The 57,671-nt window shown below is 34.8% G+C and carries 45 protein-coding genes (2 of these 45 cut by a window edge); 30 read left to right on the top strand and 15 right to left on the bottom strand.

Annotation, left to right across the window (positions count from 1 at the left end; all coding sequences use genetic code 11):
* The 4 genes from CJF42_RS02575 to CJF42_RS02585 form a co-directional block, all read left to right on the top strand.
* A protein-coding gene (locus tag CJF42_RS02575; protein WP_170940443.1) for a winged helix-turn-helix domain-containing protein crosses the window boundary here: on the top strand, positions 1-643 show its 3' portion. 1,538 nt of this gene lie to the left of the window's left edge; the window shows 643 of its 2,181 coding nt (coding positions 1,539-2,181); the start codon falls outside the window, past its left edge; the stop codon is at positions 641-643.
* Between the two features lie 446 nt (positions 644-1,089).
* A complete protein-coding gene (locus tag CJF42_RS27160; protein ID WP_170940444.1) occupies positions 1,090-1,233 on the top strand; it encodes a hypothetical protein in 144 nt (47 codons plus the stop codon).
* 66 nt (positions 1,234-1,299) lie between these two features.
* Positions 1,300-1,857 carry a biotin/lipoyl-containing protein gene (locus CJF42_RS02580; protein WP_095365178.1) on the top strand — a complete coding sequence of 186 codons (558 nt, stop codon included), beginning with the start codon at positions 1,300-1,302 and terminating at the stop codon, positions 1,855-1,857.
* A gap of 73 nt (positions 1,858-1,930) precedes the next feature.
* Complete coding sequence (locus CJF42_RS02585) at positions 1,931-2,764, top strand: helix-turn-helix domain-containing protein (RefSeq protein ID WP_095365179.1); 834 nt, start codon at positions 1,931-1,933, stop codon at positions 2,762-2,764.
* Between the two features lie 50 nt (positions 2,765-2,814).
* Here the strand turns inward: CJF42_RS02585 and CJF42_RS27165 are convergent, their stop codons facing one another.
* Entirely contained in the window at positions 2,815-2,985 is a 171-nt protein-coding gene (locus tag CJF42_RS27165) for a hypothetical protein (protein WP_170940445.1), read from the bottom strand.
* Between the two features lie 208 nt (positions 2,986-3,193).
* Here CJF42_RS27165 and CJF42_RS02590 point away from each other — a divergent pair, with 208 nt between their 5' ends.
* The 10 genes from CJF42_RS02590 to glmU all read left to right on the top strand — a co-directional run bounded on the left by CJF42_RS02590 (position 3,194) and on the right by glmU (position 16,877).
* Positions 3,194-4,786, top strand: coding sequence for a radical SAM/SPASM domain-containing protein (locus CJF42_RS02590; RefSeq protein WP_095365180.1), 1,593 nt, complete (start codon positions 3,194-3,196; stop codon positions 4,784-4,786).
* Between the two features lie 44 nt (positions 4,787-4,830).
* Complete coding sequence (locus tag CJF42_RS02595) at positions 4,831-5,913, top strand: hypothetical protein (protein WP_095365181.1); 1,083 nt, start codon at positions 4,831-4,833, stop codon at positions 5,911-5,913.
* A 160-nt stretch (positions 5,914-6,073) separates the two neighbouring features.
* On the top strand, positions 6,074-6,229 hold the full coding sequence (locus CJF42_RS27170) for a hypothetical protein (RefSeq protein ID WP_170940446.1): 156 nt from the start codon (positions 6,074-6,076) through the stop codon (positions 6,227-6,229).
* 182 nt (positions 6,230-6,411) lie between these two features.
* The gene (locus tag CJF42_RS27175) at positions 6,412-6,576 is read left to right on the top strand and encodes a hypothetical protein (RefSeq protein ID WP_170940447.1); all 165 of its coding nucleotides are present in this window, start codon (positions 6,412-6,414) and stop codon (positions 6,574-6,576) included.
* Between the two features lie 12 nt (positions 6,577-6,588).
* Positions 6,589-7,686, top strand: a complete 1,098-nt coding sequence (locus CJF42_RS02600) for a radical SAM protein (protein ID WP_095365182.1) — start codon at positions 6,589-6,591, stop codon at positions 7,684-7,686.
* A 7-nt stretch (positions 7,687-7,693) separates the two neighbouring features.
* The gene (locus CJF42_RS02605) at positions 7,694-8,944 is read left to right on the top strand and encodes an HlyD family secretion protein (protein WP_170940448.1); all 1,251 of its coding nucleotides are present in this window, start codon (positions 7,694-7,696) and stop codon (positions 8,942-8,944) included.
* A 6-nt stretch (positions 8,945-8,950) separates the two neighbouring features.
* Positions 8,951-11,107 (top strand): peptidase domain-containing ABC transporter, encoded by a 2,157-nt coding sequence (locus tag CJF42_RS02610; RefSeq protein WP_095365184.1) that lies wholly within the window; start codon positions 8,951-8,953, stop codon positions 11,105-11,107.
* 36 nt (positions 11,108-11,143) lie between these two features.
* Entirely contained in the window at positions 11,144-12,568 is a 1,425-nt protein-coding gene (locus CJF42_RS02615) for a S41 family peptidase (RefSeq protein ID WP_095365185.1), read from the top strand.
* 233 nt (positions 12,569-12,801) lie between these two features.
* Complete coding sequence (locus CJF42_RS02620; RefSeq protein ID WP_095365186.1) at positions 12,802-15,120, top strand: methyl-accepting chemotaxis protein; 2,319 nt, start codon at positions 12,802-12,804, stop codon at positions 15,118-15,120.
* Positions 15,121-15,518: 398 nt separating this feature from the next.
* Positions 15,519-16,877: a bifunctional UDP-N-acetylglucosamine diphosphorylase/glucosamine-1-phosphate N-acetyltransferase GlmU gene (gene glmU / locus CJF42_RS02625; RefSeq protein WP_095365187.1), complete on the top strand. Its 1,359-nt coding sequence runs from the start codon at positions 15,519-15,521 to the stop codon at positions 16,875-16,877.
* A gap of 56 nt (positions 16,878-16,933) precedes the next feature.
* On the opposite strand, the gene fghA is transcribed toward glmU, so the two are convergent.
* Both fghA and CJF42_RS02635 read right to left on the bottom strand, forming a co-directional pair.
* Entirely contained in the window at positions 16,934-17,770 is an 837-nt protein-coding gene (gene fghA, locus CJF42_RS02630; protein WP_095365188.1) for an S-formylglutathione hydrolase, read from the bottom strand.
* A gap of 163 nt (positions 17,771-17,933) precedes the next feature.
* The gene (locus CJF42_RS02635) at positions 17,934-19,064 is read right to left on the bottom strand and encodes an S-(hydroxymethyl)glutathione dehydrogenase/class III alcohol dehydrogenase (RefSeq protein WP_095365189.1); all 1,131 of its coding nucleotides are present in this window, start codon (positions 19,062-19,064) and stop codon (positions 17,934-17,936) included.
* Positions 19,065-19,281: 217 nt separating this feature from the next.
* On the opposite strand from CJF42_RS02635, the gene CJF42_RS02640 reads away from it, so the two are divergent.
* Positions 19,282-20,151, top strand: coding sequence for a LysR substrate-binding domain-containing protein (locus CJF42_RS02640; RefSeq protein ID WP_095365190.1), 870 nt, complete (start codon positions 19,282-19,284; stop codon positions 20,149-20,151).
* On the opposite strand, the gene CJF42_RS02645 is transcribed toward CJF42_RS02640, so the two are convergent.
* The 9 genes from CJF42_RS02645 to CJF42_RS02685 form a co-directional block, all read right to left on the bottom strand.
* Positions 20,148-22,505, bottom strand: coding sequence for an alpha/beta hydrolase family protein (locus tag CJF42_RS02645; RefSeq protein ID WP_095365191.1), 2,358 nt, complete (start codon positions 22,503-22,505; stop codon positions 20,148-20,150). The genes CJF42_RS02640 and CJF42_RS02645 overlap by 4 nt on opposite strands.
* Positions 22,498-24,885: an ABC transporter permease gene (locus tag CJF42_RS02650; protein ID WP_170940449.1), complete on the bottom strand. Its 2,388-nt coding sequence runs from the start codon at positions 24,883-24,885 to the stop codon at positions 22,498-22,500. The genes CJF42_RS02645 and CJF42_RS02650 overlap by 8 nt, the downstream gene beginning before the upstream one ends.
* On the bottom strand, positions 24,885-25,589 hold the full coding sequence (locus CJF42_RS02655; protein ID WP_095365193.1) for an ABC transporter ATP-binding protein: 705 nt from the start codon (positions 25,587-25,589) through the stop codon (positions 24,885-24,887). Before CJF42_RS02655 ends, CJF42_RS02650 begins: the two co-directional genes overlap by 1 nt.
* Positions 25,590-25,609: 20 nt before the next feature.
* Entirely contained in the window at positions 25,610-26,836 is a 1,227-nt protein-coding gene (locus CJF42_RS02660; protein WP_095365194.1) for an efflux RND transporter periplasmic adaptor subunit, read from the bottom strand.
* Between the two features lie 28 nt (positions 26,837-26,864).
* Complete coding sequence (locus CJF42_RS02665; RefSeq protein WP_095365195.1) at positions 26,865-28,979, bottom strand: peptidase domain-containing ABC transporter; 2,115 nt, start codon at positions 28,977-28,979, stop codon at positions 26,865-26,867.
* A 4-nt stretch (positions 28,980-28,983) separates the two neighbouring features.
* Positions 28,984-29,685 carry a hypothetical protein gene (locus CJF42_RS02670; RefSeq protein ID WP_095365196.1) on the bottom strand — a complete coding sequence of 234 codons (702 nt, stop codon included), beginning with the start codon at positions 29,683-29,685 and terminating at the stop codon, positions 28,984-28,986.
* 4 nt (positions 29,686-29,689) lie between these two features.
* Positions 29,690-30,715: a radical SAM protein gene (locus CJF42_RS02675; protein ID WP_095365197.1), complete on the bottom strand. Its 1,026-nt coding sequence runs from the start codon at positions 30,713-30,715 to the stop codon at positions 29,690-29,692.
* 90 nt (positions 30,716-30,805) lie between these two features.
* A complete protein-coding gene (locus CJF42_RS02680) occupies positions 30,806-30,985 on the bottom strand; it encodes a hypothetical protein (protein WP_095365198.1) in 180 nt (59 codons plus the stop codon).
* Positions 30,986-31,088: 103 nt separating this feature from the next.
* The gene (locus CJF42_RS02685) at positions 31,089-31,280 is read right to left on the bottom strand and encodes a hypothetical protein (protein WP_095365199.1); all 192 of its coding nucleotides are present in this window, start codon (positions 31,278-31,280) and stop codon (positions 31,089-31,091) included.
* A gap of 226 nt (positions 31,281-31,506) precedes the next feature.
* On the opposite strand from CJF42_RS02685, the gene CJF42_RS02690 reads away from it, so the two are divergent.
* Positions 31,507-33,600, top strand: coding sequence for a winged helix-turn-helix domain-containing protein (locus CJF42_RS02690; protein ID WP_095365200.1), 2,094 nt, complete (start codon positions 31,507-31,509; stop codon positions 33,598-33,600).
* 327 nt (positions 33,601-33,927) lie between these two features.
* Positions 33,928-34,614 (top strand): helix-turn-helix domain-containing protein, encoded by a 687-nt coding sequence (locus tag CJF42_RS02695; protein ID WP_095365201.1) that lies wholly within the window; start codon positions 33,928-33,930, stop codon positions 34,612-34,614.
* A gap of 74 nt (positions 34,615-34,688) precedes the next feature.
* Here CJF42_RS02695 and CJF42_RS02700 read toward each other — a convergent pair whose 3' ends face one another.
* Together CJF42_RS02700 and CJF42_RS02705 are read right to left on the bottom strand one after the other, a co-directional pair.
* Complete coding sequence (locus CJF42_RS02700; protein ID WP_252097504.1) at positions 34,689-35,948, bottom strand: sensor histidine kinase; 1,260 nt, start codon at positions 35,946-35,948, stop codon at positions 34,689-34,691.
* A gap of 45 nt (positions 35,949-35,993) precedes the next feature.
* Positions 35,994-37,361: a sigma-54-dependent transcriptional regulator gene (locus tag CJF42_RS02705; protein ID WP_095365203.1), complete on the bottom strand. Its 1,368-nt coding sequence runs from the start codon at positions 37,359-37,361 to the stop codon at positions 35,994-35,996.
* Between the two features lie 212 nt (positions 37,362-37,573).
* Here CJF42_RS02705 and CJF42_RS02710 point away from each other — a divergent pair, with 212 nt between their 5' ends.
* The 10 genes from CJF42_RS02710 (at position 37,574) to CJF42_RS02755 (ending at position 53,282) form a co-directional block, all read left to right on the top strand.
* Positions 37,574-38,830 (top strand): efflux RND transporter periplasmic adaptor subunit, encoded by a 1,257-nt coding sequence (locus CJF42_RS02710; protein WP_095365204.1) that lies wholly within the window; start codon positions 37,574-37,576, stop codon positions 38,828-38,830.
* Positions 38,831-39,019: 189 nt separating this feature from the next.
* Complete coding sequence (locus tag CJF42_RS02715; RefSeq protein ID WP_095365205.1) at positions 39,020-39,748, top strand: ABC transporter ATP-binding protein; 729 nt, start codon at positions 39,020-39,022, stop codon at positions 39,746-39,748.
* 1 nt (position 39,749) lies between these two features.
* Positions 39,750-42,155 (top strand): ABC transporter permease, encoded by a 2,406-nt coding sequence (locus CJF42_RS02720; RefSeq protein WP_095365206.1) that lies wholly within the window; start codon positions 39,750-39,752, stop codon positions 42,153-42,155.
* A 38-nt stretch (positions 42,156-42,193) separates the two neighbouring features.
* Positions 42,194-44,596 (top strand): ABC transporter permease, encoded by a 2,403-nt coding sequence (locus tag CJF42_RS02725; protein WP_095365207.1) that lies wholly within the window; start codon positions 42,194-42,196, stop codon positions 44,594-44,596.
* A gap of 32 nt (positions 44,597-44,628) precedes the next feature.
* The gene (locus CJF42_RS02730) at positions 44,629-45,324 is read left to right on the top strand and encodes an ABC transporter ATP-binding protein (protein ID WP_095365208.1); all 696 of its coding nucleotides are present in this window, start codon (positions 44,629-44,631) and stop codon (positions 45,322-45,324) included.
* A 19-nt stretch (positions 45,325-45,343) separates the two neighbouring features.
* Positions 45,344-47,749, top strand: a complete 2,406-nt coding sequence (locus CJF42_RS02735; protein WP_095365209.1) for an ABC transporter permease — start codon at positions 45,344-45,346, stop codon at positions 47,747-47,749.
* Positions 47,750-47,876: 127 nt separating this feature from the next.
* Positions 47,877-48,650 (top strand): DeoR/GlpR family DNA-binding transcription regulator, encoded by a 774-nt coding sequence (locus CJF42_RS02740; RefSeq protein WP_095365210.1) that lies wholly within the window; start codon positions 47,877-47,879, stop codon positions 48,648-48,650.
* 47 nt (positions 48,651-48,697) lie between these two features.
* Positions 48,698-50,530, top strand: coding sequence for a glutamine--fructose-6-phosphate transaminase (isomerizing) (glmS, locus tag CJF42_RS02745; RefSeq protein WP_095365211.1), 1,833 nt, complete (start codon positions 48,698-48,700; stop codon positions 50,528-50,530).
* A 199-nt stretch (positions 50,531-50,729) separates the two neighbouring features.
* Positions 50,730-51,602, top strand: a complete 873-nt coding sequence (locus CJF42_RS02750) for a hypothetical protein (protein WP_095365212.1) — start codon at positions 50,730-50,732, stop codon at positions 51,600-51,602.
* Positions 51,603-51,623: 21 nt separating this feature from the next.
* Positions 51,624-53,282: an NERD domain-containing protein gene (locus CJF42_RS02755; protein WP_095365213.1), complete on the top strand. Its 1,659-nt coding sequence runs from the start codon at positions 51,624-51,626 to the stop codon at positions 53,280-53,282.
* Between the two features lie 330 nt (positions 53,283-53,612).
* On the opposite strand, the gene CJF42_RS02760 is transcribed toward CJF42_RS02755, so the two are convergent.
* The gene (locus CJF42_RS02760; protein WP_141235465.1) at positions 53,613-53,915 is read right to left on the bottom strand and encodes a hypothetical protein; all 303 of its coding nucleotides are present in this window, start codon (positions 53,913-53,915) and stop codon (positions 53,613-53,615) included.
* A gap of 278 nt (positions 53,916-54,193) precedes the next feature.
* Between CJF42_RS02760 and CJF42_RS02765 the strand changes: the two genes are divergently transcribed.
* The 3 genes in view from CJF42_RS02765 to CJF42_RS02775 are tightly spaced (at most 3 nt apart) and all read left to right on the top strand, a layout consistent with a single transcriptional unit that may run on beyond the window.
* On the top strand, positions 54,194-55,015 hold the full coding sequence (locus tag CJF42_RS02765; protein WP_095365215.1) for a TnsA endonuclease N-terminal domain-containing protein: 822 nt from the start codon (positions 54,194-54,196) through the stop codon (positions 55,013-55,015).
* A complete protein-coding gene (locus tag CJF42_RS02770; protein ID WP_095365216.1) occupies positions 55,012-57,108 on the top strand; it encodes a TnsB C-terminal domain-containing protein in 2,097 nt (698 codons plus the stop codon). Before CJF42_RS02765 ends, CJF42_RS02770 begins: the two co-directional genes overlap by 4 nt.
* Positions 57,109-57,111: 3 nt before the next feature.
* Positions 57,112-57,671: the start of a hypothetical protein gene (locus tag CJF42_RS02775; protein ID WP_095365217.1), read on the top strand. Its footprint extends 955 nt past the window's final position; 560 of the gene's 1,515 nt are visible here — the first part of the coding sequence; its start codon is at positions 57,112-57,114; its stop codon lies beyond the right edge, outside the window.

Consider the following 57,671-nt stretch of genomic DNA (forward strand, 5'->3'; position numbering starts at 1 on the left):
TCGCTCTAAAGTAATTGAATTAGATTTTAAGGATACGGTTTCGATTGCAGTATCTCCAGATGAAACTCAGCTTTTAGTGGCTAGAAATAAGTACTTATATTTTTATTCTCTTAATAATTATGAACTTGTAAATAAAGTAAGTATTGTTGGGCAAATTCAGTCTGCTGATTGGGGGAGAAGTGATAAAAAAGTAATATATACAGCCTCGTCTTTGGAGTTAAATAAAACTTATGGGTGGTTTTATGACATTGAAAATAAAAGATCCAATCAAATTTATAATTCAAATCTTTTTGATGCAAAAATGATATCAGATACACAACTTATATATTTAGATAGTAAAAATCAATTCGTACAACTAAATCTTGAAAACAATCATACTGATATTATATTAGATCTTAGTGCTGAAGCCGATATTATTTGGACGCATGATGATCTGAATATATATTATACAGACAATATTTCAATTTTTAAAAAAGTAATCAGTTCAAAAAAAACCGCAGAAGAAATTTTTAAAGTGGATAAAGATATGGAGCTAATCGCGTCATTATCCAGTGATAAAAATTCGGAAGCAAATAGCTTATATATAAGCTTAATAAGAAATAAACCAAATTCAATAATAAAAATGAATAGGCTCAAAGATTAGACATTAGTTCGATTTAACTCGTAATTATGAGAGGTGCCTATTTATGCTGTTTAAATAAGATAAAGGGTCTTTTAAACTCTCATATTAGGTTTGATGTAATACTAATTAAAAAGATACCTTGTCAAAGAAGCCGTCAGTGCCTTTATTTTGTGGGAAATAGAGGTTGTGTTTCACACGTAAAAAATAAATACCCTACATAAATACCAAATCTAAAACTTATAAAGTAGATTTTTTTGAAAGTGTCATTTTTAAATTTATGGTAATTATTTTATAATTAAAATGGTGTTTTTATGATTAATTCAATAAATTCAGGTTGTTAAGTCTAATTCTTACCGAGGTTTTATAACTTATTTGTTAGTATATTTTTATTTTTTTTTGTTATGGTTACTCCATCAAATGGCAAGTTACTAAATACTTTAAAATACCTACCGTCTATAGGAAAAAAAATGAAATTTAAATTGAATAAGAAAAAAATTAAAAACCTTTCAAAGGATTACAATAAATTACCATTAGTTATAACAGCTAAAATCGCAGGGGGAGTTCCTCATCAATTCGGTTTAGTAACAGACCCACTTGAAACTAAATGCTAAATACTTATCTGTATTAATATACTTATATAATTTTAAATATTTAATGACTAAATATATTGGTTAGAAATGAGATTATTTATTTTCTTTATCTGTTTTGTTTTAACTAAATTAGTTTTTGCAAATGATGAATTTACACATGATGTAAAAGTAACCTTTAAAGGTGATGATAGTGTCATTGTTATCTCACGAGTTGAAGGTGAAATCATAAAAGTCCATTTAGAAGAAAATGATTTTACCGAGCAGGGTCAAACTATTGTTAGTATTTTACATAATAAAAATAAATGGATAGTGACTTCTCCATTATCAGGAGTAGTACGAAAAATTTATGATAAAAATAATTATGTTCATATTGGTGATATTGTGGCTGAAATTATTTCAAATGAAATTAAGGGCGTTATCTACCTTAATAATTTTGAGTTTGACTCTAATAAGGCTCATAAATTTTACTTATGCACTCAGGGTTATGTATTACAGATAAATATATTTAAAAAACAGCAAGATAAATTATATTTCTTTTCAAATAGCATAAATCGAAATTTATTTTTTAATCGTAATTATTTATATCATGAAATTAATAATGCGATGTTAGTAAAAAACAAAAAAATGTGCAATTTGTATAAGTAACTGATTTTAACTGAGGCCATTTAAAACATAATAAAAAAGATGTAAATTGGTATTCATAGAAGTAGAGGCGAATATGATTAAAGTTTGTATTTTATCACCAATAGATAACTCTAGTTTTGATTTAGGCTGTTTATATGAAGTATTTTCGTTACCCCTGGTAATTGAAAGTAGTATTGTTACTAAAGTACTTAAAATCCCAAAAAATAAGCATGTTGATTTATCAAATAAAGCATTTAATTTAAATCAATATGATATGTTGATTTTTTGTGGTTGGGATGATTATTCAATATTAACATCTGAATCAGTTGAAAGTTTAGGAGGTTTTTTACGAATACGTGGTCAAATTATTGTTATTGGAAAAAGAGCCGAAAACCTCATTCAGAAAAATTTTGATTTGAAGTTGATTGATCCTACTTGCATTCAGGTTTTGGATTCTGGTTTAGGTGTTCTTGAATGGGCAACACAGTTTGTTGCGCAAAAAAAAGGGTTGTATATAGCGCAAAATATGGCCGAAAAACTAAATTTATGTCCGAGTATTGTAGCGTCCATGGCTAAGAGTAGTGCAAGTAATTTATCGCTTTGCTCTTTGAGGTTAAGAAAGGTTCTCGCTTGGGCTGAGGCCAATTTAAGTTCAATAAAAACGATAGATCAACTGGCGGAAAAAGCGTGCTTATCAAGGCGCAGTTTTGATCGTCAGTTTAGAGAAAGTGTAGGAAAAACGCCAAAAGACTGGTTGACAGAGAAGCGATTACAATTAGCTAAGTCTTATCTTGAAAATAGTGATTTGGCGCTTGATGAAATTGCCTGTGTTTCTGGCTTTGGTAGTTACCCTAATTTACGTAATAGCTTTAGTAAGAGTGTTGGTCAATCCCCTAATTTATATCGACAATTAAGCCGTGTAGGATAATTTACAAAGTAACTTTATTTATTAATAGTTACTTTGTATGTTTATTTAATTTATCTTTCTTCTGGTCTAACACAACCAATATTTGGATTATTTCCTCCTCCTAGCTCATTTAGTGCTATCTCTTCCAATCGGTCTAATTCATCTTGTAACGCTTGATCTATCTCTGAAGTACTTTTTTTAGATTTATTATTTTTAACATTTGATTGTTTTTTTTCCTGCATGATCACTTTCCTATTTTAAATGATTAATTATAAGCTTATTAAAAATAGAATTTTGTATTTGTCTTTAAATTTCAATCGATTGTCTTGTTTTTTAGGTTGAGTAAACTTTAAGACTTTAAGTGTTAAAAATGAGACGAAACAGGCTATATCGATTTTTAAAGCATATTTACATGTTAACTTTGTTTCGTTAATAACTGAGGGGGATAACATGTATAGTAAAAATTTAATTCCAATTTTGAACGTAGGAGCTGAGGTTAATCAGTTTAGCCCTCATGGTTTAGATTCATTAGACCCATTACCAAATAAAGATGAATTTGTTTCTTCAGCTCCAACATTAAATGAGCCTCGTACTAGTGCATATACTATATATGTTGATTTACCTGATACTGATGAGGAAATGTTACTAGTACACGGATATTTAGGTCATAGAATTAAAGTTAATAAAGATATTGCAATGTATTTAAGGGCTAATGAAGATAAACGTCCACCTAGACCTCTTTATGGTGAGTGGAAAGACCTTGAATATCGTGATATGAAAGTAGAAAAGCCAGAAAGTGAAATTATCACATCTTTGCGAAAAAAAGGCTTTTTAACGCTTAGAACACAAGAGCAAGAGCACAGTTTTTTCAAACAGTATGCTACTAACAAAGCAAATACTATGATAAAGCAAGCGCCATATTACCTAATAATGCCTACATATTCATGTAACTTAAGGTGTCCTTATTGTTTTCAGGATCACATGCGTACAGACCCTAATTACAGTCATTTATTAAAAAAAATGACACCTGAAACTGTTGATTTAGTTTTTGATAATTTGCCTGTATTAGAAGCTCGCCATAACTTTGTTGCTGACGAAAAACATGTACGTACTTTTAAGTTTTTCGGTGGTGAACCGTTACTTAAAGAGAATCGAGATATTATTGAATATACCATGAATCGAGCGCGTGCAGAGGGTAAAGCTAAATTTCTAGCTATCAGTAATGGCACAGATCTACAACACTATAAGGATTTACTTGGACCCGAAGGGATTTCTGAGATCCAGATCACTTTTGATGGCACACCAAAAGAGCATGATAAACGCAGAATTTACCCTGATGGTACAGGAAGTTTTGAGCTAATTAGTCAAAATATACAGCTAGCTTTAGATTTAGGGGTGAAAATTATAGGGCGTATAAATGTTGATAAAAATAATTTAACTGATTTACCAGAGTTAGCTGATGTTATTAGTGAGAAAGGATGGGGAAAATATTCAAATTTTGGTGTTTATTTAGCTGTTATCGTTGCACACAATGAACAGACAAGTGATACGGAATGTTTCGGTACCCGAGAGTTAAACCATGCATTTATTAAATTAAAGGAACAATATCCAAAGCTTGATATGTTTCAATTTGATGGTGATGCAATGAAAAAGAAAGCGCGTAGAGTGTTCGAAACCAACAAAGAAAATTCACCACAACTCCCTCAATTTTGCGGTGCACATAACAAAATGTACGTTATTGATGCATTTGCTGATATTTATGCGTGTTATGAAAAAACTGGAGATGAAAAAATACGCATAGGATATTTTGATCAAAAATCAGGTTTAAATATCCATAAAAAAAATGAATGTGATTGGCGCTCTCGTACCGTAGCTTCTAATCCTATTTGCTCTCAATGTCGATATGCTTTTTATTGTGGTGGAGGTTGCGCAATAAACGCAGAAGTAAGGACTGGGAAAATGCATGCAAACTTCTGTGATTCATATGGAAAGCGGTTTAGAGAAAGTGTTGCTGAAGCATATTTAGAGAGTAAACAGGCGTGAACATTCTATTTTGCAGTTTAAACCGTAGAGGATTCATTAATCCGATGATTGGTTTAGCTTTACGATTGCAAAAAGTGGGTCATACGGTTGCTTTTATTTGTGATATGAGTTGTGAAGGATTGCTAAATGAGCAAGGACTGGCTCGGATCCCGCGAGGTGATATTGATGGTCATAGCTTTTTAATTAAAAAGTGGGCTGAACCCGTTTTTTGTGCAATCCAAGCTAAACATACTCAGTATGCGTTAAGTCAATTTTCAGCAGATTTAATTGTAACGCAGCCTCTGGCAATGGGATGTATTTTCGTAGCCAAAAAAGCACAAATAAAACATGCCACAATAGGTTTTTTTTCTCCATTATGGCTAGATAAAACCTATAGTCAGGTTAGTAATATCGATACATCTCTGTGTAATTTAAGAAAATGGAGAGCGCAAAATTTACTTGATTTATATAATCGTTTTTGCCGATATTTAGGTATCAATGAATCCCAATATGTAACGCATAGTAATGAATTACTTGGTGATGCGCATTTGGTTCGAAATTACTCAGAACATTTGAGCGCACACCTTCCTAAAAACTACTTTGTTATAGGTAGCATGCTTTGGGAGGAGGAACCTGATGAAGTAATACGTAATTGGGTAGCTGATGCTAAGCGTAAGAATAAAAAAATTATTTATATTCAGCATGGGCAGCGTTTTCATCAAGATAGTTTTTGGGATCAGATAGATGGCTGGGCATGTAATGAGCAATTCGCAATCGCTGTTAGCTTTGGAGATTTTATCGAGGATGGCGCAATACATCATAAAAACGTGCTTGCAAAACCTTATATACCTCAAAGCTTCATGATGAAAAATGCATGTTTTGCGATAACTAATGGACATACAACTTCAGTTCTGGGTGCGATTGAAAGTGGTATTGATATGGCTGTTTTTACTGTTAAAGGTGAGACCGTTGATAATGGTGTTTTATGTGAAAATCTACCTAATTTTTATGTGTTTGATGAGAGTGATTCAGAAGTACCAGATTTGAGCCTTATTATAAAACACAGGCTTAAAGACAAAATAACACCTCTCAAAAGAGATGATTTTTTTGCAGCTACACAAGTAATAGATAACTTGTTACAAAATTAAAATTATCTAGGGTTATTTTAATTTGCTTTGCATTTTAAAAATAACAAAGAGCAAAAGAATTTTTTATTGTTCGAACAGATGTTTAGCTAATGTCAAAGCGAATAATAGATTTACTAAGCGGCCACTTTTTGGCTATTGATATTTAATAAGGAAAGTCATTATGAAAAATGAAAAACTAGAAAATGTTACAGCAGAAGAACAAGAAATAAATTTAGATGAAATTTCAGCTGAAGAGCTAGAAGCGCAAGCTGGTGGTTTAATGCCATCAATGATTGATGATTGTAATGGTACCTTTACTTGTGTCACATATGATTAATATTTTAATCTAATAAATATTACTAACTAAAATAACTACCACATAAGGTGTTAATTATGAGTAATCACTACAAGTGATTGTAATAGTAACTTTCTACGTGGAACATATGATTAAGTTGTAATAATTAAAGAAGATTAATAGTAATTACTATTAATCTTCCTTTGATATTTAAGGGAGTTTAAATGGATAAAGAAATATTAGAAACTGCTTTTGATCTAGAGCTAAAAGTAAACTTAGATGATATTTCACCCGAAGAATTAGATCTTATATCTGAAGATAATCCAGAATTAAAAAATACAAATTTTAACCATAAAAAGTATTTGTTACTTAAATATGACAATAATTAATTAGAAGCTATAATGTTAAATTTTAATCAGATAAAAACTGCTATCCCTGAATTTAAAGCTACTTTTACCAAGCTTAAACAGCAGTCTGTTATAGATAAATATCACAATATTGAAAAATCATTATTTTCTCTTTTTACATCTAATTCTTATCTAGAGTTAACAATAATCACCACAGAGCAATGTAACTTTAGATGTGTATATTGTTATCAAGACTTTCAGTCGGTTAAATTGAATGAGGATAGAGCATATAGTGTGATCCGCTTTATAGAAAAGAGTGTTGAATCAGGTTTACGTCATTTGCATATAAGTTGGTTTGGAGGAGAGCCTACTCTTAACGTTATGCCTATACATAAAATAGGTAATGCAATAAAAAAAATTCAGCTTAATAATAATTTAGTTTATACCTCAAATATGAGCTCCAATGGTTATTTATTATCTAAAAATCGTTTTAATGATTTATTAAATAGTGGTGTAAATCACTTTCAAATATCGTTAGATGGTTGGCAAGAATTTCATGATCAAACTCGTATTCGAAAAAATGGTCAAGGAAGTTTTTATAGAATATGGAAAAATTTGCTTTGTTTTCGCTCTTTTAAAAAGCATTTCATAATTGATCTTCGTTTACATATCACACAAAAAAATATTGATTCGATTGAAGTATTAGTAAAAAACATACTTAAAGAGTTTTCTAAAGATCATAGGTTTAATGTGATGTTAGAAGAAATTAAAGATCTAGGCGGTGAAAGTAGTGCTAGTCAACTGGTTCCAGATAAAAAAATAAAAAATAGACTTACTCATATTAAAACTTCACTACTTCCTATGAAGAGACCGTTTAAAAGTGCGCATAATAAAATTTGTTATGCGGCAATCCCGAGGCATTTGCTTATTTTTCCTGATGGTCAACTCGGAAAATGTACCGTGATGCTAAAAGATCCAAGAAACGTTGTAGGTAAATTGGAACATGATGGAGATGTAATACTAAATAAAGAGTTTTATAGCTATTGGATCCGAGGGTTCTCAACTTTAGATAAGCAAGATTTAAGCTGTCCTGCAAAGCATTTACCAAAAATATTTGATGGTGTTGAGCGTATCGCTGTTAAGCAAATTTAGGAAAATTATGACTATTCAGAAACGGCGTTCAATTATTCGGCCTGAGGTTATCGAAGCTAAAATAGGTTTGCAGGGAGAAGTTATTTTAATTAGGCCTCCTTCCTCTTTATTTTTATGTGTTTTTTTCTTAGTCAGTTTATTTTGCATATTTTTATTTTTGTCTTGGTCTGAGTTTACTAAAACAACACGTGTGGCAGGTGTATTAAAAAACCCCGCTGGGATAACGAAAGTATTGCCACGGCAATCAGGTGTGATAGATAAACTTTATGTAAAAGAAGGACAGCATGTAAAAAAGGGAGAAAAACTTTATCAGGTACGTACAGAACAAAATAATATAGCGGGTTCTATTTCGAATCAAGTGAACAAAAGTTTGTTACAAAGCTTGAAACTCGTGCAAGAGAAAATAAGTTTTCAAGAAAAACTTAACGCATTAGAGTCGGCTGAAGTTGATCGCACAATTAAACAATTTAACTTAGATGCATTACATTTGATCGATGAAATCGCCTTACAAAAAGAATATTTAGAAATATTGGCTAATGAACTTGCTGAAATAGAAACGCTTTATAAAAAAAAGCAAATTACAAAGGTTGAATATAATGGTAAGTATGCCCAATTTCTTGAAAAGCGTATAGCAGTAAAGTCACTTAAAAAACGTCATCAAGATTTGTTAAATCAGGTTGATAATGCCGACCATAATCGTCAAAACTTAAATATACGCGGGAAATCGTTGATAATTAGTTACCAACAAAAAGTTGTTGATCTAAAAAGACAAATATCGGATAGCGATGCTAAAGAAGCTTATATTATATTAGCACCGCATGATGGAATTATTTCTAATATCTACTACAGTGATGGTCATTTTGCTGTAATGGGCAAAATATTGATGAATATACTACCTGAATTAAGTGATTTAATCGCTGAAATATATATTCCAACTAGCGCGATAGGTTTGGTTGAGGTTGGTCAGTCAATTCAGGTTAGATATCATGCTTTTCCTTATCAAAAGTTTGGTTTTTTTGATGGCGATATAGAAAGTATATCCAAAACCTTAATTGAACCTAATCAAGCAGTATCTTCTAATTTGATTGATGTTCCTGTTTACCGAGCACGTGTCAGGTTAAATACACAAATCATTAATGTAAAAAACAAACGCATCAGGTTACAACCTGGGATGACTTTAAATGCAGATGTACAAGGGGAAACTCGCAATTTAGTTTCTTGGTTTTTTGAACCATTCTCTGATGTGACACGAGGATAAAATTTAATGAATACATTAATAAAGAAACTGCAGTTTAGTTTAAGGCGTAAGTTACCTGTTGTTTTGCAAAGTGAGGGTGCTGAATGTGGCCTTGCGAGCATATGTATGATCGCTGGTTATTATGGCTATAAATTTGATCTAGTTAGTTTAAGGCGTAAATTTCCTATTAGTTTAAAAGGTGCAACGGTTAAGCAATTGGTATCTATTGCTAATCAACTTGAGTTGGTAGGTAGGCCTATGAGGCTGGAATTAGAGCAGTTAAAAAAATTTCAACACCCTATTATATTACATTGGGATTTATGCCATTTTGTTGTTCTTAAATCAGTAAAGTCAGATGGTATCTGGATCCATGATCCCGCAAAAGGAACTGTATGGTGTCCATGGGAGAAGGTGTCTCGTTCATTTACTGGAGTTGCAATTGAGCTGCGACCATCGGAAGATTTCAAAGCTAAAAATGAAGAAGTATCTTTGGGATTCTCTTTACTTTGGCGAAAAGTAATCGGGCTAAAACGTAGTTTAGGTCAAATTCTTATATTATCTTTGGTCATGCAGAGCTTACTACTTATATCTCCTTATTTTATCCAGCTTGTTGTAGATAATGTGGTTGTTACAGACGATCATCAGTTTTTGATGATATTAGGCATCGGATTTTCTTTATTACTTTTCTTACAGGTCGCTGCTCGTGCAGTACGTGCTTGGGTAGTACTTTATTTACGTTCAATATTAGGAATTCAGCTTGTCTCTAACCTAATGAGACACTTACTCAGGTTACCCATGAGTTGGTTTGATAAACGCTTTGTTGGAGATGTATTATCGAGATTTCAGTCTTTAGATTATGTTAAACGATTATTAAGTGAAGGTTTTGTTGAGGGGATGTTAGATGGGCTAATGGCGATATTAATCTTGTTTGTCATGTTTTATCTTAATGTAACATTAGCGCTTGTCACTTTGACTAGTGTTGTGATTTTTATTGTTATGAGGTTAGCGTTATTTCAGCCACTTCGCAATGCAACCAAAGAAAGCTTGCAGCTTAAAGCGGCTAGTGATAGCCTTTTTTATGAGTCTGTACGCTCGGTATTGCCTGTGAAAATATTTAACGGTGAAGCGACTCGGCAGTCTAAATTAGAAAATGCACAAGCTGACTGGATAAATGCAGATATTAAAGTTGGGCGGTTCAGTATTTTTCAGCTAACAGCTAAAGATTTAGTTTATGGCTTTGAGTATATATTACTAATTTGGTTTGGTGCTTTTTTCATTTTAGATGATGTGATGACAGTTGGTTTATTGTTTGCTTTTTTGGCGTACCGTCAGCAATTCGCAACCAGCTCACAGTTTTTTTTAGATAAATTGTTTGAATGGCGAATGATGGGGTTACATTTAGGACGCATTGCGGATATAGCGCTTTCTGATGCTGAAGAATCATTAGAAACGGACTATCCAATGTTACAAAATGTGAAAGGAAAATTAGAAATAAAAGACTTGTCATTTCAATATGATTCTAATGAACCTTTTTTGTTTGAAAATTTGTGCTTAACCGTTGAATCTGGTGAAAGTGTGGCTTTGGTTGCACCATCAGGATTTGGTAAAACATCTCTTATGAAACTAATGATGGGATTATCTAATCCTAATAAGGGAATGGTAATGCTTGATGGTGTTGATATCAGAAAAATAGGTTTGAGTAACTACAGAAGCAGTACCGCTGCTGTGATGCAAGGCGATAGTTTATTATCTGGTTCAATAGGCGATAATATCAGTTTTTTTGCTATTGATGTTGACCAGGAATTAATGGACTCAGTTTGTCAGCAAGCGCAAATTTTTGATGATATTCAATCAATGCCGATGGGGTTTAACTCGCTTGCTGGTGATATGGGTAGCACATTGTCTGGAGGGCAAGTACAACGGGTATTAATTGCAAGAGCTTTATATAAACAACCAAAGATTCTGTTTTTAGATGAAGCCAGCAGTGCTCTAGATAAAGACACTGAAAAAAGAATAAATATTGTACTCAAAAATCTGGGGATCACGCGCATTATGATAGCCCATAGACAAGAAACAATAGATATGGCTGATCGTATTATTTATTTGCAAGAACATATTAATAAAGAGAATAAGATAGAACAAAATTCAGAGAATAAAACCCCTACCCTTGTAGCGGTTAAATAACCCGGATATACGGTGAAATCAATTAAGGTTAAAACTATGAATACGGCATTAAAAAAAATAATCATTCTTGCTGCTTGCTTTATTGCTTCAGGGGTATTTGCTGATGAGGATCAGTTGACAGTAGAAGAGCGTCTATATGGACTGTCAACCTTGTGGAAGGAAGCGAGTTATAACTTTGCTTATTTTGATCAAGTGAGCAATCTAAACTGGGATGATGTTTATCAAAGTTATATTCCACAAGTAATAGAACCCCAAAGTAACTATGAATATTATCGAACGCTGACAAAGTTTTTAGCAGGTCTTAATGATGGAATGACATATGTAGAAATGAGTGCTGACATGGTCAAAAAAAATGTAGCCCACCCATCTATAAAATTAGCTGAGGCAGGCCGCGAAGCTATTGTTGTGGGAGTGAGTAAAGAGTTAGCGAAAAAAATACCTTTAGGCTCGATAATTACTCATGTTGACAGTGTAATAGTTGAAGACGTTTTACGAGATGAAGTATTTCCATATATTAGCAGCTCTACAGACCATATTCGTTGGCATGAAGGGATTCGGGGAAACTCTAAATTAGGTTATGGTCTTTTGATGGGGCCTAGAGAATCAAATGTAAATATCAGATATAAAACATTGTCGGGTGTTATTGGAGAATTGGATTTGAAACGAAGTGATGATCTTGATACCAAAAATTGGTTATTCGCGAGTGGCATAGTTAAAAATGATAATTCGATAGAACACAAAAATCTTGATGGTAATATTAGCTATGTTGCATTAAATAATTTTACTGATATGGATATTAGTAAAAGATTTAATTTACTAATACCTAAATTACAATCATCATCAGCTTTGATTTTGGATTTGCGAAATAATCGTGGTGGAAATACGATGCTTGCTGAAGAGATATTAAAACATCTTACTTTTCATGATTTAGAAGGCACACGCACTAAAATGCGAGTTCATAATTCAACTTATAAAGCTTGGGGGAAATATTCGACTCAGTTTGCTTGGGCTAAAAAATATGAGCCATACTTTAGTGGAAATGCGTGGCAAGAAAATGAACCGGATAAAATTTTTGCTGATGATGTGACTTTTGAAAATAAAGTTGTTGTACCTACTGTAGTATTAATCAGCCGAGAAACATCGGCTGCGGCAGAGAGTTTTTTAGTATATGCATCGAGTGCTAGTCATATAATACTGGTTGGGGAGCCAACATTTGGTAGTACAGGACAACCACTTGATATTGAATTACCTGGAGGTGGCTTTGCAAAAATTTGCACCAAAAGAGAAACTTTTGCTGATGGTAGAGATTTTGTTGGTTATGGTATTCAACCAGATATATTAGTTAAACGAGATGTTGCTTTTTTTACAGCGAATGTCGATAAAACTTTATTTACGGCTAAAGATTGGTTAAGTAAAAAATTATCGAATAACGTTTTTATAGCTGCTAAGACTTCAAAATAAAATTATAATAATAGATATAGGCTTAAGAATCGGCTCTGTTTACAAAATACTTTAAAGGGCTGAGTTTAGTTTGTTTTTTAATAATAATAATTATTCACACTATCAATAAGATGCATTATATTTGTTTTTATAATGAAAAAATTTCATTATATCCTTTTTGACATTCCCCCTTTTAGAACCATACTTTCGACGTAACTTTAATTAAAAAGTAAACATGGACAGGGATAGATGTTATGAAAATTAGGACAAAACTATTATCAATGATGTCAATCATGGCTATTTTACCACTCATATTATTAGCCAGTATTTTAAGTAAAACCTCAATAGAAAGTTTATTCACTTCGTTAGAGCAAGAACAAAAACGCGCTTTAATTGCATCAAGAGAGCAAAAAAAACAGCAAATAGAAGGTTATTTTAAAAACATAGAAAACCAAGTAAATACCTTTTCAAATAATCTTATGGTGATAGAAGCGGCAAAACTTTTTAGTCAAAATTTCTATAATATTAATTTAGATATATCAAAAATCACTCCAGAATTAAGATCTTTTTATTTTAACGAATTTAATCATGAATTTAAAAAAAGGAACCAAAATGAAGATGTAAATCCATCAAAAATTATAAATGGTATGTCAGAGGAAGCATTGCATTGGCAGGATTTTTATATCGCTAAAAACCCTAACCCTTTAGGTGAAAAAGATGCGTTATTAACATCAGATGATAATTCACTCTATTCTAAAACCCATGAAAAATACCATAGTACATTTAGAGATTATTTAACTAAATTTGGTTTTTATGACATTTTCATAGTTGAACCCAATACTGGCCATATTGTTTATTCAGTATTTAAAGAATCTGATTTTGCTACATCATTACTATCAGGTCCGTATGCAGAAACAGCAATAGCGAATGCGTTTAGAAAAGCCAATGCTTTCAATAATTCTGAGCAAGTATTTCAAACAGACTTTTCACCTTACTTACCTTCTTATCAAGATCCTGCGGCATTTATTGCGTCGCCTATTTTTGAAAATGGACACAAAATTGCGGTGCTAATTTTTCAAATGCCAATAAATAATATAAATGCCATTATGACAAGTAATGAGAAATGGTTTGAAGTCGGCTTTGGTTTATCTGGTGAAACTTATCTTGTAGGTAGTGATCAAACTATGCGCAATCAAAGTCGATTTTTGATAGAAAATAAAGCTGGATATATTCGATCTTTAAAACAAAGTGGACAAGTGGTTGAAGCTAATATTATTGATGCCAAGGGCACTTCTATTGGTTTACAAAAAATAAGTAATAAAGGCGTGGATAACGGATTAAAAGGAAACTCAGGCTTTGAAGAGTATGTAGATTATAGAGGTGAGCCAGTCTTTTCTGCTTACGCACCTATAAAAGTGGGCGGTCATAATTGGGTGATATTAAGTGAAATAGATAAAGCAGAGGCTCTTGCACAAGCTTATTTATTAGAAACTAAAATGCTAAATATTTCACTGTATATTACAGTTGCTATTGTGTTTGTCGCACTAATAATAGGGCTCTATTTTGCGCGAAGTTTAACTAAGCCGTTAAATCACTTAATTGTAAATTTAAAGAGCATTGCTACTGGTGGTGCTGATTTAACACAGCAATTAGAAGAAGCAAAACGAGATGATGAAATTGGAGAGTTAGGAAAAGCTTTTAATGTATTTAACGAATTCATTAAAGATTTAGTTATCGAATTAAAGCAAACGTCAGAATGTATGGACTATTCTTCAACTCAATTAAAAAGTAGTACGTTAGTTGCTATGGATGCTGCTTCTCAACAGAAAATGCAAACTGAAATGGTCGCAGCTGCTGTAGAAGAGTTTCATATGTCTATCAAGGAAGTTGCTAATAATACAGATCAATCTTCTCGCACTTCTGAAGAAGCTGATACTATTTCTAAACAAAGTGCAGATTTTGCGGAAGAGGCACGTTTACAGATAGATAAATTAGTGCTTGGTGTGGAATCGGCTTCAGGTGTGATTTCATTATTAAGCAACGAAGTTGAAGAAATTAAAACAATTTTAAAAGTGATTGATGAGATTGCAGATCAAACCAACTTACTGGCGCTAAATGCAGCAATAGAAGCTGCTAGGGCCGGAGAACATGGTAGGGGTTTTTCTGTTGTTGCTGATGAAGTGAGAAGCTTAGCAGCAAGAACCCAGCAAAGTACCATCGAAGTACAAAATAGAATTAATGCATTGGAGTCGGCGGCAGAAAAAGCTGTTAGCTCCATGGATTATGCAGCATCTATGGCGCAATCAGGTATAGACTTAGTTTCACAGGTTAGAAATAAATTAACAGATGTGTCGGATGTGATAGAAACCTTATCTCAAATGAATGCCACAATCGCAACAGCGGCAAATCAACAAAAATTTGCTGCTGACTCTGTTAATGAAAGCATTTGTTTTATTGATGAATATGCGCAATCAAATGCTGCTATTACAGAGCAAGTTAAAGCATCTTCAGAAGAGCTAAATAATTACGCCACAAATTTATCTTCGTTAGTTGGACGTTTTAAAATAGCTTAACAAACTTGCTTAGTAACTTTGTTTAAGTTCTCTTTGTGGTAGAAATATATATTATTAAATAATTAAAGATAAGTAATTCATAAAAGATGAAAAATGTAAGTTGACCAACTTCTATAACTTTGGCTTTTCATTCTTTATAATTACTTATCTATTGTTTAGATCAGAGAGTTGAACACATAACTCAATTTTTACTTATAAATAGTTTAAATAAACGTTAAAATACTCCGCTATATTTTACTTTTAACTTCAAAATTAATATTTATCCAGTGCTATCTTTATGCCAATGGATTTGGATAAAGGTAATGAGCAACAGCCATAAATATGGCTTTGGAATTAAAATGTGTAAAACAACCAATTAAATTAGTAATATAAAACAAAGAAAGAAGGAAATTGTTTTAATGTCTCTGACTACCGTTATTTTAGCTGCAGGTAAAGGTACGCGCATGCGCTCTGCTTTACCTAAAGTACTTCATCCTATTGCTGGCAAACCTATGGTTCAGCATGTAATTGATAAAGCTCAAGCGCTGGGTGCTACAAAAACTAATTTAGTTTATGGTCATGGTGGTGAACTACTTAAAGACTCTATTAAAACAGAAAACTTAAACTGGGTATTACAAGAAGACCAGTTAGGAACCGGTCATGCAGTTGCGGCAGCTAAAGGTTTTATTGCAGATGAAGATACCGTTTTAATTTTATATGGTGATGTGCCTTTAACAAAGCAAGAAACACTCGAAAAGCTTTTAACAGCATTACCGGAACGAGGGTTAGCTGTTTTGACTGTGGATTTAGTGAACCCTTCCGGCTACGGTCGCATGATCCGTGAAAATGGTAAATTAGTTGGCATTGTTGAGCAAAAAGATGCGTCACCAGAACAACTTAAAATCACTGAAATAAATACTGGCATAATGGCTGTAAATGGTGGTTTATTAAAATCTTGGTTAGGTCGTTTATCTAATAATAACTCTCAAGGCGAGTATTATTTGACAGATATTGTTGCGATGGCAAAGCAAGATGGTGTAGAAATCACATCAGCGCAACCTGAAGATAAAATGGAAGTTGAAGGTGCTAATAATCGCGTGCAACTTGCTGTGTTAGAACGTGCTTATCAATCTTGGCAAGTGCAAGAGTTAATGTTAAATGGCGCTAGTTTAGCTGATCCTACTCGTATTGATGTACGTGGAGAAGTGACAACAGGGCAAGATATTATTATTGACGTGAATGTGATTTTTGAAGGTAAAGTGACACTTGGTGATAATGTTAAAATTGGTCCTAACTGTGTACTTAAAAACTGTGACGTTGGTGATGGCGCTGTAATTAAAGCGAATACTTTAATTGAAGATGCTGTTGTCGGTGCTGCGTGTACTTTAGGGCCGTTTGCTAGATTACGCCCAGGTGCAGTGATGGAAACTAACTCTCATATAGGTAACTTTGTTGAGATGAAAAAATCAGTTTTAGGTGAAGGTTCAAAAGCGAATCATTTTAGCTATCTAGGTGATGCCGAAATTGGTAAAAAAGTAAATGTAGGTGCCGGTACAATTACTTGTAATTATGATGGTGTAAATAAATCTAAAACCATTATTAAAGATGGTGCCTTTATTGGTTCAAATTCATCTTTAGTGGCACCAGTTGAAATTGGCAAATTAGCGACTGTTGGTGCTGGCTCAGTTATAACTGGTACCGTTGGTGATAACCAGTTAGCAATTGCCCGTGGTAAACAACGTAATTTAGACGGTTGGAAACGCCCAGTTAAAAAATAAATTACTATCAATGTATAAAAGCAGGTTCAATTAAACCTGCTTTTATATCTATTTATCTAAGCAAAGTGTTTTGCATGAAAACGTAAATGGTCTTCAATAAAGCTGGCGATAAAAAAGTAGCTATGATCAAAACCTGGCTGCATTCTTAGTTCTAGCGGGTAATCAACTTTGTTAGCGACTTCAGTTAAGGCTTCAGGTTTTAGCTGTTCAACTAAAAAGTTATCTTCAGAGCCTTGATCCACCAGCATAGGTAGTTTAGCTTCAGTTTTTTGCATTAACATCGTAGTATCGTATTCTTGCCAAGTTTTTTTATCTTTACCTAAGTAACCTGTAAAGGCTTTTTGGCCCCAAGGACAATTAATTGGGTTAGCAATCGGGCTAAAGGCTGAAACAGAACTAAAGTTTTTAGGATTTTTTAAAGCAATTGTAAGCGCACCGTGTCCACCCATTGAGTGACCGCTAATTGCACGCTGTTGTGTTACCGGAAAATGCGCTTCAATTAATTTAGGTAGCTCATTCACTACATAATCAGACATATGATAATGACGATTCCACGGTGCTTGCGTGGCGTTTACATAAAAACCAGCACCTTGTCCAAAATCATAACCTTCATCATCAGCAACACTTTCACCTCTAGGGCTTGTATCTGGTGCCACAATTGCCATACCTAGTTCAGCTGCTATACGTTGTGCACCAGCTTTATGCATAAAGTTTTCGTCAGTACAGGTTAAACCTGATAACCAATATAAAACAGGTACTTTTTGACCTTGTGCTATTTGTGGTGGTAAATAAATAGCAAAACGCATTTCGCAATTTAAGCTAGTAGAAGTGTGAGTATATTGTTTATTCCAACCATCAAAGACTTTATTGGAACTGATATTATTTAACGGCATGCTTTAAACCTCTGAAAGATTGAAATTTAGATGGGGGTATTAATAGCTTTAAAATAGCTTATGTTATCTCCGAAGTGTTTTATCGAAGATCTAGATTTTATATCAACTAAGTCCTTAATCACATTTCTGTCATTGAGATCTTAGTTGATAGGTAAAATGAAACTTACTTATCTAAGTGAATCACCGTACGGATGCTTTTACCTGCATGCATAAGGTCGAACGCCTCGTTAATGTTTTCAAGTGACATTGTATGTGTAATAAAGTCATCTAGGGCAAACTCACCATCCATGTAGCGATTAACTATTTCTGGTAACTCAGAGCGACCTTTAACACCACCAAATGCACTACCTCGCCATACACGACCAGTCACTAGTTGGAATGGGCGTGTTGAGATCTCTTGACCAGCACCTGCAACTCCAATAATGATAGATTCCCCCCAACCTTTATGACAACATTCAAGAGCAGATCGCATCACATCAACATTACCGATACACTCAAAAGAGTAATCAACGCCGCCATCAGTCATTTCTACAATGACATCTTGAATTGGCTTATCAAAATCTTTTGGATTGATGCAATCTGTAGCACCTAATTTTTTAGCTAGTTCATATTTAGTTTCGTTGATATCAACACCAATAATACGACTTGCACCGGCCATTTTTGCACCGATAATGGCAGATAAACCAATGCCACCTAAACCAAATATGGCAACAGTATCACCTTTTTCTACTTTTGCAGTATTAAGTACCGCACCCATGCCTGTTGTAACACCACAACCTAATAAACACACTTCTTCTAAAGGTGCTTCTTTACTTACTTTTGCTAATGAAATTTCTGGTAATACAGTGTATTCAGAAAAAGTAGAGCAACCCATGTAATGGAAAATTGGTTGGCCGTCTTTATAAAAGCGTGTAGTGCCATCTGGCATTAGACCTTTACCTTGCGTTTCACGTACTGCCTGACACAAGTTTGTTTTACCTGAAGTACAGAACTTACATTCGCCACATTCTGCCGTGTAAAGCGGAATAACATGGTCGCCTACAGCAACACTCGTTACGCCTTCGCCAATTTGTTCAACAATACCGCCACCTTCGTGACCTAAAATTGAAGGGAAAATACCTTCTGGATCATCACCTGATAAAGTAAATGCATCTGTATGACATACGCCAGTTGCGACTATTTTAACTAATACTTCGCCTTTGCGAGGCAGCATTACATCAACTTCTTCAATTTTAAGAGGCTGATTTGGGCCCCAAGCAACAGCAGCTTTAGATTTAATAAATTTATCAGTCATTCTATTTTCTCCAATGAGGCTCAAGGCCTAAAATTAATATATTTAACTTTCTGCGTAATACTGTAGAAGTTAATTTAAATAACGACGAATCATTTATGTCGTTTATTTCGATGGAGTGAATTCTACTTTGTTTATTATTAAAATGATAATTAGCTTTAAATACAAATTACTTTTACCATATAGTAATAATCGATAGTAAATGATATCTGGGTGAGTTATGTTTTTATGGGAAGGCGTATCAGAATTTGTATCTGTGGCACAAACATCTAGTTTTACAGGTGCGTCTAAAATATTAGGTATATCGACAGCACAAGTAAGTCGTCAGGTAAGTGCATTAGAGAACCGCCTTAATACCAAACTTTTTTATCGCACAACACGCAAAGTGTCTTTAACTGAAGAAGGCGCTGTTTATTATCGGCATTGTCGCCAAGTGATGACTGGGCTTGAAGATGCCGAACGCGCTATTAGTAATTTACGCAATGCACCACAAGGATTGGTTAAACTCACAGCCCCTGTAACATATGGCGAAAAATATATCATGCCATTAGTCATAGATTTTATGGCGCAATACCCAGAAATAGAAGTCATCATGGTATTAAGTAACCAAACAGTTGATTTAGTCGAAGGCGGATTTGACTTAGCAATACGTTTAGGTAATTTAGACGACTCCAGCATGATGGCTAAACGGCTCACTAGCCGAACCCAATATGTATGTGCTTCACCACATTATCTTGAACAATTTGGCATTCCTCACTCATTATCTGAATTAAAACAACACAACTGTTTAGTAGGCAATACAGATCATTGGCGTTTTATAGAATCAAATAAAGAAAAATTAATTCGAGTTTCAGGATCATTAACTTGTAATAGTGGTTATGCTTTAAGAGATGCTGCGATACAAGGTATAGGGCTAATAAAACTGCCTGATTACTACATAGGAGAAGATTTAAAATCTGGTGACCTGGTTTCAATTTTAGAAAATTATCAAGAACCAGAAGAAGGCATTTGGGCGCTCTATCCGCAAAATAGACATTTATCACCCAAAGTACGCCTGCTGGTGGATTATTTGGCTAAAATATTGGTTTAATTTATTTTTAACCACTGTTTTAACCAATTGGATTGTTGAATAAGAACTTGATTTAAATTTTCTTTAGCTTTGTAATTATGACCTTCAAAAGGGAGCATGATTAATTTTGCTGTTTTATTGTTAGCCACTAAAGCTTGGTACATTCGCTTAGATTGAATGGGATAAGTTCCAGTATTTAAATCATTTTCACCATGAACCAATAATAAAGGTTCATTTATTTTATCAGCAAATAAAAATGGAGAGATATCTAAATAGTTTTTCTTTGCCTGCCATAAATTACGTTTTTCACCTTGAAATCCAAAGGGGGTTAGAGTGCGATTATAGGCTCCGCTCTTAGCTATTCCAGCTTTAAATAAGTCCGTATGCGCAAGCAAATTAGTTACAGCAAAGGCACCATAAGAATGACCCATAATAGCAAGGTGTTGAACATCAATTTTTCCAGTTTTTTCTAAAGCTATTACAGCTGCTTGAGCATTCATGATTAACTGTTCTATAAATTGATCGTTTGGTTGTCCATTATTTTCAGCCACTATTGGCATAGAAGGTGATTCAAAAACAGCAATATTATCATGTAAAAAAACTAAAGGACCATTAGGGTTAAATTTTCTAAACTGATTCGTTGCTATCGTGTTTTGTTCGCTTAATTTCTTATTTTTAAAAGCCTTAGGGTAGATCCATAAAACAGCAGGGTATTTTTTATCTGGTTTTGAATTATAACTATTTGGTAAATGTAACGTGCCTTGTAAGTTTAAACCATCATCTCTTTGGTAATTAATTAACTCAGGCTTGTGTCTGAATTGCATTTGGCTGTTATCAGTATAAATGACAGAAGCATATTTTTTTTGTTTGCCTGTTAAACGTATATATTGTGGTGGATTATCAGGTGCTTCTTTTTTTATAATCAATGCATTTGGTGTGATTTTTATAGGGACTTCTAAATAGCTGCCTTTGCTAGTAAAAACGCGATTTTGCTCGGTTTTATTATATGAATCTACATAAGGTGTTACACCTGTTTTACTTTGACCTAGTGACATAAAAAATATATTACTGAGTTCGTCCTCAACTAAAACTCTATTACCCATCGAGGTTCTATCACTATATGGATCTCCAATATCTTGGTATTTATCACGATAATCTCTTTGTGATAATGTTTTAACACTGTTTAAGTCTGAATAATGAATTAATTGGGTTAAAGCTTGTTTATCTTTGTATCGCCATTGTTGTAATACTCCAGTTCCAGATTTACTCCAGTAGATATCATAGTAGCGCCATTTAGTTGATAGTATTAAATCTTTTTGTCCATTAAATGGGAAAGACAATTTGTATATATTATCATGAATAGCTAAATCTTTAGTCATATCACCTCCATCAACAGCTTCAACCCATGAGATAGTTGCTGATTCAAATGGTAGCCATTGAACACTTCGAGATCCTATAGGTACACTATCTTTTTTAAGTTTATATTTATCTTTTAACTGAGGTAATGGAGAGCTTGATATATTTGTTGTTAAATTGAGAATGTTATAGTGGCGTCCCCATTTTTTATATGGAACTAAAGTTGATAGTTTAGCTGGTAAACTTGAAATTAAAAGATATTGCCCATTGGGTGAAACATAAAAGTCATCAACCATACTAATATGACCTAAAGTTTTAACTTTTCCTTTTATATTAATGCTTATTAATTCTGAATCTGTAAATGACTTAAATCTTTGTTGTTTGATTTTATCATTTAATAAGTGAGTGTAAGTTCTTCCTTGTATTTTTTGAAGTTCGGTAGATTCAATTTTTGGTTTTAATGAATTTTTAAGAGGTGGTAGAAATTGATTTATTGCCTGTTTTACTAATATTGTCTTATTATCTGGCAACCAGCGTAAATGTCGACCACCAATTCTGGTTGATAGGTTTTTATTATTTAATTCTTGTAATATTTGGAGTTGAATATCGTACAACCATAACGTTGTTTTATGATTGTAATGAACTAATAAAGCAATTAATTTTGAGTTTGGTGACCAGTTAAAGTCTAATATAACACCTAATTTAGGCTTGATAATTGATTGCTCATTATTAGCATTAACTAAAGTAAGGTGACTATATATTTCATTTTTAGGTGAATTTGTATTTTGAGAATAAAACTCAAGACCTCCTAAGGCTTCTCTCCCTTCTGAAAGCGTTTCAATCGAAGGGTAATTGACTTGATGAAATAATAAAGTTTGTTCATCATCTGGTGATAAAACTAAATATTGTTCGTTAGAACTATCCAATAATTTATTCCAGTTATGAGGCTCAATTGCACTTAAATTTACTGAGAATACTGAAATATAAAAACATAAAATTAAAACGGATAGATTATTCATTTCTTAATGCCTTAATAGGATCTTGTTTTAAAGTTTTTTGAATGGGAAAGTAACTAACTATCAAAGAAATAATGAACAATCCAACCCATATACTAAGAATAAGTCCCCAATTAACAGGTAGCGTAAAGTTAGGATTGGAAATACTATAACCAACCACTAAAAAGCAGATTGAAAAGGCTAGTATCAAACTCATTGATATCGGCTGCATTAATTCAATGATACTGTCTTTAAGTAAACGATGATTATCTGCTCCCATAGCTAGTTTTACGCCTAATGTATAACGGCGAACTTGTACTAGGTAATTTACAATACCATTGATACCAATACATACCATCAGTAGAGAAACACTTGCTAAAACAATTGAAATCCAAGCAGCGGTAAGGTGATGTTTTCTTTTTTCATCAAAAAGTTGTGTTAAAGATGCTAAGCGATTGATATCTAATCTACTATCTATTTCAGTTATGTTGTTTATTATTTGTTGCTCAACTAATAATGGTTCATGTGTTGTAATTAAGTAAGAGTATTGACGCCAACCTGAATAGCTTTTGGGAATATAAATTTCATAAGTCTCGTCTTCTTGGCTCCCAGGTACATTTATATTACTAGTTACACCAATAATTTTGTGTTGCGTCTTTCCATCTAAACTGATTTTTTGTGCTATTACTTCCTGATTGTTAGTCGCTAAAATATCAGCTAATCGTTGGTTTACTAATATAGGGTAGTTATTTAGTTCTCTGTCACCTTTGCTAAACTTCTTACCATCCACCGTAATACCGAGTTGGTGTAAATAATCATGACCAATTAAAATTTTTCTAGCTTGTGCAATATATTGGTTATTTTCATCATAAACTTGGTTTACATTAAGTGACTCTGGCAATCTAGATTCCGATGTTACAGTAACACTATTTATAGAATCTAAATTCGAAAGCTGATTTATTATCGATTTATGTAAATTGATACGCTCTTCTGAGTTTTTGATATTGGCGTAATTTATAGTTAATGACCATTTATTTTCAGTATCGATACCAGAATCTCTTAAAGCTTCTGACAAAGTATCTAAAACAACATGACTAGCAGAAACTAAAACTAAAAAAGAAAATAAAATTTGCAGACCTATTAGACTATGGCTTACGCCTGAACTTATTTGTTTACCAGTGCCTTTACCACTACTTTGTAAGCTATCAGTTAAGTTTTTCTCTTTAACGACACTCAATTCAATATAGGAGTATAACAAGGCAATTAATATAGTTAATAAAGCCGAAACTAAAATGGTATTAAAACTAATAGCTAAAGTATCTAATCTTTGAATAGAGTTTGAGGCAAGTTGCTGGATGATTTCAAAACTTGTTTGCGTAAGAATCAGCGCAAATATTACTGAAATACTGATAACAATCGTATTATGTTTAAACGATTCAATAATCAATTGCTTGTTAGTGGCACCAAAAGCAAAGCTAATAGCAATAGACTTTATTTTTGTTACTGCTTTAGCTAATTGCATACTTGATAAATTAATTAAAGCAATGAGCATTAACAGGGATACACCGAGTAATAACATTAATACAATATTACCGCTATCACCTTTTAAAGCAGAATTAAAATCAGTCAATTGTGCACTTATCTTAAAGTCTTTTAATACATTTGGAGCATATAATTGTGCAGCAGTATCAGACAACGTTTTAATTTGTTCTTTGGCATTATCTAATTGATTCAGCTCTGCTATAGCGATACCTTTAAAGGCACCCATAAAACCATTAGCCGTTTTAGGGTCAAAAGTTTCATCCATATCGATAGGGATCCAAAAGGCTGAGTTTATATTACTTAATTGTGGTAAAACTAAATTATCTGGTGCAACACCAATAACTGTAAACCGTCTTTGATTTAATTGGATTTTTCTACCGATAATGTTTTTGTCTGCGTTATATTCTTGTTGCCAAGTGCGATACCCTAGGATGATAGATGTTTGTTTATTACCTAAACTTTCTTTATCGCTAAATAAGCGACCTAATTGAGCTTGAACACCGAGTATTTCAAATAAATTACTTGATGCTAAAATTACATTTACTTCAGGCCTTTTTTGATTATCAAATAATTTATAGTTAGACCATTGGTGGTAAGTCGCTACATCAGAAAATACAGTATTATTACTTTTTATATATTCTATTATTTGTGAGTTTGTACCAGGTCCAGAGTAACTTTTCGACTCTAAAGTACCTTCCAATAAAAAAATATTATCACTATTTTTATAAGGTAAAGGAGAAAAAAATACTAAATCAACTAAACTAAACGCACTTAATACCATGGATAATGTAAGGGCTAAGGTTATTACGGTTGTTAAATAATATTGTTTTGCACGCTTAAATGTTTGTAAGGCTGTTTTCATTAACATGCTGTAGCAACCTCAATTTTTTCATCAGGTACAATTAAGCCGTCTTTTAGTTTTATGCTACGAGAAGCCATATCGGCATATCTAGGATCATGAGTCACTAAAACAATGGTTGTACCTTGTTGGTTTAACTCTTGAAGCAGTGACATAATCGCATCACCATTTTTTGAGTCTAAATTACCAGTTGGTTCATCTACTAACATAATGCCAGAATCCCCCGCTAAAGCCCTGGCAATTGATACTCGTTGTTGTTGGCCTCCTGAAATCTGGTTAGGAAATAAATTAGCCTTATCAGATAGACCTACTTTATCTAAACATTCTAAAGCGCGGGCGTGACGGGCTTGTATTGATGCCCCTCTATACTTTAATGGTAATGCTACATTATCTAAAATAGATATTTCATCAATTAAATTAAATGATTGAAAAACAAAACCTATCCTATTTCCCCTTATTTGCGCTCTTTGAGATGCATTCATCTCTGAGACAAGTAAACCATCTATATAGTATTCACCAGTTTGTGGGGTATCGAGTAACCCCATAATATTAAGTAAGGTTGATTTACCACAACCCGAAGGGCCTGATATAGATACAAACTCGCCATCATAAATTGTAAAGCTAATACCTTTTAATACTTGAGTTACTTGATCACAAGAAGAAAAGGATTTTGTCATTTTGTTAATTTTTAATATTTCAGTATTCATTGCAATGCCTTTTCTTAGTATTAACTACCAATTTTTATTTGTTTTATGTTGGTTTCTAAATCGAGTCGAGAGGTAATAACTTTATCGCCAGCTTTAAGACCTGAAATAATTTGAATCAGTTGACCCGAAGTTTTACCAAATTGAACTTCTACTTGGCTGGCTTTATTATCATCAGTTAACTTAAATAGCATCACAGTACTGTTTTCATTTACCCCAGTTGGTGTTTTGATATAGTTTGTATTCTTTTGTACTTGAGAAAAAATAGTGGCATCGACCTGTTGCATTGGTTTAATACCATTAAGCTTATCGGTTACAAGTTTGATATCTATTTGTACTGCGCCCTCGTTTATAACGGGATCAATACGGACAACTTGCCCTGAAATTTGATTATTTAATGTTTGGATTTCAGATTGCATACCTGCTCTGACTAAATGGGCCTGAATTTGAGGTACTTTTATTTCTGCAATTAATGGGGATAAGCTACCAATTAGCGCTAGTTCGGTTCCTATGGTGACCGTTTGGCCTAAATTTAAGGGAAACCGTTGAATAACGCCATTTATACCAGCTGTTACCGATAGTTGTTCGACCATCAGTTTTGCTACTTCAAACTCTTCACTTGATTGAGCTATTAAGTCCTCTTGAATTGATATCGCTTCATTTTGCATCGAAACGAGTTTGGCTATTTTCGATTTTTCTAACTGAACTCGGTTAACTAATTGTTTGGCTTTTAATTCATTTTTCTTTGCGTTAATACCAGAAACGATACCCGATTTTGCTAAAGTTCTTTCGGCTTCAACTTGTAACATCGCTATTTCAACTTGAGCTTGTAACTCAGATAGGTGAGATTCGCTATCAAGCATTTCTCTTTGTTGTTGTAGTACGATCTGTCGTTTTTGAGTTTTTGTGTTTTTTAATTTCGCAAGTGCTTGACGTAACTTTCCTTCAAGCTCTGGATTTTTAAGTGTTAAAATAACCGTATCATGCTTAACAACTGCGCCTGCTTTTAATTTTATTTCATCTACAACTGCATTACTGGTTGCTGTGAGTAAACGTTTATTGATTGACTGTAATAAACCATATCCTTCAATTTTTATCGAAAAATCACCATTTTGAACTTTATCAATACTAATAGCATCACGTGAAATTATATGAGCATTATCGGCATAACCGAGTTGCCAACCAGAAATAATCATGAGTACTGATAAACCGATTAATCCTTTGTATATATTTTTTGAATTTATTTTCATTATTTATAGACTCTTATTACTAGTTTTATTAGCTAGCTAGTTCAATTTTATTATTTTTGATTAAGCTTTCTAAATTGATAATTCTATCTGCACTTTCGATTGTTTCTTGACGGTGAGCAACACTTATGCGAGTGATACATTTTTCTTTTAGGTATTGATTTACATGCACTTCTGTTTTACTATCCAAATGACTGGTTGCCTCATCTAAAAATAAAACTTTAGGTTGGCTGTATAAAGCTCTAGCTAATAGCAGTCTTTGTTTTTGCCCTCCAGATAAGGCACTTCCTAAATCACCCGCTTGAGAGTGTAAACCCATAGGCATAGCTTGAATTTCTTGCCAGATATAGGCACCTTTTGCAGCTTCAATGACTTTGTCTAAATTAGGTGTAGGCTCGAAGAAAGTGATGTTTTCGATTAAAGATCCATTTAAAAGTTGATCGTTTTGCATAACAGTAGCACACATTGAGCGGAAGTTACGAACACCTATACTTTTGATTGATTGGCCATCGAGAAAATAATCGCCTTGTTCGGCATTGATAAGTCCAGTCATTAGTTTTAATAGTGACGATTTACCTAAGCCTGATCTTCCTGTAATTACGACAGATTCACCTGCTTTTATCTCAAAACTTAACCCCTGAAATAACCAATTTGAAGATGGGTTATACCTAAAATGTAAATTACGTATTTCTATATGGCCTTTGATATTGTCTTTTATTAAGGGTTGAGTGCTATTGTCAGTTTCTTGTTCCTGAAGAACAATATCAGACATGCGACGTAAATAAGTGGATGCAAGTTTAAAGCGAAATAATTGGTCAACTAAAGTTTGTGCACTGTTACTAAATTGCTGCCTATAAGCTAAAAAAGCGATAAACATACCAACAGTAAAAACATTATCAATAATTAATAATGCGCCTAAAAAAATAATAATGAGATAATCTAACTTACTGATAAATTCTTGGCTTATTTCAGCCGAAATTATAACTTTTTCTCTTTGTATATTTTCATTGGTCGTATCGGCAAACAAGTTGAGCCAAGAAGAAAGTCTAGCACTTTCTTTTACATAGCATTTAATTGGCATGATTGCGCGAATGGTTTCTATAAAATGACTATTTTCTTTTGCTTGTTTAGCTAATGCTTGCTCTAAATGTTTATTTTCTTTGCTAGTTAAGAATAAACGAACCATTAAAGTTAGTAATAAAAAAGAAAGAGATATGATTGCAAGAGAAGGTTCATAGCTATACATAATGATTAAGGTAGTGATCCCTAGCAACCCTTCAACCACAGCAGAGATAAACCCGCGACTGATCATTCTTTGTACTTCATTAAAAGCTTCAAATCTAGATTTAATATCTCCTATATGGCGGGTTTCAAAAAAAGACATAGGTAAATGTAATAAATGACGTTGAATATTAGCTTTGACTTGAAAACCAAGGTTCTTATCTAAATATAAAATAGCAGCAGATCTAATAACATTGCTTGCAGATGTTAGTAAAGTAATGGCAATAAAGCCGCCTAATAACCACAAAAGCATGTTGTTATCAGATAAGGGGATCCCCTGATCTATCACTAAACGGATATAATAAGGTGCAGCTAAGAATAAGCATTGTAAAATAATAGCAATAACAAAAATTTTCAATAATGAAGCACCAAGCCCTTCCACTTTTCCAATAAAGGCTGTTAAAGGCATTTTAACTCTGTCATCTTTTTGTTCAAAACTTGAAGAGGGTGTTAACTCTATAACAATACCTGTAAATGATTCAGATAGCTGATTCCAATCTAGTTTTACTCTACCTTTCGCTGGATCATGAATAATAACGCCATTTCTATTAACTGAACATAAAGTCACAAAATGATTAAAGTTCCAATGCAAGATAGCAGGACCTTTTACTTTTGCTAATTGCCCTAATTCTAATTTTAGTACGCGCCCTGATAAACCTATGTCATCAGCAACTTTTAGAATTTGTTTTACGGTGATCCCTTGAATACCGACGGGATATTTTTGCCGCATGGCTAACATATTTATTTTGTAACCATGATAATAACCGATCATAGCAAGGCAGGTAATGCCACATTCCGCCACTTCACTTTGAACAAATACCGGAAGTTTTGACGACTTAAAATCTATATAATCTGTAAGCTGCATCATATTACCTTAATAACTGCGCAATCGTTTTAGGTTGTTGTTTAAGTAATATTTTCAGTTTAGATTTTGGTGACAATAATGAAAGGTGATTGGTATTATCTAACCTAACTGATATTTTTTGGCCTCTCCTTTCATTAAATGCCCCAAGGATCATAGAGATTCGACCTTCTATTAATTGTTCATCGATAATGAGAGTAACAATATCACCCACCTTGACAGGGTTTTTAGGTTTTTGCTGCAACCAGAATGAAAAATCATTTAAAGCGGTATGTTTCAATATATAACCAATAGGCTTGAAAGCGGGAATAATCGTTGAATCTGTCTGAGGTTGAAAATAGTAACCGGAAATAGACGCACGTAAATAATGGCTATTATTTAATTTACCTAGATCATCAATAATATTTAAATTAGCAACAGGCTGGTTTTTATTGACATTTTCACCTTCAACAACCAATTGTTCGGTAATAACAACAGCTTTTGACATGACTAAAGGTTGATAGTTTTCTGCAGCTATTTGTAAGTTGTAGGTATGATTAGTTGTTAGAGTTATAAATTGAACACATATAACACCAATTAGCATAATGAGACACAAACCAATTATAGACTTACTAATAATGCCAGGCTGTTTTATAACCGAATGACCAAATTCTTGAGATTTGTACTGATGACGCAATGCCTCTTTTCGAAACATATTAATGACTGACATAGGGTTAGCCTACTTTTTTGAATTGTATATCACCCACAGATGAATTGTTATTCATATAACTTAACGGGCATCCCATTTGCCAACTATCAAGCGTAGTGAAACCTTTCAACCAAGTGCTGAAGCGTTGGTTGTTAATTTCTAATGTTCCGTCAGGATTAATCTTTCCAACTGCATTTACATCGTCTTTTAATGCAACGGTGCACTTGTTTAATAAACCATCAGATCTAATTGCAAGAGAATTCGGTTTAGAGGCATAACAGATGTAATGACCATTTTTCTGTAAATCGACACTCTTTTGTTCATATTTACGCGTTAGCATATCAGCAAACTCTCTGGCACTTCGCTTGCCAATTAATTTGCCAATTTTGTCAACATTATTACCACCAAGATTTTCAATCGCTTTAAAATAGAGTTTGAAACGAGGATCTGATGCAAGTGATTCATCATAACGTTTACAAAAATTAAGTACGCTATCTTGGTTTACATCAGTAACATGAATTCTCAACAAAATATTGAAATCAAGATTTGTTCCGGCTGCATCTACTAATCGGGTCCAAACTTTATCGAAACTGCCGTGACCACTACGAGTTACTCTGGTCTGATCGTGAGATTCTTTATCTCCATCAATAGAAATTTGAAAAAAATCTTGCTTGAGTGCCACTAAACGCTTTAGCGTTTTAAGTGTCAATAAAGATCCATTAGTGGTTAAATCACCTGTTAGTTTGCAACCATATTTATTTGCTAATTCATTGGCATATTCAGCAATTTCGAAAACTACATCTTCAGCTAATAATGGCTCACCACCAAACCATGATAAAGTTAGTTTATCTAAATTTTGTATTTTATTAGCGATAAAAATTTTAATTGAATTAACAAGCCACTCTGGCATTTTTCCTTTTTCAAAATCTTCATAGCAATAGACGCAACGAAAATTACACTGCTCCGTTGGAAATAGAATTAACTGAAATTCTTTGGCACTAAGCCCGCTAGCAAGAGCATGCCTTGAAAAACCTTTTGTTTTTTTCCCCACGACTAAAACCTCCAATGACCATAAGTTAATAATGAGTGTATTTACCGTTAGTAAATACACTTAAATTTTATATTTAGTGATGTTGTTAGTTTACTTCTGTTTCTCTTCACAACCCATTCCGCAAATACCATTACTACCTTCTGATTCTTCATCCTGCTCAGGATCAAAACCACCAGAAACTGCAGTTGACAATTCTTCACTTAATTCAACTTCACCATTCTCATTTACTTTAATCTCTTCGCTTTCAATATTTTCAAATTTATCAGTCATTTTATATTCCTATTTATTAGTTATGTTTTAGATCCAAATAAAGGATGAGATAATTATGCAGAATCTAAATTTTTTACAAAACTGGTAAATATATCAGGTTATTCTAAATTGCTTCAGTTACGGAATATTTTGTAGTATTGATTTCATCTTCCTGAAGTTGGCATAAAGCGGCTTCTGGATTTATTAATCCACCAACCATTTCATCGAGTAATTCTAAACTGGTAATTTCGATGAACCCATCAGTGGTTCTTATTGCGTTTACGGTTGTATTAGTATTCAGGTTTGGATTTTTCATAGTTATTCCCTTCTTTGATTAAGTCTTATTTTTACTTCTTATATTACTTACGAATGTAAATTAAGATAAAAAACGAGCAATAATTTACCCGTGATTTATGTGTGACTATATTGTAACTTCTTTATTTATCATTGATTTATATGTTTTGTAGTAAATAAAATGCGATTCAGTTATTATCAGACTTGATACTGGGGAGTATCTTTTTCGGGTAAATTAAGGCGATGTAGTGATAAAAATAGGGTGTTACAAATTAAACATAGAGGATATGGTATTAAGTCGTGACGGAAATGATGTAATACTTGAACCTAAAGTATTGTCTGTATTAATGTATTTTTGTGAAAATAAAGAACGATATATTTCGATGATGGAATTACATGAAAATGTATGGAAAGACCGTTGTGTATCTGATGCTGCTGTCAGAAGAATCATTAGTAAAATAAGATTGTTATTTAATGATGATCATAAATCACCTAAATATATTCAATCATTACCTAAACGCGGGTATAAACTGATTTGTTCAGTTCAACTTCTTCAAAAAGAGCAAACTAAAGAGCAACAAGAAACTTTAAACTCGTTTACTCAAAAATCTCAAAACCAATCTTTTGAACTTAAAAGCCAAGATGTGAAGTTAACACCAAAAAGGAGTAACGCTCCTTTCGGTTATATTATGCTTATCTTTTTAGGTATATGCTTTTTATTTGGCTCATATTTTACTTTTTTTTATCAAGCTGGTTTTAAAACTTCACAAAAAATCATCTCTACTATTCCTGGAAGTAAAATCGCTATAGAACAATCCTCTGATAATAAGTATTTTGCTTTCTCAGGAAAAGTAGGAACTGAATCTGGTTATCAAGTATTTATTAAACGCCATAATAAGCATGATTTTATAGCAATAAAGCATAAAGTTCATTTCCCATTTTCTTTAGCTTTTTCTCGAGATAATAAATATTTATTTTATTCTGATTTATCAGAAAATAGCTCATCTTTAAGTGCAGTATCTCTAGAGGGCTCTGAAAATACATATGAATCTATTGAGCTTATTGATGATTTTTATCTTATGGGTGATGTTTTTACATCTAATGAGACTGATAAAGTTTATTTTTCAGGGCAAAAAAATAAAAATGAGCCTGTATATATTTTCAAGTATGACTTAGTTACAAAAAGTATATTTAGAGTCACATCAAGTATAGATGAATCATATTCGGATATTAGAGGCGGTATTTCGCCAAATGGCCAGTTTATGGTGGTTTTAAGAACATTAAAATATGATAAAAATTATGAAATACGAATTATTGATTTAATAAACGATGATGTGATTTTTCGTCACTCTCAAAAGTTGCAAATCAAAGAGGTTAACTGGCTTGATGATGATAATCTGTTATTACTAGATCAAGATGGAATATATTCGTTAAACTATAAAAATAGTAATCGTAAAATTATAACGACAAAAATACCTAACATAACAGCTGTATCTGTTATTGACAGTCACAACTTGTTATTAATGCAAGAAAAAACACAAAAAAAATTATTTATTGAACAAGAGATACCAATGAGTAATTGGGCAACCAATAAAGTATTTCATACACCTGATAATATAGAATTTATTACTTATCAATCGAATAATTATCTCGCTTTAGTTGTTAACCCAAATCAAACCGAGTTATCTAAATATGACCCATTAACAAAGAAATCTATACCGTATTTAGAGACAAACTATTCCTTAAGGATAATTGATTCATCTTCTGAAAATGATTTAGAGCTAATTAAAATAAATGAAAGGTTTGCATTATTAAATACTAAAACCAATCTGTTAACTTATATTACAGTTGGAGATGACTATATTGGAGATGCAATCTTTACTTTAGATGGCCAAAGTATATTATTTTCAGTAAAAGGATTTAGCGGTTGGGAAATTTTTAAATATGACATCCAGTCAGCCGCAAAAAAAGTATTGTTTAAAGGGTATCGCTCAATTCGCAATTTTAATGATAGTTATATACTCGCGGATACTGCGGGAAGTTTATTTTGGTATGACGTGCAAAAAGAAGAAGTGATAACGCTTAACTATCAATTATCTCCTGAGCCTGATACATTTTGGGATACAAATCAAAGTTCTATATATTGGAGCAGTCATGATTTAGTAACTACTACGTTTCATCAGTTAGATATAAGTGACATGACAGATGTACGTAAATATAGTAAATCCTATGATTATGATAATGTTTTGCCATTCTTTGCAATAAACGCCGCAACAAATCATTTTTTGTTTTCACAAAAAGACATAAAAGGGTCGTTAGTACTTAAACTATCTATTTTATAATGTGACTTTTGTGTGATTCTATTAAAAGTCACATTTTTATTATTGTTTTCTGCTGATGTTAATTTAAAGTAACTTTTGTTTTTCAATACTCATTAAACGAAGGGATACGATAAAATGAAATCATTAAACCTATCACGTATATATATAGTTAGCCTTATTTCAATTACATGTTTATTTTCAGGATCTTCACTTGCAACTTCGGAGTCTGATGTTGTTACACCTTTTAGTCTTTGTAAGATTACGGGGACATGTAAAGAGCACGGGAAAAAGCAGGGTTAACTTAAATAAGCCATTCAGGCTTATTTTTTGCTTTAGGTAAAAATTAATATGAATAATATCGAAATGATGATTCAGCAAATCAACTTTATTAACTCAGAAAAAGAATTAGCCGTTTTTTTTGAGCAAGTTGAAAAAAGATATAACTATAAATGGGCTGGGTTAATAATATTTGAACCAAACCCAAATCAAACTTATCGAATTAAAGCTTACGGAAATATACCTGAAAAGTTAATAAATTTTATTTCAGTAGATAAATATATTAAGCGTTATTGCTTAAGTGAAAGTTCTCCAATAACTTATCAAAAATTATTGGATAGCAAGCCTACTTTAAAAGAGTCCTCTTTTTATAATAAGCTATTTATTGAAAGGCATTTAATTATTCCTATTAAAGGACTCGGTAGTGAATCAGCTTGTTTAATTTTCGATATATCAGGTGATGCTTTTAAATTAGATATGATTGAAAAAGTTGGCTTGTTTTGGGTGTTGTTATCTTCATTTATCTATAATAAGTATAAAGAATATATTGCAATTACACCTAATAAAATGACTAAACGAGAATTGGAATGCATAAAATGGGCCTCAGATGGTAAAACGTCTTGGGAAATTAGTCAGCTCCTGTCTATAAGTCAACGAACTGTGGATTTTCATTTAGCTAACTGTATAACGAAGACTGATAGCATTAATCGACAGCAAGCAATAGTAAAATGTGTTCAAAATGGTCAGTTATTAATGTAGTTAGTTGAATAGTATTTAAATATGAAAACCTAAAGCAAGCATATGTTTTAGGTTTTCTTCTTTTAGGGCCATCGCTAATTAAACGTCAATCTAAAACATGCGCCAACTTCCGGTTTATTTATATAGGTTAAGTCACCGCCATGTTGCACCATTATTTGATGAGCGAGGCTCAGGCCAATACCTGATCCTTGTTGTTTTGTGGTAAAAAATGGCACAAATATCATATCTAACACATGTGATTCAATACCTGTTCCGCTGTCAGTGATATCGAGTATAACTTGATTTAAATGATTTTGGCTTAAATTAAGACTTATTTGCTTGATAGTCTTATTCTCTATTGCTTCTAGTGCGTTTTTAATAAGATTAATCAATACTTGCTCTACCTGAGAAGTATCGATCATCATTAATACATTTTGTGTTGAGCTGAATGTGAAGTTTACATTGTTTTGTTTTGCTTGTTGTTTAAATAGAGTGAGTACTTGTTCAATAACACACTCTAAATTTACAGAACTCAATTGTGGTGCTGATAAGTTGTTAATTTCTTTAAATCGGGCAATAAAATCGCTTAAATGTTGGCTACGGTTAGCTAATGTTGTTAATGCTAAATTGAGATCTTCCTTATCTTCTGGATCATCAAAAGTATTTGATTCAGGTATAAGTGATTGACTGGTTTTAGCTAAAGAAGCCAAAGGGGTAATTGAGTTGGCGATTTCATGGGTTAATACTTTGGTTAATCGTTTATAAGCTTGTTGCTCTTTTGCTTGTAATGCAGTGTAAATAGATTGAATACTGATTACTTTTAATTGCTTATCTTGAATAATAGCTTGGCTTAAATGTACAGATAAAACATCACTTTGTTCGCCATAATGCCATTCTAAAGTCGATTTTTGTTGGTTTTCCATATCATTTAATAAAGATTCTAATTGTATATGCTGCTTTATATTTTTCGGTAATTTCCCTAATAGTCTCTCGCTTGCTGGATTACTTTGTATTATTTCACCCGCATCATCTATTACTAAAATAGCGTGCTCTAAATGCAATAATAACGCCTGTAAAAACTGCATTTGTTTTTGTTCAGCAAAACGAGCAGACTTCATTTGCACTCTCACTTGATCAAACTGTGAACGTAATTCATGGTGTAAAGGTAAACCTAAAGTGACATCGCCGTTTGCTAATGCTCTAATAATATTTTTAGTGGTTTGTTGCTGCTGTACAAGTTGTTGGTAAAGTATATAACTTGCAAAAATCACCAGTAAACCAGTTACTAAAAATACAGCAGATAAACCATATTGCTGCCAGCTGTATCCTGCTAATAATAATAAAACGGAAAACATCAAAAGCTTGATTATAAATATAATGGGCGAATTTAATCTCATATTTTATAAACCGTATTTATCTAAGCGACGGTATAAAGCGCCTCGCGTTAAACCTAGTGCTTTTGCAGCATGGCTTACATTGCCCTGAAAGTGTTTTAATGCTGCACGTATGGTGTTGTGCTCTACAGTTTCTAAATTAAACTCTACTATGTCATCAGTGCTGTTTTTAGGCTTTGAAATATTCATAACAGAGCTTATATCTAAACAATCCCCTTCATTTAAAATAACAGCTCTTTCGATAGTGTGCGCTAACTCTCTTACATTTCCAGGCCAATTGTATTGAGATAGTTCAGCCATATGATCTTTGCTAATACTGAGTTCACGTTTATATTTATTGCCATAATGTTCAAGGTAATAATTCACTAATAAAGGAATATCTTCTTTGCGCTCTCTTAACGCAGGTAAGTGCACTGTCACTGTGTTGATCCTAAAAAGTAAATCTTGGCGAAACCTGCCTTCTTCAACTGCTTGATGCAAATCATCATTAGTGGCACATATTAAACGAATATCGACATCAACCACTTTTGAGCCGCCAATAGGGGTTATTTGTCGGTTTTGCAATGCAGCAAGTAAACTGGCTTGTTGGTTTAACGGTAAATTTGCAAGTTCGTCTAAAAACAAACTGCCAGAATGGGCCAATTCAAAGCGGCCTAATCTATCGGTTTTAGCATCGGTAAAAGCGCCTTTTTTATGACCGAATAACTCACTTTCAAATACACTGGCAGGTACCGAACCCATATCTAAGCTGATAAAAGGCTTATTTGCACGTAAACTTGCTTGATGTATGGCTCTAGCAGCGAGTTCTTTACCTGTGCCACTTTCACCTAAAATAAGAATATTAGCATCGGTTGTTGCGGCTTTTTCTATGGTTTTAAATACGGTTTTCATAGCCGGGCTTTGGCCAATAAAAGCGTGTTCGTGGCCCTGTAGTACTTGGTTTAGTTCTTGATTTTTTTGCGTTAGCTGCGCAACTTGTTTTTTTGCTTTTACATGGTTAAAAGCAGCTGCCACAGCTGCTAAAAGTTGATCGTTTTGCCAAGGTTTAGCAACAAAATCAGATGCGCCAGATTTTATAGCATCAACCGCTAATTTAATATCTGAATAAGCTGTCATCATGATCACGACAATATTGGGATTAATACTCAAAATTTTATTAAGCCAAAAGAATCCTTCTTTGCCGCTCACTGAGTCTTGGCTGTAGTTCATATCTAAAATAATCACATCGGGATCAAATTGTTTTATATGGCTTTCTATTTTAGTGGGGGTATCTGTGGTTTTAATAATTTCATAATGTTTTTTAAGTAATAACTTTGCCGCAATCAAAATATCTTGGTTATCGTCTACCACTAAAATGCTGCCAGGCGCTTTCATTTTTATCCTTAAATATAAGTATTACTTTCCTTTTTACTCTAACTTACTTATTTAAAAGTGTCCATAAATGGACGTTTAACTGTTCTATAGGTGGACACTTTAAATTTATTGTCAAGTACGGTTTTAATTAACTTATTGAATTTAAATATAAAAAAATATGGCACGGCAATTGTAATAGTTAGATTATTAAACGTGATTGTTGGAGTAGTGAATTGGATAAAAAAATAGAAAGATCTAAAAGCTTAATTGTTTTTAAAAAAGTGAGCTTTTTCGTTGTGATAGTGGTTATCAGTGTCGCTGCCTACGCTTTTTCATCAAATCAATCGGGCGGGCGCAGTCAAAATATAAATATCGAAAGCGTGACAATTAGCACTGTAAGCCAAGGTGCATTTATAGATGCGTTAAGCTTACGTGGTCAGGTAGTACCAAAAACAACGATTTACTTAGATTCTATCGCGGGTGGTCAGGTTGAGCAGCGCTTGGTTGAACAAGGTGACTTTGTTGAAAAAGGCCAACCTTTAGTGCGTTTAAGCAATACCAACTTACAACTAGATGTTATGAGTCGAGAAGCACAAGTAACAGAGCAACTTAACTTTTTACGTAATACACAAATGAATATGGCAACTAGCCGCTTAAATTTACGTCGCGACTTATTGGAAATCGAACTGCAAATATCACATTTATCACGCCGTTTAAAACAATCAGAGCCTTTAGTTAAAAGTGGTGTATTAGCAAAAGATCGTTTAGATGAAATTAATCAAGACTTAACTTATTACCAAGCACGAAAAGAGCTGACTTTAGAACGTCAACAGCAAGAAAACAGTATTCGTAAGGTGCAAATAGCACAATTGGAAGACAGCGCTAAAATGCTTGAGAAAAACTTACAATTTGCTCGTAATAACCTTGATAACTTATTGCTTAAAGCGCCTGTATCTGGGTATTTAAGCGAACTTGATGTAGAAATTGGTGAATCTAAAAATCGTGGTGCACGATTAGGGCAAATCGACATTCCTAACGAATACAAATTAGTTATAAGGCTTGATGAGTTTTATTTAAACCAAGTTCAGCGTGATATGGCTGTGCGTGTAGAACTAGAAACATCACACATAACAGCTAAAGTCAGCAAAATAGATAGTCGAGTGAGCCAATCGCAATTTCAAATTGAAGTTGACCTACCAAAAGAGGTTGGCAGCATTAAACGTGGCCAAAGCATAAATGTTGAATTGATGTTAGGTGGCAATAAAGATAACGCATTATTACTTAACCGAGGTGCATTTTTTTCTAGCTCAGGCGGTAATTGGGTTTATGTAATGGAGCAGGGTAACGATAAAGCGGTTCGTCGTGATATTCGTCTTGGTAAAAAGAATCAACACTACTTTGAAGTACTTGAGGGACTAATCGCGGGTGACAAGGTCATTACCTCAAGCTATGGAAATTTTGATAAAGCGCAACAGTTGCATATTGACTAGAGGCTGTTTAACTTTCGAGATTGTTTTTGCAGCGAATTTAATAGCAATATTTATCTAGCCGTCATCAGTAAATCGTAACCATTAAATAGAAGTGCCAGATATTGAAAAATAATATATCAGGGCATTAATCCGATTGGTATGACTATCATACAAAAACTAAGAATAAAGCCAAATTAAGGAAGAGAAACTATGATCAATTTAACAAACTTAAGCCGTGTTTTTCGTACACAAGATATTAAAACAACAGCACTAAATAACATTAATTTAACCGTTAATGAAGGTGAGTTTGTGGCTGTTATGGGACCTTCAGGTTGTGGTAAATCTACCTTATTATCTATTCTAGGCATGTTAGATTCACCGACTTCTGGGCAGTATGAATTTACTGATAATGGTAACAGCCAAGATATTTCTCAATATAGCGAAAAGAAATTAGCGCAATTGCGTAAAACGGCCATTGGCTTTGTATTTCAAAGCTTTAACTTAATTGATGAACTTACTGTTTATGAAAATGTTGAGCTGCCATTAATGTATTTAAAGGTATCAAAAGCGCAGCGTAAACAAAAAGTAGAGGCTATTTTGAAGCGAGTAGAGATAGATCATAGAGCCGATCATTTTCCACAGCAACTATCTGGTGGTCAACAACAAAGAGTGGCAGTTGCACGGGCTTTAATTGCTGATCCTAAATTTATTTTAGCCGATGAACCAACGGGCAACTTAGACTCGAAAAATGGTGATGAAGTCATGACCATGTTACGCGAACTTAATCGCGAAGGCACTACCGTTATTATGGTGACTCACTCAGAAAAAGAAGGTAACTATGCCGACCGTTTAGTACGCTTGCTTGATGGACAAGTGATGGTTGATAAAACAAATAGTTTACAGCAAAGCATAAAACCAGCTCAGGTTGAGGTTGCTTAGTATGCTTTTCAATTATTTGAAGACTGCACTGCGGGCGATAAGAAAAGATCAGCAACATTTTTTTCTTAATTTAATCGGTTTTAGCATAGGTATTGCCGCGGCTATTTTAATGGCGCTATTTGCTCAGCATGAATTATCTTATGATAAACACCAGCCTGATAGTGAAAGAGTGTATCTTGCACACACAGATTATACCGCAGTAGGGTTACAAACAATATCTATTAGTAGTTTTCGCCTTGCTGAAATAATCAAAAGTAATAGTCAGGTAGAGTCTATATTCAGACTTACTAATACCCAACTCATTGGTCAGGACTTGAGCAACGTAGTTGCAGTAGGTGGCGTTAATCACAGGTTAAATGATTTTTATATGGCATCGGCTAATATTCTTGATTTTGTCAACTTAATAACACTTGCTGGCGACATCTCAAAAACATTATCACAGCCCAACCTATTGGCACTGAGTGAGCGAGAGGCTTTGCGTATATTTGGTGATATTAAAGTGATAGGTCAATCAGTAAATTATAATAAAAGCCAATACACCATAGGCGCTATCTTTGCCAATTTACCTGAAAACACTCACTTTAAGTTTGATAGCTTAATGAATATGCCAACCCAATTAATGCAGGAAGGTAACGGCTATGCCTATTACAAATTACACAAAGGTACAGACTTACCGAAGCTAACTAAGCTATTGATAACACAAAGCCACGCTATTCGTCCTTGGCAAGCAAAGCAAAACGTCAATATGGCATTAATTAACATGGAAGACTTACACCTTAAAAGTCATGATCCTGCTGCAATGAAAAGCGGCGGTTCGTCAACAGTGCTGCAAATAAGCATAGGGTTAAGTGTTATTTTGATCATTATTGCCAGTATCAATTTTATTAATTTAGCTATTGCCCAATCGTCAAAACGCGCTAAAGAAGTAGGAGTACGCAAAGTATTAGGAGCAAGTAAAACACAGCTTATAATACAGTTTTTAACAGAATCATTTTTGGTGGTATTAGTTGCAGGTCTGATGGCTTTTGCGCTAGTTGAACTCACCTTACCTGACTTTAACCGTTTGATGGGCAGGGAGCTTTACCTAGATTTTGGCGCTGTTTTTATTTGGGAGATAGTTGCTGTTATGCTCGCCGTAGGATTACTTTCTGGTTTATATCCAGCGGTGTTTATTTCATCTTTTAGCGCTAAACGTGTACTCAATGGTGATTTAGTTCGTGGTAGCACAGCAATTTTTGTTCGCAAATTAACACTCATTTTTCAAGCGGCTTTATCTATCAGTCTAATCATAGCAGCAGTATTTTTATATAAGCAAATACAGCTAATTAATGCATTGGATGTCGGTTATGAAAAGTCATCAAGGTTAATCGTCAAATCTCTGCCGAGCGAGGCAATATATCAACAAGCGAACAATAGCTTATTCGCTGCGATTAAAGACTTACCCAGTGTTGAACAAGTAACAGCCTCTAATACCAATGTAACTGACGATATGGAATTTAATTTGAATTTCGTTTGGCCAAATGGCCAGAGGGTTGAGGGAATGCAACCGACTATTTCAACAGGTTACTATCCCATTGAAACGATGGGGCTAACATTACTTGCAGGCCGTGACTTTACCCCACAATTTAGTGGTGATTGGTATTACAGGACTGAAGATAAAACTCGTTACGTCAGTGTCATAGTAAGTCGCCGTATGGCTGAATTAGCAGGTTATCAAGATATTAACTCGGTTATAGGGTTAACGCTTACAGAGCAAATGCGCAATATGAAAGCTAAAGTGGTTGGTGTTATCGAAAATGTCAAAATTGGCTCCGCACGGCAACAAGTATTACCTATGTCACTCAACTTAGGTTTTTTTGATGTCAGTGTGACCAGTGACCTGGTAATAAAAACGCGTGGTGCCGATATAGCTATATTGAGTAAGCAGTTAAAGCAACTAATAAGTAAGGATCTACATTTAAGTGATGTAGAGATTAGTCAATTAACAGATGATTATGCTAATGCCCATAAAAATGAACACAGAGCATTAAATATGGTGACTATTTTTAGTTGTTTAACTATTTTTCTAATGTGTTTAGGCACTTTTGGTTTAGCTTCCTTTGCTACTTTGCGCAGACAAAAAGAAGTGGCGATGCGCAAAGTGCTAGGAGCATCGCGATTAAGCATAATGAACCTGCTTGCAAAAGAGTTTTTAGTTTTAGTGGTAATAAGCATTGTGATCGCTTTCCCACTCACTTACTGGTTAGTTGGCGATTGGTTAGCTAACTTTAATGACCGTATTGAACAAGAATTTAGGGTGTATGTTTTAGCTGCCTTTAGTGTAGTCTCAATCACTTGGCTGACTGTCGCTAGCCTAGCGTTTAAAGCGGCCAGTACACGGCCTTCACTGATTTTGCGTGATGAGTAAAAGTTAATTTATACCCAGAGAATAAGGTTACAAGCATTATGTTTATCCACCATTTGAGTACAGCACTGCGTATTTTTAATCACTACAAACTCAATAGTGCTCTTAATGTACTTGGCTTGAGTATTGGCCTAGGGGCGGCGATATTGGTGGGCTTATTTGCCCATTATGAGCAGTCTTTTGATTTACACCAGCCAGATCATCAACGGGTGTATCGCTTGCAGGTTGATGTGAATGTACCGGGCTTAAAAGAAGTTCCACTTACGCAAATCAGTGTGGCACAAACGCTCACTGAGCGGGCCGACGTTGAGTCGCTATTTTATCTCACCGACGTGATAGACAGCGATTACATGAGCGATCAAGTTAAAGTGGATGGGCAAATTCTCAGGCTTCGTAATATCTATGGAGCCTCTGACAATATATTGCAATTCATTAAGTTAAACATTTTACATGGCGATATAGCTACGGCGTTAAGCTTACCCAATCACATGGCATTGAGTCGCAGTGAGGCAACGCGTTTGTTTGGCAAGACACCTGCCCTTGGTAAGCAACTTGATATTGATGGCGAGCGTTTCACCGTCGCGGCGGTTTTTGCCGACTTACCCAACAACAGCCATTTTTTATTTCATAATTTAGTGTCTCTTGATTTAGCTAAACCTGAGTATCAAGGAGCGAGCTATATTTACGCCAAAGTTCATAAAAATGCCGATATCGAAGACATAGAGCAGCAACTGGCACAGACATTGATCCGCCAATTTAACATTAAAAACAGCCAGTTGTTTTATCGTTTGGTGTTAATGAAAGACATATACTTTAATGCCCATTCACCGTTTGAGTTAAAGCCCGGTGGCTCGCCATTGCTAGTGACATTAAGCCTCGTATTGTGTGTGTTATTGGTGGCCATCGCGCTGGCTAATTACATTAATTTGGTGGTGTCGCAATTATTATTGAGAGTAAAAGAGCTGGCCATTCGCAAATCGCTTGGAGCCAGTCAATGGCAACTGATCAGCCAGTTTTTACTCGAAGCTTGGTTAATGATGGTATTTGCGGCACTGCTGAGTGTGTGTTGGGTCGAATTATTGGCCCCCGCTCTGGGTGATTTATCAGGGCGGCCTATTGAACTGTATTGGCAAAGCCAAACAATGCTGCTGTTTGTATCGGCTGTGTTAGTACTTGGTAGCTTAGCAGGTATGTACCCCGCTTATTTAGTTGCGCGTGCACCTTTAAAAATGCTTTTACAAGGGTGCTTGGCTAACAGTGGGCTGATCCGCAAAGCGCTGCTGATCTTTCAATCGGCCATGGCGGTAACATTAATTGCCGGCTGCATACTGTGTTTGCAACAGTTGGCATTATTGCAAAGCCTACCGGTAGGGTATCAAAGTCAAGGCCGAGTGGTTGTTAAAAACCTCAGTAGCGCCCAAATGATGGTAAAAGCACACCCTATACTTGATCAGATCCGTAAACTCAACGGGGTGGTGCAAGTGACAACCACAGACACCGACTTAACCGACTCTTTTATGGAAAGCTTTTATTTTCGCTGGCCAAATGGTTATGAAGAGTCGCACTTCTTACCAACCATTGGCACCGGGTTTAACGCGGTAGACAGTTTAGGGTTAACCTTAGTATCAGGGCGCGATTTCTCACCTGAGTATCAAAGTGATTGGTTGCACTTTACCACGGCGAATAAAACAGACGATGCGCCTCAAGCTATGGCAATTATGGTAACTGAAAATATGGCCAAACGAGCAGGGTATCAAAACCCAAATGAAGTGGTTGGTTTAACGCTTACCAGTGTGTATAGCAATGTAACGGCGACCATTGTGGGGGTGGTTAACGATCTCAAATTAGGCTCGGCAAAAGATGAATGGTTGCCCTTGTCTTTTTCATGTGGGTACAGCTCACAGTCAAGGGTTGATTTGGTGATTAACACCCACCTACCCGCTATACACGCATTGTACTCACCTCTCAGTAACTTACTGGCAGAGTTTAAGTTAACCACTGAACCTGAATTTAGCCTAATGGCTGAAGATCAAGCCAATATGTACCGGGTTGAGCAAACCATTATGCAGTTGCTGTACTATTTTGCCTTGCTTGCCATTGTGTTGTCTTGTTTAGGGTTGTTTGGTTTGGCTTCTTTTTCAACCATCAGAAGGCAAAAAGAAGTGGCGATGCGCAAAGTACTCGGTGCCTCACGTATATCTATTATTAATTTGCTGTCAAAAGAGTTTTTGGGTTTGGTGCTTATTAGTATCGCCTTTGCCTTCCCGATAACTTATTGGCTAGTGGGCGACTGGCTAGCAGGCTTTAACGAACGTGTAGAGCAAAGCGTTTGGGTTTACCTGCTCGCCGCTTTAGTGGTGGCGGCTATTACGTGGTTGACCGTAGCAAGCTTGGCCTTTAAAGCAGCAAGCACTCGTCCTTCACTTATATTACGCGATGAATAATATTTATATAAAAATAATAAAGGAATTAAATAATGATTAAATTAACGCAACTATCTCGTGTATTTCGTACTCAAGATGTAGAAACAACAGCGCTTAATAATATTAATTTATCGGTAGAACAAGGTGAGTTTTTAGCTATTATGGGGCCATCGGGTTGTGGTAAATCTACCTTGTTATCTATTTTAGGCATGTTAGATTCGCCGACTTCTGGGCAGTATGAATTTACTGATAATGGTAATAACAAAGACATTTCTCAATATAGCGAAAAGAAATTAGCGCAATTGCGTAAAACCACCATAGGGTTTGTATTTCAAAGTTTTAACTTAATTGATGAACTCACTGTTTATGAAAATGTTGAATTACCTTTAATGTATTTAAAAGTATCAAAAGCACAACGTAAACAAAAAGTAGAGGCTATTTTGAAGCGAGTAGAGATAGATCACAGAGCCGATCACTTTCCGCAACAATTATCTGGTGGTCAGCAACAACGTGTAGCTGTTGCTCGTGCTTTAATTGCTGATCCTAAATTTATATTAGCCGATGAACCAACAGGTAATTTAGATTCTAAAAATGGCGAAGAAGTAATGAATATGCTCAAAGAGTTAAACGCCCAAGGTACGACTGTGATCATGGTGACGCACTCTGAAAAAGATGCCCAATATGCCAGCAGAACGGTACGTTTATTAGATGGTCACATCATGCTAGATAAAGCACAGCAAGTATTGTAATCAACAGAGATTGCTTAAAATGATCATATCTTATTTAAAAATGGCTTTTCGGAGTTTTGGAAAGCACAAGCTACATACAACATTAAACATATTAGGTTTAAGCATTGGTTTAGCGGCTTCAATTTTAGTGGCGCTTTATGCGATACATGAAAGTGGTTATGATCATTTTCAACCTAATGCTAACAATACTTATCGTATGGTATTTCATGATAACCAAAGCGGTAATGAATACCTGTTAAGTACGCCAAAAGCTTACGATAAAATCAAAAAAACATCAGGTGTTGAAGCTGTTTTTTATTTACTGAAAACTAAAATGTTTACTGACGATAAAATTAAACTAGAAGAGCAATATCATCAGTTATCTGCTAATTATGCTGTTACTGATAATATTCGAGATTTCATTGCTTTAAATGTCATTTCAGGAGATTTAAAGCAAAGTTTAACGCAGCCTAATTACATTGCTTTATCGCACAGTGAAGCACTTAAATTATTTGGTGACATTAATGTCGTTGGGCAAACTTTATTAAGAGCCAAGACGAATAAGCGTTTAACCATTGGTGCTGTTTTTGAAGACTTAAGTGCCAATAGTCATTTTCAATTTTCATCACTCACTTCTTTTGCACCTTATAAAAATGTAAGAGGTAATGTGGTTCATGCTTATGTGAGAGCGAGTGAAAATGCAGATGTCAGTAATGTGGCGAGTAGCATTACTAAGTTGATAGCTGATATATGGCAGTGGCGAGATAATTACTATTATTTACAACCGCTAAAGTCGATTCATCTGGGGGCTAATTTCAACAATGATATGAAACCTGGCGGCTCAGAAAAAACGGTCACAATCAGCATCATGTTGAGCCTGCTGCTGTTACTGATCTCTTGTTTTAATTATATCAATATGAGCATCGCTCAAGCGGGTGCTCGTGCTAAAGAGGTTGGTGTACGTAAGGTATTAGGTGCTAATAAACTTCAGCTTATTTTACAATTCTTGGCGGAATCGATTATTGTTGTTTTATTTGCAACTTTATTTGCAACTTTAATTGCTTGTGCCTTGGTTGAGGTATTTTTACCAAGCTTTAATCAGTTGGTGGGTCGTGAAATATTGATGAACGGTTGGTTGCAGTTTTTATTGCCAATTTCTATTGGTGTGCTTTTTATTGGCATATTATCAGGTTTGTATCCTGCATTGTTTATCGCTTCATTTAATGTGAAACGTGTTTTAAGTGGTGATTTTAAGCGAGGAAAAACAGCAACCAGAGTACGTAAATCACTTATGGTGTGTCAGTGTGCTTTATCTATTAGTTTAATAATTGCTGTATTGAGTTTAAGTCAGCAATTGAATCTATTAAATAACTTACCGGTTAACTATCAAAAGTCGCAACGCTTAGTAATTACTGATGCGCCAAGTAATAAATTATACGACATTAATGATTTAAGTATTTATCAATCCTTACTTAATCTGCCTAGCGTTTCGGTGGTTACGCCTTCCGACTTTTATTTAACTGACAGCAGCAATGCTGGGTTTTTCATTGATTCTATTGCAGGTGTTGAGAGCTCAAATACGAGTATGGCTTATGGTGGTGTTGGTTTTGATGCTGTAGCTGCATTAGGTTTAGAGTTAATAGCAGGTAGAGATTTTTCAACACAATACCAATCTGATTGGTATAATCGAGAGGCTTTAACTGCTTCGATAATTATTCCTGAGTCGAGTTTAAAACTCACTGGTTATGCCACAGCTGATGAGGCAATAGGTAAAACTTGGATCTTTTCTGCGGGCCCTGCTGCTAAAGTATCAGGGAAAATAGTTGGTGTGATTAAAGATGTAAAAGTCGGTTCAGTTAGGCATACAGGAGCGCCTTTAGTATTTGTTTGTGGATTACCGATAGGTGGTGTTTATTCACTTGTAATTAAAACCAATGAACCAATAACTTTCGAAGTGAAAGCTGATATTGCCAATTTGGTTGGAGAAAAGCTCAATATGTCGCCTGTTGAAATACAAACTGTATCAGCTAATTATGCAAAACTCTATTTTGAAGAATCTCGCTTGGTAAGTATGGTGACAGTTTTTTGTTATTTAGCGATATTTTTAACTTGTATCGGAATGTTTGGTTTAGCTGTGTTTTCAGCGCAACTGAGTAGTAAAGAAGTGGCTATTCGAAAGGTAATAGGCGCATCAAGTATCAGTATTATTACGTTATTAAGTAAAGAATCATTAGCCTTAGTTATTTTTGGTATCGTGATTGCTTTTCCATTGAGTTATTTTTTAATTGATAGCTGGCTTAATAATTTTAATGTGCGAATTACACAATCAGCACTGGTATATGTTGTTGCATCTCTGGCTGTTATGGCTGTTACTCAGTTAACTATATTTATGGTTGCTTATCGCACTGCCAATATAAGACCTGCCAGCGTATTACGAAGTGAGTAACGAGATACCTCTCTAAAAATATGATCGACTATAAAAATATCGCCGTTTTTATAATAGATCATTGTTATTTCAGTTAAGTTTTGTTTAAATACACTTTTCTTTCGAATCGAAACTTAATTGTAGCCAAATGACAAAACGAAATACCCAACAAAGACGCCATACGATACTGAGTCAAGTGAATGATTTGGGGGAAGTAACGGTTGATGCTTTGGCTGAGCAATTTGAAACCTCAGAAGTTACGATTCGAAAGGATTTAACCGCATTAGAAAAAAGCGGCTTGTTATTACGTCGTTATGGTGGTGCCATTGCACTGCCGCAAGAAATTGTTGCACAAAGTAATCAAGCGCTTGTTTCGCGTCGAAAAATGGCAATTGCTAAAGCAGCTGCTAACCTCATTAAAGATCATAATCGCATTATTATTGATAGTGGTCGAACGACTGCGGCTTTAATATCGCAACTGACCAATAAACGCGGATTATTGGTAATGACAAACGCCATGAATATCGCCAATCAATTATTATCTTTAGAAAATGAACCCACATTATTGATGACCGGAGGAACTTGGGATCCGCATTCTGAGTCTTTTCAGGGGCAAGTTGCAGAGCAAGTTTTGCGCTCATATGATTTTGATCAGCTATTTATTGGTGCCGATGGCATTGATATTGACCGGGGTACGACAACATTTAATGAATTAATGGGATTAAGCCAAGTAATGGCTGAATCTGCTAGAGAAGTAATCGTTATGGTCGAATCTGACAAGATTGGCCGAAAAATACCGAATTTAGAATTACCTTGGCACACAATAACAACCTTAATAACCGACAACAATTTGGCTGAAGATATTCGCCAAGCGATTAAAGGTTGTGGTGTAGAACTTATTTGTGCCGATGTGAACGAATAGTTTATCCATAAAGATATTTAAACCATACACCCGTGCAGGAGAAAGATATGTGTGGAATAGTTGGGGCTGTTGCAGAACGCCCAGTAAATAAAATTTTAGTTGAGGGTTTAAAGCGCCTTGAATACCGTGGTTACGATTCAGCTGGCGTTGCCTTATTAAATGGCTCTGAGCTATCAAGCGTAAAAGCTGTTGGTAAAGTTGTAAATTTAGAAAATGCTTTAAATGAATCACAATGTAAAGGCACTACAGGTATTGCGCATACACGCTGGGCAACCCATGGTGGTGTGACAGAAGCTAATGCTCATCCGCATTTATCACATAATCAAATTGCGTTAGTGCATAACGGTATTATTGAAAATCATGACAAATTACGTAACGAGTTAAAAGTAAAAGGTTATGAGTTTTTATCTGATACTGATACGGAAGTTATGGTACATACTATTCATGACTTGCGTAAAACTTCAGATAGCTTATTAGCAGCAGTACAGAGTGCAGTTAAATTATTTGAAGGCGCTTACGGTACTGTTGTTTTTGATAAAGATAACGATAATGAAATGATCGTATCTCGCTCAGGTAGCCCACTTGTAATTGGTTTAGGTTTAGGTGAAAACTTTATTGCTTCTGATCAATTAGCATTATTGCCTGTGACACGTCGCTTTATGTTTCTTGAAGAAGGCGATGTAGCCCGTGTGACGCGAGATTCTGTTGAGATTTACGACTTAAATGGTGAGTTAGTTGAGCGTGAAGTACATGAGTCGAATATAACGCAAGATGCATCAGGTAAAGGTGAATTTCGCCATTACATGCTTAAAGAAACATACGAACAGCCAGTGGCTGTACGTAATACACTTGAAGGCCGCTTAACTGATGATCGTGTTACTGATGACGCTTTTGGTATTTTTAATGGTAAAAATGCTATCGAAATATTAAAAGATGTAAAACATGTGCAAATTATTGCATGTGGTACGTCATATCATTCCGGTATGGTTGCCCGCTATTGGTTAGAACAATACGCAGGTGTGAGTTGTAATATCGAAATCGCATCAGAATTTAGATATCGTAAATCTTTTGTTCATGAAAAAAGCTTATTAGTAACCATTTCACAATCTGGTGAAACTGCTGATACCTTAGCAGCTTTACGCCTTGCTAAAGAGCAAGGTTACATGGCTACAATGACTATTTGTAATGTTGATGGTTCGTCATTAGTACGCGAATCAGACTTAGCATTTATGACTAAAGCGGGCACTGAAATTGGTGTTGCTTCAACTAAAGCATTTACAACCCAACTAGTTGGTTTATTGATGTTAGTTGCCGGTATCGCACAAGAAAAAGGCTTAGAACAAGCACATATTATTAAGTCGATTAAAACGCTACCAAATAAATTAGAAGAGGCACTGAGCTTAGCGTCTGGTATTGAAGACTTGGCTGAAGAATTTGCAGATAAACATAATGCCTTATTTTTAGGCCGAGGCGATCAATATCCAATCGCCATGGAAGGTGCGTTAAAGCTTAAAGAAATCTCTTATATTCATGCTGAAGCGTATGCAGCTGGTGAGTTAAAACATGGTCCATTAGCACTTATTGATGCAGATATGCCAATCATAGTTGTAGCTCCAAATAATGAGTTATTAGAAAAACTTAAATCTAATGTAGAAGAAGTACGTGCACGTGGTGGCATTATTTATGTATTTGCTGATAAAGCGTCAGAATTTAAGTCAGATGAAACGATGCGTGTAGTAAATGTGAATCAGGTTGAAGATATTCTAGCGCCTATCGTTTATACCATACCGTTACAGTTATTATCTTATTACGTAGCTGTAATTAAAGGCACAGATGTTGATCAACCACGTAACTTAGCAAAATCAGTTACAGTTGAATAATAAATCATAGTCGGTATGGGAAATATAGCTGTTATTGAATGTTCGCAACTTAGCTAATAGTGCGATACAAAACAGAATAGATCGAAACTAAACAAGATCGATACTAGAATTAAAAGTACGAAATCAAAAAAGCGACTTTCTCATAGAGGAGTCGCTTTTTATATATTTGTGACATGATTAGTTAAGCAAAGCTTAGATCGTGAAGGAATGGTCTGACTTAATTTCGGGTTGTATTGATCCTGTTAATTATAATAAATTTTCGAAATTGGGTCGATTTTTACGCGATGAATGCAAGCGTGCTCAAATATTAGGACAAGAATGGAGAAGCCCTGATTTACTTCTGAAGGGGTTCCGCAATCGTCATTTACACCCCTTAATCGATTGGCGACTTGGCTTAGATTTATTATCGGTAGTACGTGACTCTACCTACATACCAGGTGTAACGCCATATTTTGAAGACTGGGGTCTTGGTCTGCAAAGCTCACAGGAAGAGTTTGCTGAAATAGCTAAGAATTATTGTTCGGCATTTGGTGATGGAAACATTATCCCAATCACCGATGGTTCTTACCTTCACGGTTGGATTTCTGAAGATAGAGAAACTTTGGATATAGTTGCCCACCCACTTTGGGAACTTGATCATCAGATGAGAGACGAAGTTTCGAAATCTATTATTATCTTTGCTAGAAAGCAAGCTTTTGTCAAAAATGTAAGACTTTTGGATTCATTTAATCTTTCTCGAAGAATGTCATGGGTTAGGAATAACTCATCTTTATTTCTAGAATATGAGATTAGTTTTTTTAGTGATGGTACCTGTGGTAATCAGAATCAGTTAATACCTGAAATGGAGGTAGGAAGCCTGTTTGACTATGAAGGAGAGACTTGGAAAAGAATACTAGAGCAAGATGTATGGTCTATTAAGAAAGGAACTTACATAGTTGCAAAAGATGGAATCTCCCCTTTTATCGTTAAGGTGCAGGTTCTACCTGGCAATACACGAGTGAAACCAATAGGGAAAAGCCCATTGATTAAAAATCAATGGGCGAGCTTAAAAGTGTTGGCTGTGGCCAATTAAAAATTATAGGAGTAGTTATTTATGCCACGATTAATTGGACCTGTTCCATCAGATAAGTGGGAAAGGGAAGTCCGTAGGCAATTGTCTAAGCAGTTACCTGATAGTTGGATAGTGATCTGCAGTGTTGCTTGGGCATTGAAAGATGGATTTGGTCCTGTTAAAGATGGAGAAGCTGATTTTGTGATTTTGGCGCCAGATTTAGGCTTGGCTGTTATTGAGGTTAAGGGGTCAAAGTCAGTATATGTTGGCGAAGATGGAACATGGTACAGGCGAGACTTTAGTGGTCATGAAATAAAGCTGAAAGAATCACCACCTGAGCAAGCAAATCGAAATTTACATACGCTTACTAAGGTAGTAAAGGATGAGCTATTTGTAGGTGAAAGGAACGCTTTTCCCGGTTTACATGCATGGGTAGTGGTTTACCCAAACGGGGAAGTTGAAGGGAAAATGGACCTATATGATGACTCCACTCTTATAACTAAAAGTCGCATGCATCAATTAGGTGGGGCAATTCGGGGAGCATTGTTATCGAAAGGAAATGAGAATATAGGTAAAAAATTCAGCCGAGAATTAGCTGCTGACACTGCAAAAATTTTGACTAATCAACGTTTTCGAGTGATTAAAGTTGATACTGAATTAGACGCTCATGAAGATGCAGAAAATATTGAGGAGCTAACTCGTCAACAGTTTGCAGCATTGCGAGGGGCATTTGAATTACCACGAGTTGCAATCATTGGGCCCGCAGGTTCAGGTAAAACATTGCTTGCGTTTTGGAAGTTGTCAGCTCTGCTAGAAGAAGAGAAAAAAGCAATTTTCGTATGTTTTAATAAGAAATTGGCAGAGAGCTTAAGACTTAAACATCCCGATATGGCGAGTGCTATTTTTAGCGTCGATTCACTATTTTGGAACCTAGTTGATGATCATTCTGGTAGCGGTGCATCAGACTTCTATTCTACTGTATTACCTGAAAGAGTTATGGATTCTTTTTATAGTGAAGATGCTAAATATGATGCTATCGTTATTGATGAGGGGCAGGACTTTGGCGATGAGAGAATTTTTGCTTTATTTGAATTACTTAAAGACAGTAATAACTCCCAGTGGCTTTACTTTGGAGATAATAAGCAGGACTTATATGGGCAAGGTACCAACGAGACCTTAGGTGCTGAAGTGACGTTCCGCCTTTACCACAACTGTAGAAACACAGAACGAATTAACGCAGCAACTAACAAAGTTTGTAGTGGTGTGGTTAAACCTATGCCTGGTGTACCTAACGGTGAAGTACCCCATGTTAGTATTTGCAAAGTTGATTCTATGGCACAAAAGGCTTGGGATCTAGTAAATGAATTGAGTGCCGATGGTGGTGCGGTGATTCTTTCCCCTTACAAATTAGAAAATTCATGTATGAATTCTTCTAGAAAGGCCTATAGCCTTAACTTAACGGAAGATATTAGCAAGCTTGGCGAACCGGGTTTTGTGTTTTATTCTACGATTAAATCATTTAAAGGCTTGGAGGCTCGACATGTAATTTTTATACATGCGGACAAGCCAGGGATGAATCCAGTATTGGCAGAAGAAGACTTGTATGTAGCGTTCACCCGTGCGACAGCAAGGCTGGACATAATTACAACCAATCGGGAAGCTGACTCTTGGCTTTCGGACTTGCTTAAGGCATTGAGGTAAACAGAATCAGATCAACGTCTATTTATGTTGATCTGATCCTGTTGAAAATATAAGGGCACTATTTTAGCGACCCGGTATTTTAAATTTTTCGTTTAAGACATACCCTGAAATAATCTAAGTATTGAAAATACGAATAATACTTGGGTTGTTCTTTAGCAAAAATCTTTAGTCAGAAGCTGAAGTAAGTCGAATTAATATAAATTACTTATTAAAATGGTCGTTTAAGAAAGTGGCTCAGGTTTAGTGAATAATACTCGTGTTAATAAGCAGTTTAACAGCTACTAAATAAATTAGAGAGATTTCCAAGTTTTAACCAAAATATCTTAGTTACTATATTTTATTTCGTGCATATGCAGGAATATCAATGTATTCATCATCACCCCGTGCTACAGCTTCTTTGAGCGTTGCTTTACGTGACTTCCTAGACTCTATAGATTCATCAAATACTTGAAAGTGGGCTTTTTCCATTAAATCTATAGCTTCCTTATTGGAGATTAAGCCTAAAACCTTCCCTGCTTGAATAAAGCCCTCCGTGCGATGTTTTTGTTTATCGTTCTTTTGGTGATTTTTCGCATTTTTTAATATGCCGGCTAACTGTGAGTAGCATGAATTGATAAATGTTTGTTTGTCCATAAATTTCATTTTTAGTGCAAAACTCTAATTCTTACTGATAAGTACTAATAAACCAATTTATTTACTTTATTTTTAAATAAAACTCCTCTCGCTAACCTGTTGCTTTATATCATCATTAAAATCTAAGTATTTCTTTTGTTTTATTATATTACCAGTAACTTGTTGATATAGAAGGTTTTTTCTTGGTGTAGTTGGTTTTTTTTGGTTTGGTTGTGCTAGAATTAAATTATTGAAGTGGTGTCAGGATGACACGGAAGTAACTGAAAAGGATTTTAGTCATGAATAGTAATCAATTAGTTGGTCATCGTGAAAAGGAGCAACTGAGTTTGGATTTAGTAACATCAAATAGTTTGGTTGAAAACTCACAAGAGCCTTATAAATCAGGGTTAACAGTTCAAGATTTTTCATCTGAAGGGCAGGCTTGGAGAGTATATTCTCGCACTACTGGTCGAGTACATCAGTATTTTTCCAAACTTGAATATTGTACTCACCTTCTGCTTGATTTGAATCCTAACGTTATTGATATTAAAGATCAGTATCCTCATGATTTGTCCCTGTCACTGGAGTTGACGCAAAAACTTGGTATTAACCACCCACCTCAAAACGCAAAAGAGAAAAAGCCATTAACTACAGACCTTGTTGCTGTATTTTCAGGTTTAGATGGCCCTAATAAAACTGTTGGAATATACGTAAAATATGCGAAAGATTTTAACAATTTTCGAACCGTAGAAAAACTTCATCTCGAGCGGGAATCCCTTGCTCAATTAGGTATTTCCATGTTGATATCATCGGAAGAATCAATCGATAAAGTAATAATGAAAAGTATTGATTGGATACTTTCGGTTCACACATCCCAAATGGAAGGAGAGCTAAGTTTTGATTACGCAGCAGAGATGTATGAGTTGTTACAAGCGAACCCAGCTGAAAAATTAACAACAGTTCTTAATCAATTGGATCGTCAAGGGGAAGTTGAAGATGGCTATCACCTCATGGAGCTTAAATGTCTATTGCAATTCGGGTATCTATCATTTGATTTAACTAAAAATGTACTCTTTTTATCATGCGAAGATATTGAATTAACACCCGAGGTGGAATCATGAGTGATCTAATTTGTATTAACGCGGTTTACTCAAGAGAAAGTGGCATTTTTCGCTATTTAGCTGATACGGATGAAGGCTATATATTCATTGATATCGTTGATAACAATGCTATGCCAAAGTTAGTTACTTTTGAAGAGTTAGATGATGAGGTGCTTACAGGCACCATTACTGAGGTTAAAGACCCTTGGCAACATTTAAGAAGCCGCCATTTTCAACCTGATCATGATTACATAATTTTACGTGATAAAAACTACGCGTTAATAAAGCCTCTTATTACTCACCCGAACTTTTATAGTCGTAATATTAGAGGGTCAATCACAAATATTTTGGTTGAGACAGGTACTGCTTCCAAAAGTACTATATATCGTTATGCTAGACGCTATTGGCAGCGTGGCCAGAGTAAAAATGCTTTGCTACCTGACTACAACAATTGTGGTGGCAAAGGAACAAAGAAAACTCGAGGAGATAAATCTTTAGGTAGGCCAAACGAAACTGCTGGATTAAATGGAGTCGAATTATCCCCTGAATTAGAAAGTTTAATGCATTCAGCAGTTTTGGATACGATCTTATCTGGAAGGTATAGGATAGATTTAAAAGGTACAAAAAAGAACCTTTTTGATATTGAAAAAGCTTATATAGAACTTCTTCTAAGATACTGCGAAGGTGATACCATAAAACTTGATGATAAAAAGCCTAGTAAGGCACTGTTTAGTAGATATTATTATGAAAAGTTCACCCCTGAAAGGCGTGCTCAAGCTAAACATGGTACAAAACACTTTAATGCCAATAATCGAGTTTTAACATCAACTGTAAGGGAGAACCTAATTGGTCCCGGACAATCTGTCATTATCGATTCTACACCTCTTGAAATCGGTGCAGCTAATGAGGATAGATTTCCTCTTGGAAGACCGACCCTGTACGCTGCAACAGACGAGTTTTCAAGTGCAATTGTTGGCTTTTTATTGGTATTAACACCTCCTTCATATTTCAATGCCGTGAATTGTATGACTGTTGCCGTTTGCTCTAAACAAGAGTTTTGTCGAAATATTGGCCTAGAAAAGTATGCAGGTGATTGGATTATGGAAGGAATACCTCAAGCTTTCTTTTGCGATTTAGGCCCTGAATTCAAACGGCAACCAATAGAACAATTCGTTACTGTTTATCATCGCTCAATTAAGAATAGTGGTGCCGGTCAACCAGATAAGCGTGGTATTGGTGAAAAAGTCTTTGATAGAATTCACGGGCAAATAAATCATAAATGCCCAGGGGTAGTTTCAGAATATTTGCCTAAAAAAGCTGGCGGTAAAAATAGCCAGGCTGAATACACTTTATGCTTAGAGGAGTTGAACAAACTTCTACTCAAAGCTGTAATCACTTTAAACAATAAACCATTAAAGGATTGGGATGGTGATGCCGACTTTCCAAGTGATTTAAAAAAAACGCCTAACAATATATGGAAATGGGGTATAGCAAATAGAACTGGGTTATTGCAGCACGCAGAAAGAAATCATTTCTGGTTTTCAATGTTAAAAAGGGAGGAAGCAACGGTAAGTAATGATTTACTAAAAATCGACCAGATCCAATACAGTTGCCCTACTTTGGCGGGGATCAGAATTAAGAAATATCACTCGCGTAAAAAGGTCACTGTCGTAAGAGATATGGATGATGCATCAGCAATTTATTTGGTGCCAGGTGAAGGAAAATCAGATTACATTCGTTGTGAGTTAAGTCCTCATTTCCGGAGGTATAAGGGAATGCCGTGGGCAGATGTTTTAGTGGAGCTGAAAAAGGCTAAAGATGCACATAATAAAGGCATGCACACGTACTACAAAAATTCTGTAGATTACCTCTTTGAAAGTAAAAATATGGTTGTTCAAGTGAATCAGGATAAAAAGGAAAAGCTTGGTTCTTTGTCTAAATCCGAAAAACTATTGTATCTCGGCAACAAATCAAAGCAGCGTAGTGAAAGCTCAAAAATCTATCGTGCAATTAAGCCAGAAGAGTTGCATGGGGAAAGGAATGTAACTGAACAGGTTAAAACTGATTCTGTTGCTTTATCCAAAACACAATTTTTCATGGATGATGAGGATTAAATTATGGAAAACCACCGTCAATCACTGCTTATTCCTGAGATACCACCAAAAGCCCTGGATGCCGTGTATGTTGATTCAAAATCACCGTACTACAATAATAACTTGTTCATTGATTCGTTACGGCCAGCATTAGGCGCTGTAGGTTTAAAAAACTGCCTAACAAGTGGAAATAGAAATTTGCCAGATGTGAACTCTGGTAATGGTATCCGCAAGCAAGCGATTCGAGCGTTAGTGAATGAATACTTCGTCCCAGTCCATGAGGTCCTAGATTTATACGATAAAATCGATTGTGCAATTAAAGATGGCTATAAAAGTAGAGGTAGTAACAGTCAGAGTTATCAGCAGCAGTTGGTTAACTTTTCTTGCGCTATGAAAAATAATGAATTGGGGTGGCGAGATCATACTCAGCAAACTTCGAGAGAGAATAGTTTTTTTGTATACAGCGAGGCAGGGTCAAAGAGGTTAGAAGCTATTCAACGTTGTTTACATACTAACCCTCAAGTTCTTTGGCATAACAAGATTCACCAATGCCAAATTGTCCATCTAACGGTTGACCTATCAGG

The sequence above is a fragment of the Pseudoalteromonas sp. NBT06-2 genome, from assembly GCF_002276045.1.
Classification (GTDB): Bacteria; Pseudomonadota; Gammaproteobacteria; order Enterobacterales; family Alteromonadaceae; genus Pseudoalteromonas.

Excerpts from the sequence above, each read along its gene's own strand:
- CJF42_RS02680 (WP_095365198.1), bottom strand. The coding sequence starts at position 30,985 with ATGACTGATAAATTTGAAAATATTGAAAGCGAAGAGATTAAAGTAAAT.
- CJF42_RS02605 (WP_170940448.1), top strand. The coding sequence starts at position 7,694 with ATGACTATTCAGAAACGGCGTTCAATTATTCGGCCTGAGGTTATCGAA.
- CJF42_RS02705 (WP_095365203.1), bottom strand. The coding sequence starts at position 37,361 with ATGAAAGCGCCTGGCAGCATTTTAGTGGTAGACGATAACCAAGATATT.
- glmS (WP_095365211.1), top strand. The coding sequence starts at position 48,698 with ATGTGTGGAATAGTTGGGGCTGTTGCAGAACGCCCAGTAAATAAAATT.
- CJF42_RS02580 (WP_095365178.1), top strand. The coding sequence starts at position 1,300 with ATGAGATTATTTATTTTCTTTATCTGTTTTGTTTTAACTAAATTAGTT.
- CJF42_RS02765 (WP_095365215.1), top strand. The coding sequence starts at position 54,194 with ATGAATAGTAATCAATTAGTTGGTCATCGTGAAAAGGAGCAACTGAGT.
- CJF42_RS02660 (WP_095365194.1), bottom strand. The coding sequence starts at position 26,836 with ATGAAAATAAATTCAAAAAATATATACAAAGGATTAATCGGTTTATCA.
- CJF42_RS02770 (WP_095365216.1), top strand. The coding sequence starts at position 55,012 with ATGAGTGATCTAATTTGTATTAACGCGGTTTACTCAAGAGAAAGTGGC.
- CJF42_RS02665 (WP_095365195.1), bottom strand. The coding sequence starts at position 28,979 with ATGCAGCTTACAGATTATATAGATTTTAAGTCGTCAAAACTTCCGGTA.
- CJF42_RS02620 (WP_095365186.1), top strand. The coding sequence starts at position 12,802 with ATGAAAATTAGGACAAAACTATTATCAATGATGTCAATCATGGCTATT.
- CJF42_RS02595 (WP_095365181.1), top strand. The coding sequence starts at position 4,831 with ATGATTGGTTTAGCTTTACGATTGCAAAAAGTGGGTCATACGGTTGCT.
- CJF42_RS02655 (WP_095365193.1), bottom strand. The coding sequence starts at position 25,589 with ATGAATACTGAAATATTAAAAATTAACAAAATGACAAAATCCTTTTCT.
- CJF42_RS02645 (WP_095365191.1), bottom strand. The coding sequence starts at position 22,505 with ATGAATAATCTATCCGTTTTAATTTTATGTTTTTATATTTCAGTATTC.
- CJF42_RS02635 (WP_095365189.1), bottom strand. The coding sequence starts at position 19,064 with ATGACTGATAAATTTATTAAATCTAAAGCTGCTGTTGCTTGGGGCCCA.
- CJF42_RS02720 (WP_095365206.1), top strand. The coding sequence starts at position 39,750 with ATGCTTTTCAATTATTTGAAGACTGCACTGCGGGCGATAAGAAAAGAT.
- CJF42_RS27160 (WP_170940444.1), top strand. The coding sequence starts at position 1,090 with ATGAAATTTAAATTGAATAAGAAAAAAATTAAAAACCTTTCAAAGGAT.
- CJF42_RS02735 (WP_095365209.1), top strand. The coding sequence starts at position 45,344 with ATGATCATATCTTATTTAAAAATGGCTTTTCGGAGTTTTGGAAAGCAC.
- CJF42_RS27175 (WP_170940447.1), top strand. The coding sequence starts at position 6,412 with ATGGATAAAGAAATATTAGAAACTGCTTTTGATCTAGAGCTAAAAGTA.
- CJF42_RS02670 (WP_095365196.1), bottom strand. The coding sequence starts at position 29,685 with ATGTCAGTCATTAATATGTTTCGAAAAGAGGCATTGCGTCATCAGTAC.
- CJF42_RS02695 (WP_095365201.1), top strand. The coding sequence starts at position 33,928 with ATGAATAATATCGAAATGATGATTCAGCAAATCAACTTTATTAACTCA.
- CJF42_RS27170 (WP_170940446.1), top strand. The coding sequence starts at position 6,074 with ATGAAAAATGAAAAACTAGAAAATGTTACAGCAGAAGAACAAGAAATA.
- CJF42_RS02715 (WP_095365205.1), top strand. The coding sequence starts at position 39,020 with ATGATCAATTTAACAAACTTAAGCCGTGTTTTTCGTACACAAGATATT.
- fghA (WP_095365188.1), bottom strand. The coding sequence starts at position 17,770 with ATGCCGTTAAATAATATCAGTTCCAATAAAGTCTTTGATGGTTGGAAT.
- CJF42_RS02700 (WP_252097504.1), bottom strand. The coding sequence starts at position 35,948 with ATGTTTTCCGTTTTATTATTATTAGCAGGATACAGCTGGCAGCAATAT.
- CJF42_RS02725 (WP_095365207.1), top strand. The coding sequence starts at position 42,194 with ATGTTTATCCACCATTTGAGTACAGCACTGCGTATTTTTAATCACTAC.
- CJF42_RS02610 (WP_095365184.1), top strand. The coding sequence starts at position 8,951 with ATGAATACATTAATAAAGAAACTGCAGTTTAGTTTAAGGCGTAAGTTA.
- CJF42_RS02615 (WP_095365185.1), top strand. The coding sequence starts at position 11,144 with ATGAATACGGCATTAAAAAAAATAATCATTCTTGCTGCTTGCTTTATT.
- CJF42_RS02685 (WP_095365199.1), bottom strand. The coding sequence starts at position 31,280 with ATGAAAAATCCAAACCTGAATACTAATACAACCGTAAACGCAATAAGA.
- CJF42_RS02755 (WP_095365213.1), top strand. The coding sequence starts at position 51,624 with ATGCCACGATTAATTGGACCTGTTCCATCAGATAAGTGGGAAAGGGAA.
- CJF42_RS02640 (WP_095365190.1), top strand. The coding sequence starts at position 19,282 with ATGTTTTTATGGGAAGGCGTATCAGAATTTGTATCTGTGGCACAAACA.
- CJF42_RS02760 (WP_141235465.1), bottom strand. The coding sequence starts at position 53,915 with ATGGACAAACAAACATTTATCAATTCATGCTACTCACAGTTAGCCGGC.
- CJF42_RS02740 (WP_095365210.1), top strand. The coding sequence starts at position 47,877 with ATGACAAAACGAAATACCCAACAAAGACGCCATACGATACTGAGTCAA.
- CJF42_RS02600 (WP_095365182.1), top strand. The coding sequence starts at position 6,589 with ATGTTAAATTTTAATCAGATAAAAACTGCTATCCCTGAATTTAAAGCT.
- CJF42_RS02590 (WP_095365180.1), top strand. The coding sequence starts at position 3,194 with ATGTATAGTAAAAATTTAATTCCAATTTTGAACGTAGGAGCTGAGGTT.
- CJF42_RS27165 (WP_170940445.1), bottom strand. The coding sequence starts at position 2,985 with ATGCAGGAAAAAAAACAATCAAATGTTAAAAATAATAAATCTAAAAAA.
- CJF42_RS02650 (WP_170940449.1), bottom strand. The coding sequence starts at position 24,885 with ATGAAAACAGCCTTACAAACATTTAAGCGTGCAAAACAATATTATTTA.
- CJF42_RS02730 (WP_095365208.1), top strand. The coding sequence starts at position 44,629 with ATGATTAAATTAACGCAACTATCTCGTGTATTTCGTACTCAAGATGTA.
- CJF42_RS02585 (WP_095365179.1), top strand. The coding sequence starts at position 1,931 with ATGATTAAAGTTTGTATTTTATCACCAATAGATAACTCTAGTTTTGAT.
- glmU (WP_095365187.1), top strand. The coding sequence starts at position 15,519 with ATGTCTCTGACTACCGTTATTTTAGCTGCAGGTAAAGGTACGCGCATG.